Source organism: Halpernia sp. GG3 (assembly GCF_052976925.2).
This window is the reverse complement of the sequence record NZ_JBRIIR020000017.1, coordinates 519043-576713: the sequence shown is the minus strand read 5'-3', so window position 1 is coordinate 576713 and position 57671 is coordinate 519043. Positions and strand designations below refer to the sequence as shown.

At 33.0% G+C, this 57671-nt stretch carries 43 protein-coding genes and 2 tRNA genes (2 of these 45 only partly in view); 25 read left to right on the top strand and 20 right to left on the bottom strand.

What is annotated here, in order from left to right; genetic code table 11:
• Together ACVBED_RS12055 and ACVBED_RS12050 are read right to left on the bottom strand one after the other, a co-directional pair.
• Positions 1 to 150 carry the 5' portion of a RidA family protein gene (locus ACVBED_RS12055; RefSeq protein ID WP_447120517.1) on the bottom strand. It extends 234 nt beyond the left edge of the window, so only the first 150 of its 384 coding nucleotides appear in the window; the start codon lies at positions 148 to 150; the stop codon falls past the left edge of the window.
• A gap of 77 nt (positions 151 to 227) precedes the next feature.
• Complete coding sequence (locus tag ACVBED_RS12050) at positions 228 to 2837, bottom strand: putative LPS assembly protein LptD (RefSeq protein WP_447120516.1); 2610 nt, start codon at positions 2835 to 2837, stop codon at positions 228 to 230.
• A gap of 27 nt (positions 2838 to 2864) precedes the next feature.
• Between ACVBED_RS12050 and ACVBED_RS12045 the strand changes: the two genes are divergently transcribed.
• The 4 genes from ACVBED_RS12045 (at position 2865) to ACVBED_RS12030 (ending at position 4731) form a co-directional block, all read left to right on the top strand.
• Positions 2865 to 4160, top strand: a complete 1296-nt coding sequence (locus ACVBED_RS12045) for an N-acetylmuramoyl-L-alanine amidase family protein (RefSeq protein WP_447120515.1) — start codon at positions 2865 to 2867, stop codon at positions 4158 to 4160.
• 54 nt (positions 4161 to 4214) lie between these two features.
• Positions 4215 to 4286, top strand: a tRNA-Glu gene (locus tag ACVBED_RS12040).
• 105 nt (positions 4287 to 4391) lie between these two features.
• Positions 4392 to 4652 carry a 30S ribosomal protein S20 gene (gene rpsT / locus ACVBED_RS12035; protein WP_447120514.1) on the top strand — a complete coding sequence of 87 codons (261 nt, stop codon included), beginning with the start codon at positions 4392 to 4394 and terminating at the stop codon, positions 4650 to 4652.
• A gap of 7 nt (positions 4653 to 4659) precedes the next feature.
• Positions 4660 to 4731, top strand: a tRNA-Glu gene (locus ACVBED_RS12030).
• A 176-nt stretch (positions 4732 to 4907) separates the two neighbouring features.
• Here the strand turns inward: ACVBED_RS12030 and ACVBED_RS12025 are convergent.
• The 3 genes from ACVBED_RS12025 to ACVBED_RS12015 all read right to left on the bottom strand — a co-directional run bounded on the left by ACVBED_RS12025 (position 4908) and on the right by ACVBED_RS12015 (position 12787).
• Positions 4908 to 5090: a hypothetical protein gene (locus ACVBED_RS12025; RefSeq protein WP_447120513.1), complete on the bottom strand. Its 183-nt coding sequence runs from the start codon at positions 5088 to 5090 to the stop codon at positions 4908 to 4910.
• Positions 5091 to 5435: 345 nt separating this feature from the next.
• Positions 5436 to 7751, bottom strand: coding sequence for a translocation and assembly module lipoprotein TamL (gene tamL, locus ACVBED_RS12020; RefSeq protein WP_473095045.1), 2316 nt, complete (start codon positions 7749 to 7751; stop codon positions 5436 to 5438).
• A gap of 29 nt (positions 7752 to 7780) precedes the next feature.
• A complete protein-coding gene (locus tag ACVBED_RS12015; RefSeq protein ID WP_447120512.1) occupies positions 7781 to 12787 on the bottom strand; it encodes a translocation/assembly module TamB domain-containing protein in 5007 nt (1668 codons plus the stop codon).
• Positions 12788 to 12901: 114 nt separating this feature from the next.
• Here ACVBED_RS12015 and aroQ point away from each other — a divergent pair, with 114 nt between their 5' ends.
• Positions 12902 to 13315 (top strand): type II 3-dehydroquinate dehydratase, encoded by a 414-nt coding sequence (gene aroQ / locus ACVBED_RS12010; protein WP_447120511.1) that lies wholly within the window; start codon positions 12902 to 12904, stop codon positions 13313 to 13315.
• A 169-nt stretch (positions 13316 to 13484) separates the two neighbouring features.
• Here the strand turns inward: aroQ and pckA are convergent, their stop codons facing one another.
• The 12 genes from pckA to rimP all read right to left on the bottom strand — a co-directional run bounded on the left by pckA (position 13485) and on the right by rimP (position 33032).
• Positions 13485 to 15089, bottom strand: a complete 1605-nt coding sequence (pckA, locus tag ACVBED_RS12005; RefSeq protein WP_447120510.1) for a phosphoenolpyruvate carboxykinase (ATP) — start codon at positions 15087 to 15089, stop codon at positions 13485 to 13487.
• 121 nt (positions 15090 to 15210) lie between these two features.
• Positions 15211 to 16119, bottom strand: a complete 909-nt coding sequence (locus ACVBED_RS12000) for a GYDIA family GHMP kinase (RefSeq protein WP_447120509.1) — start codon at positions 16117 to 16119, stop codon at positions 15211 to 15213.
• Between the two features lie 44 nt (positions 16120 to 16163).
• Complete coding sequence (gene fabD, locus ACVBED_RS11995) at positions 16164 to 17039, bottom strand: ACP S-malonyltransferase (RefSeq protein ID WP_447120508.1); 876 nt, start codon at positions 17037 to 17039, stop codon at positions 16164 to 16166.
• A gap of 16 nt (positions 17040 to 17055) precedes the next feature.
• Positions 17056 to 18978 carry a LysM peptidoglycan-binding domain-containing protein gene (locus ACVBED_RS11990; RefSeq protein ID WP_447120507.1) on the bottom strand — a complete coding sequence of 641 codons (1923 nt, stop codon included), beginning with the start codon at positions 18976 to 18978 and terminating at the stop codon, positions 17056 to 17058.
• Between the two features lie 39 nt (positions 18979 to 19017).
• Positions 19018 to 20604, bottom strand: a complete 1587-nt coding sequence (gene bshC / locus ACVBED_RS11985) for a bacillithiol biosynthesis cysteine-adding enzyme BshC (protein WP_447120506.1) — start codon at positions 20602 to 20604, stop codon at positions 19018 to 19020.
• Between the two features lie 40 nt (positions 20605 to 20644).
• Positions 20645 to 22573: a putative porin gene (locus ACVBED_RS11980; protein ID WP_447120505.1), complete on the bottom strand. Its 1929-nt coding sequence runs from the start codon at positions 22571 to 22573 to the stop codon at positions 20645 to 20647.
• Positions 22574 to 22699: 126 nt separating this feature from the next.
• Entirely contained in the window at positions 22700 to 23467 is a 768-nt protein-coding gene (locus ACVBED_RS11975) for a DUF4843 domain-containing protein (RefSeq protein WP_447120504.1), read from the bottom strand.
• Between the two features lie 62 nt (positions 23468 to 23529).
• Positions 23530 to 25089 (bottom strand): RagB/SusD family nutrient uptake outer membrane protein, encoded by a 1560-nt coding sequence (locus ACVBED_RS11970; protein ID WP_447120503.1) that lies wholly within the window; start codon positions 25087 to 25089, stop codon positions 23530 to 23532.
• A 19-nt stretch (positions 25090 to 25108) separates the two neighbouring features.
• Positions 25109 to 27967 carry a SusC/RagA family TonB-linked outer membrane protein gene (locus ACVBED_RS11965; RefSeq protein WP_447120502.1) on the bottom strand — a complete coding sequence of 953 codons (2859 nt, stop codon included), beginning with the start codon at positions 27965 to 27967 and terminating at the stop codon, positions 25109 to 25111.
• 410 nt (positions 27968 to 28377) lie between these two features.
• The gene (gene infB, locus ACVBED_RS11960; protein ID WP_473095044.1) at positions 28378 to 31224 is read right to left on the bottom strand and encodes a translation initiation factor IF-2; all 2847 of its coding nucleotides are present in this window, start codon (positions 31222 to 31224) and stop codon (positions 28378 to 28380) included.
• A gap of 85 nt (positions 31225 to 31309) precedes the next feature.
• Complete coding sequence (nusA, locus tag ACVBED_RS11955; RefSeq protein ID WP_447120499.1) at positions 31310 to 32545, bottom strand: transcription termination factor NusA; 1236 nt, start codon at positions 32543 to 32545, stop codon at positions 31310 to 31312.
• A 22-nt stretch (positions 32546 to 32567) separates the two neighbouring features.
• Positions 32568 to 33032 (bottom strand): ribosome assembly cofactor RimP, encoded by a 465-nt coding sequence (rimP, locus tag ACVBED_RS11950; RefSeq protein WP_447120498.1) that lies wholly within the window; start codon positions 33030 to 33032, stop codon positions 32568 to 32570.
• Positions 33033 to 33213: 181 nt separating this feature from the next.
• Between rimP and ACVBED_RS11945 the strand changes: the two genes are divergently transcribed.
• The 15 genes from ACVBED_RS11945 to ACVBED_RS11875 all read left to right on the top strand — a co-directional run bounded on the left by ACVBED_RS11945 (position 33214) and on the right by ACVBED_RS11875 (position 49717).
• Positions 33214 to 34524 carry a UDP-glucose dehydrogenase family protein gene (locus ACVBED_RS11945; RefSeq protein WP_473095043.1) on the top strand — a complete coding sequence of 437 codons (1311 nt, stop codon included), beginning with the start codon at positions 33214 to 33216 and terminating at the stop codon, positions 34522 to 34524.
• 45 nt (positions 34525 to 34569) lie between these two features.
• Entirely contained in the window at positions 34570 to 35649 is a 1080-nt protein-coding gene (rfbB, locus tag ACVBED_RS11940) for a dTDP-glucose 4,6-dehydratase (protein ID WP_447120496.1), read from the top strand.
• Positions 35650 to 35653: 4 nt separating this feature from the next.
• Entirely contained in the window at positions 35654 to 36511 is an 858-nt protein-coding gene (rfbA, locus tag ACVBED_RS11935) for a glucose-1-phosphate thymidylyltransferase RfbA (RefSeq protein ID WP_447120495.1), read from the top strand.
• 112 nt (positions 36512 to 36623) lie between these two features.
• Positions 36624 to 37472 carry an ABC transporter permease gene (locus ACVBED_RS11930; RefSeq protein WP_447120494.1) on the top strand — a complete coding sequence of 283 codons (849 nt, stop codon included), beginning with the start codon at positions 36624 to 36626 and terminating at the stop codon, positions 37470 to 37472.
• Positions 37473 to 37509: 37 nt separating this feature from the next.
• Positions 37510 to 38736, top strand: a complete 1227-nt coding sequence (locus tag ACVBED_RS11925) for an ABC transporter ATP-binding protein (protein ID WP_447120493.1) — start codon at positions 37510 to 37512, stop codon at positions 38734 to 38736.
• Positions 38687 to 39604, top strand: a complete 918-nt coding sequence (locus tag ACVBED_RS11920; protein WP_447120492.1) for an FkbM family methyltransferase — start codon at positions 38687 to 38689, stop codon at positions 39602 to 39604. Before ACVBED_RS11925 ends, ACVBED_RS11920 begins: the two co-directional genes overlap by 50 nt.
• Positions 39605 to 39749: 145 nt before the next feature.
• Positions 39750 to 40889: a glycosyltransferase gene (locus ACVBED_RS11915; protein ID WP_447120491.1), complete on the top strand. Its 1140-nt coding sequence runs from the start codon at positions 39750 to 39752 to the stop codon at positions 40887 to 40889.
• Between the two features lie 29 nt (positions 40890 to 40918).
• The gene (locus tag ACVBED_RS11910; protein WP_447120490.1) at positions 40919 to 42043 is read left to right on the top strand and encodes a glycosyltransferase WbsX family protein; all 1125 of its coding nucleotides are present in this window, start codon (positions 40919 to 40921) and stop codon (positions 42041 to 42043) included.
• Positions 42027 to 42923, top strand: a complete 897-nt coding sequence (locus ACVBED_RS11905) for a glycosyltransferase family 2 protein (protein ID WP_447120489.1) — start codon at positions 42027 to 42029, stop codon at positions 42921 to 42923. The genes ACVBED_RS11910 and ACVBED_RS11905 overlap by 17 nt, the downstream gene beginning before the upstream one ends.
• Positions 42924 to 42929: 6 nt before the next feature.
• Positions 42930 to 43991 carry an acyltransferase family protein gene (locus tag ACVBED_RS11900; protein ID WP_447120488.1) on the top strand — a complete coding sequence of 354 codons (1062 nt, stop codon included), beginning with the start codon at positions 42930 to 42932 and terminating at the stop codon, positions 43989 to 43991.
• Positions 43981 to 44769 (top strand): glycosyltransferase family 32 protein, encoded by a 789-nt coding sequence (locus ACVBED_RS11895; protein ID WP_447120487.1) that lies wholly within the window; start codon positions 43981 to 43983, stop codon positions 44767 to 44769. Before ACVBED_RS11900 ends, ACVBED_RS11895 begins: the two co-directional genes overlap by 11 nt.
• Before the next feature lie 36 nt (positions 44770 to 44805).
• A complete protein-coding gene (wecB, locus tag ACVBED_RS11890; protein ID WP_447120486.1) occupies positions 44806 to 45882 on the top strand; it encodes a non-hydrolyzing UDP-N-acetylglucosamine 2-epimerase in 1077 nt (358 codons plus the stop codon).
• Positions 45883 to 45965: 83 nt separating this feature from the next.
• Positions 45966 to 47864, top strand: a complete 1899-nt coding sequence (gene htpG / locus ACVBED_RS11885) for a molecular chaperone HtpG (protein ID WP_447120485.1) — start codon at positions 45966 to 45968, stop codon at positions 47862 to 47864.
• Positions 47865 to 47990: 126 nt separating this feature from the next.
• A complete protein-coding gene (locus tag ACVBED_RS11880; protein ID WP_447120484.1) occupies positions 47991 to 48671 on the top strand; it encodes an NAD-dependent epimerase/dehydratase family protein in 681 nt (226 codons plus the stop codon).
• Positions 48672 to 48706: 35 nt separating this feature from the next.
• Complete coding sequence (locus tag ACVBED_RS11875) at positions 48707 to 49717, top strand: glycosyltransferase family 2 protein (protein ID WP_447120483.1); 1011 nt, start codon at positions 48707 to 48709, stop codon at positions 49715 to 49717.
• On the opposite strand, the gene ACVBED_RS11870 is transcribed toward ACVBED_RS11875, so the two are convergent.
• Entirely contained in the window at positions 49718 to 50716 is a 999-nt protein-coding gene (locus tag ACVBED_RS11870; RefSeq protein WP_447120482.1) for a glycosyltransferase, read from the bottom strand.
• Positions 50717 to 50720: 4 nt separating this feature from the next.
• A complete protein-coding gene (locus ACVBED_RS11865; RefSeq protein ID WP_447120481.1) occupies positions 50721 to 51497 on the bottom strand; it encodes a class I SAM-dependent methyltransferase in 777 nt (258 codons plus the stop codon).
• An 80-nt stretch (positions 51498 to 51577) separates the two neighbouring features.
• On the opposite strand from ACVBED_RS11865, the gene ACVBED_RS11860 reads away from it, so the two are divergent.
• Together ACVBED_RS11860 and ACVBED_RS11855 are read left to right on the top strand one after the other, a co-directional pair.
• Positions 51578 to 52144 carry an acyltransferase gene (locus ACVBED_RS11860; protein ID WP_473095042.1) on the top strand — a complete coding sequence of 189 codons (567 nt, stop codon included), beginning with the start codon at positions 51578 to 51580 and terminating at the stop codon, positions 52142 to 52144.
• 30 nt (positions 52145 to 52174) lie between these two features.
• Positions 52175 to 53344 carry a glycosyltransferase family 4 protein gene (locus tag ACVBED_RS11855; protein WP_447120479.1) on the top strand — a complete coding sequence of 390 codons (1170 nt, stop codon included), beginning with the start codon at positions 52175 to 52177 and terminating at the stop codon, positions 53342 to 53344.
• On the opposite strand, the gene asnB is transcribed toward ACVBED_RS11855, so the two are convergent.
• The gene (asnB, locus tag ACVBED_RS11850) at positions 53283 to 55109 is read right to left on the bottom strand and encodes an asparagine synthase (glutamine-hydrolyzing) (RefSeq protein WP_447120478.1); all 1827 of its coding nucleotides are present in this window, start codon (positions 55107 to 55109) and stop codon (positions 53283 to 53285) included. The genes ACVBED_RS11855 and asnB overlap by 62 nt on opposite strands.
• Before the next feature lie 61 nt (positions 55110 to 55170).
• Between asnB and ACVBED_RS11845 the strand changes: the two genes are divergently transcribed.
• The 3 genes from ACVBED_RS11845 to ACVBED_RS11835 form a co-directional block, all read left to right on the top strand.
• Positions 55171 to 55983 carry a glycosyltransferase family 2 protein gene (locus ACVBED_RS11845; RefSeq protein ID WP_447120477.1) on the top strand — a complete coding sequence of 271 codons (813 nt, stop codon included), beginning with the start codon at positions 55171 to 55173 and terminating at the stop codon, positions 55981 to 55983.
• 85 nt (positions 55984 to 56068) lie between these two features.
• Positions 56069 to 57235 carry a glycosyltransferase gene (locus ACVBED_RS11840; RefSeq protein ID WP_447120476.1) on the top strand — a complete coding sequence of 389 codons (1167 nt, stop codon included), beginning with the start codon at positions 56069 to 56071 and terminating at the stop codon, positions 57233 to 57235.
• Positions 57232 to 57671: the beginning of an AMP-binding protein gene (locus ACVBED_RS11835; RefSeq protein ID WP_447120475.1), read on the top strand. The gene runs 1009 nt beyond the window's last position; only the first 440 of its 1449 coding nucleotides appear in the window; its start codon is at positions 57232 to 57234; the stop codon falls past the right edge of the window. Before ACVBED_RS11840 ends, ACVBED_RS11835 begins: the two co-directional genes overlap by 4 nt.

Here is a 57671-nt window from a genome sequence, read left to right as displayed (position 1 = left end):
TTCTTTAACTATTCCTTCCACTAATTTACCAGACGCTGGATCTAAAGGAATCTGACCGGAAATATAAAGAATTCCACTGGCTAAATTAGCTTGAGAATAAGGTCCGATTGCAGCGGGTGCAAATTGAGTAGAGATAATTTTCTTTGGCATATTAAAATATTTTTCTAATTAGAAATTTATTGTAGCGCAAATATAAAATTTTAGTTAACAATCTCTTCACATTTTTATTAAAATGGAGCATTTGGCTGTGTGAAACTTCTGTCTTTGTATTTCACGGCATCTTTTAGTATGTTCGCTTTTATGCCGATAAAAAAATCGTAGACTTTATACTGACCAAAAGGAACCCAATTAAAGTTGATCGTAAAACTTCTCTGATCCCGGGAAAAACCAATTCTAGTATACGCCAGTTGTTTAGAAACCACATCAAAATTTGTACTTCCGCTAAGATTCCAATAAGGTGTGAGTTTCAGCGTTCCGTCCAAGCCAACAGAAGCCACTTTTTGTCCAAATTTACTGAGGCTTTTGGTGTAGGCGTAATTGGCATTAATATTTAAAGTCCAGGGTTGATTAAAATGCGCATAATTATCATCATCAAAATAATAATTCTCATTCCTTATTTCACCTTTGGTTTTGTAAGTTTTTGGGAGATCTTTTTCTTTGCCAAAAATAGCAGATGTCAGTGGGTAACTTAACTGCAGATTGAAACCCTGCAAACTGAAATAACCAAATTTATCAGTTCTTATTCCTAAATCATCGCCGGGCGCAAAAAGAATTTGATATGGCTCTAAAGTTAAGCTTGTATTGACATTCAATTTATTGTTGAAGAAAGAAGATTGCCCGTTTACACTAAAAACTGACCATTTATTAGTGAGCGCGGCGAAGTTATAATTTCCAGAAATATTTAAACTTTCAAAAATCTTTACTTTTTTAACGCCGGTAGAATCACTTTTAGATTTAACTTTCATCTCAATATTATTACCAATACTAAATCCTAAAGCCTCCTGTAAACTTGAATTTGGCGTTCCAATTATTCCACCGTCAAAAATAGAATAAGGAGTTAATGCACCCCGGTTATCTACATAATTTTTATAATAACCATATTTGGGCAAACTGAAATTTGGAGAATAACTAAAACTAAGACTTGGCGTGATCATATGTCTGATCGCCTTTATTTTAGAATCTTTTGAAAAATTAAGCATGCCATATAAAGTTGTCTGTAAACTCGCACTAGCCGCAAAACTAGAATAACCTGCAATTTTATTATTCATATTATTTTCTAAGACATTTTTAACAGGATTGTAAAGTTTAGTTAAAGTTTTCGTCGTTAAAGCGTTGTCAATATTAGCTGAAAGTGAAAAAGTAAAGTATTTTGCAACGGTTGTATTGGTTCCTAACTGGATATTATTTTTAACACCTGTTTGTAATTTATCAAAAATGGATTTAAAAAGCTGATCCTGTGGCGCAGAAATATAGTTATTGAGATTTAAGCCTGTGTTTACAGTAATATTTTCTAACAGACCACTTCTAAGTCCTGTTTTAGATTTTAACAGATAAAACTGATTGATCGCCACATTCAGTTGTGGCAAACGTACATCTGTGAAACCGGTAGAGAAATTTTGCGAATATGATGCTGTTCCGGTAATAGTTGCCGGAAGTTTTAAAAACCGTTTAATAATACTTATCGTTGAATTTTGCTGGGTATTTAATACGTTTTGGTTAAAGATATAATCATTATTTACGGTATTGTTATAAAACTTAGTACTCACAATGTCTACCGAAGCAGAAAAAGTAAGAAGCGGATTTGCTTTTGTGTCTTGCTGATGGCGCCATGAAATCCTGTAAGTTCCAGATTTTGAATAATTATCTAAACCTTTAATTCCCCGAACAGTTGTTCCCACATCTGCGGAAAAATTTCCAGAATAGCTGTAATTTTTCCTATAATTTAATTCGGGTTTAAAGTTATAACTGCCTTTTGTGTAAATATCGGCCAGGATTTTTAAATCAAAATGGTCACCAATTGGCTGATAATAACCGAGACCATTCAAGAAAAAACCCACATCCTGCCGCTCCCCAAAACTTGGAATTAAAATTCCCGCCGAACGTTTAGCTGAAAAAGGTAAAATTGCAAAAGGTAAAATTAGCGGCGTCGGAACATCTTCAATATAAAGTTGAATAGGTCCGGTAATGACTTCTGATTTTTTCTTTCCTTTAATTAACTTAATAGTCGGCGCAAGCATGTAATAATCTGCAACAGTATCTTTTTTCTTGATAAAATACTCGTCCGTGGTATATTTCCCCTGTCGCATAAAGAAAACAGAATCATTGTATTTTTTAGTTTTCTGAGCAACGATAACACCTTCACTTTCCTCCGTGCGCGCATTGAAAGCAATGGCTTGCTTGGTTTTTAAATTATAAGAAAATTGATCTGTTTCGTATTTTTTTCCCGCTTGGACAGTTAATACAGGCTCTTTTATTTTACCTAAAGAATCGAGTTTTCCACGCGCAAATACTAAACCTTTATCCCAATCAATGCTTATGTAATCTGCATTAATCTGCAGATCCTGATACTTCACCTGCGCTTTTCGGTTCAGGTAGGTCATTTTTTTCGGCAGGTCGTTGCGGATGTTCTCCGCTTTAGACTGCACCACATCTTCTAGTTGCTCTCGCGCAACCAAAGTATCTTTTGATTTCAAAGTATCGGTTAATATCTTATTTTGAGACGAATTTTTCGGCGCGGTTTGTGCTAAAAAATTGTTAAAAATTAGGATAATTAAAATATGTAGTATATTTTTGAAGACTGTTTTGTGCAAAAGTTGGTAATTGATTGTTGGGCTCAAAATTAATATAAATTTTAAAATTGAAAGATGATTATATCAAGATTTAACATTCTCAAGTGTTTTTTTCTTTTTTCTCTCCTATTTTCTACTCTTACGTTCGCTCAGAAAAAATTTGTTTTGGTCCTTGATGCGGGTCATGGTGGGACAGACTTTGGCGCTAACAGAAAATATTCAGATATCGGCAGAGTAAATGAGAAAGATGTTACTTTGGCAATTACGTTAAAATTAGGGAAACTTTTAGAGAAAAATAGAGATATTAAGGTTATTTTCACCAGAACTACAGATGAATATCCGTCTTTAACCTCCCGTACAACTTTAGCAAACAGAAATAAAGCGGATCTTTTTATTTCAATTCATTGCAACGCAAACAACCGCACTGAACCTTATGGCACAGAAACTTTCGTGCAGGGTCCGGATCAAAACCGAACTAATCTGGAAGTTGCTAAAGAAGAAAACGATGTTATATTTCTAAATGCGGAAGACCGGCAAACGTTTTCAACTTATGATCCAAAATCGCCAGAATCTCTCATCGCATTAAAAATTCAGCAAAGTAAATACTTAGAAGCCAGTTTAGCAATCGGAAGTTTTGTAGAAGATAATTTTGCAAATAAAAATAAGCGCGTTTCAAGAGGTGTAAAACAAAAAGACCTGCACGTTCTGAGGTTAAATGCAATGCCTTCAATTCTGGTGGAAACCGGCTTTATCAGCAATAATGATGAGGCGCACTACTTAGTCTCTGATGAAGGGCAAAATGAGGTCGCAAAATCTATTTATGACGCTATTATTAGCTATAAAAATTTAAAAGGCAGCGTAACTGTAGCCCCAGTTCCAGTTCCAGAAGAACCAAAAAAACCAGCAGAAATTCCTTCTAAAAATGACTTTAGAATTATGCTCATGAGTACGCCGGTGAAATACAGCGAAGGAGATCCAGAATTCAAAGGTTTAAATTATATTTTAACGCTGAAAGAAAACGGACTTTATAAATATTATTACAGCACTACAAATATGGCTTCCGTGCGGGATCATAATATTAAAACTGCCAAAGATGCAGGTTTTAGAAATGCATTTTCTGTCGGATTTATACCGAACCAAACTTTGGGAAGCGGCTTTTACAGAATAGAATTGATTGTCGCTAAAGACAAGCTGAACAGTAATTCTTACATTCTTAATTCTTTAAAAGACGTCAGTCGGGATAAAGAAAAAGGTGTTTTCTATTACACTTATGGCAAATTTCACTCACTGGAGCAGGCTGTAGAAGCACAAGATGAATTAGAAAAGAAAGGCATAAAAAATACGGTGATAGAAAAAGTTCTAAATAAATAGATTTAAATTTCCTTGAGCGTCTAATTTTTACTAATTTTGCACTCAGAAAATTTTGGCCTATTCGTCTAGTGGTAAGGACTCAAGATTTTCAGTCTTGCAACAGGGGTTCGATTCCTCTATAGGCTACAAAAAAATAAAAAATCCGTAAAGATTATTTTTTCGTTTTTTTTCAAAAAAAGATTTTGAAAGTAGAAATAATTATATATCTTTGCACCCAAGTTTTTAGAAAATATGGCAAATCATAAATCAGCTCTGAAAAGAATCAGACAATCAGAAGTTAGAAGAATCAGAAACAAATATTACTACAAATCTGCTAGATCTGCGGTGAAAGTTTTAAGAAATGAGGAAGACAAAACTGCTGCATCTGAGCAATTACCAAAAGTGATCGCGTTGTTGGGTAAATTAGCAAAGAAAAATATTATCCACAAAAATAAAGCGGCTAACTTAACAAGCAAATTAACTAAGCACGTAAACGGCTTAGCTACTAAATAAAACGGATGGCCCGTTCGTCTATCGGTTAGGACCTCAGGTTTTCATCCTGGTAAGAGGGGTTCGACTCCCCTACGGGCTACTAAACTTCAATGTTTAACCTTTGATTACGAAAAGTATCAAAGGTTTTTTTATTTCCAAAAGTTACCAATTCAGTACGACTATTAAATTTCCACTTACGCAAACTTGTACAAGACTAATTTCGAAAATATTTTTTAGTAATTAAAATTTATTCTTGAACTTCACCCTTGATCGGCGCTATTTATAAACAGATTCTAGTAGAAAACCTTCTTGGTATTGCTCTTCTTTGCTATTTCTAATATTTTCCTGAATTGTAGCATTATGGAAATGCACCCGAAATATTTCCCACTTTGTAAGAACATTTTCAGGATTTTGTGTTTGAAGATATTTAGAAATTACAGTTTTTTGAAACAGAGCCATTTTGCGATTAGTTTAAAACAAAAATAGGGAAATTATTAAATGAAGAGAGGTAATAATCCATTTTGATTACGAGAAAAATTTAAGTCTATTCTGCTGCTTGCCAATTTCTGAAGTAATTATAAAGTGTATCCGCTTTAAATCATAAAGAAATATTTTCAACGCAAAGTTCGCAAAGTTTTTACTTAATTCTCCGCCTGCAATACGTTTTTTAAGTTCGCAAAGGCGTTTCACTTAGCAGAGAACACTTTTATGACTGTTTGCGGATATACACAAAAAATTATTATAATTCGACGAAAAAATCCTTTTCAAAAGTAGAAAAGGATTCTTAAATTTTAAATAAAAATTCTAAAACGGATAACCAATTGCGATATTTAAGATCAAATTATCACGGCGGTATTGTTTATCACCGAAATTCATTTTATCAAAAGTCCAGCGGTCGCCTTTGTCATAGTATGGGATTCTTAAAGGTGTTGCGACATCTAAACGAAGCAATAACACATTAAAATCCAAACGCAAACCAACTCCTGCACCCACAGCCATTTGACTTAAAAATTCTTTTGTTATTTCACCGCCCGGTTTTAATGGATCTTTATTAAGCAGCCACACATTTCCAGCATCTACAAAAGCTGCCACATTTAGAAATTTGTAAATATTAGCACGGTATTCAGTATTTATCTCTAACTTAATATCACCAGATTCATCTAATAAAAAAGAAGATTTTTGCGTTCTTGGATCATAACTTCCTGGCCCTAAAGTTCGCGCTCTAAAAGCACGGATACTATTACTTCCTCCTACAAAAAACTGCTTGGAATACGGCATAAAAACTGAATTTCCATAAGGAATACCAAGTCCGACGATTATTCTTGAAGCAATGGTTGATTTACTACTGACTTTAAAATAATCCCTGAAATCACCTTCCACTTTTACATACTGACTAAAAGGGATTCCAGCAATTGTTTTTCTATTACCTGCCTTTGCATCCGCACCGCTTATCAAACCCGTAACATTTCCCGCGAGATCAATTCCACCTTTAAAATAAATGGTATTCTTCTGCGGTGACGCCGTGTTAGTATAAGTGTAATTATAACTTGGTCCAAAGATCAACTGTTTATCAATAACCCTTCGCAACGCTGGATTTGCAGGAATTCCTGTGGCAGTATTTCCATCAATCTGTTCCTGATACTTTGGCGTCACATTTTGCGGCGCAACCAATGTAATATCTAGCAATTTCAATTCATGTTCTTTCCGTTCACTTTGTTTCCAGGAATAACCAGCAGAAGCCGTAAAACTTCTTAAAGTGTAAAGTTGCGTACGGTTTAAAAATTCGTAGCCAATTTCAAAATTAGTCCGTGGAACAGAAGAACTTGGCGGATTAAAATTAAACGGCGCCACAAATCTCGGAATGGAAAGTTGCGCTTTAGCACCCAATCGAATGAGATTATTTGCGTCTTTTGGCCCACCAAACTGCACATCAAAACCGCCGTAAACCGTGGCTTTAAACTGTTCCGCACCACGCATGAAATTGCGATGGGTGTAATTTAAATTAACTTCTGCACCCGTATAATTTGCCGAATTGGTTTTGCCTAAAGTTTCAACCCGCAAAGACTGAAATTTATTTGGCGTTAATAAATAATACGCATCAAATTTATGCTTAAGTGAATCTGAAATTATAAATTCATTTTTCACAAATTTAAAAACACCAAGACTTATTAATCTGTTTAAAGATAAATTATGATCTTTTCGGTTATAAACTTCGCCGCGGCTGAAAATTAAAGCACGATCAAAAACGCTGGGCTTAAATTTTTTCTTCGGATCTACGATGTATAAATCTTTGTAAAGCGTCAAGGAATCAGTTTTCATAGGAATCCCAAACTTACCACGGCCGACATCACGAATATTGTAATCTGGGAAAACAAAAGTTTTGTCTATTCTAAATTGCTCCTTCGCCAAAGTTGGTGTGGCTTTTTTTACACGTACAAATAATTCCACTTTTTGCTTATTGGTAACCGTACTGTCTGCTTGGACAATAATATCGTCTGGACTGAAATAATAAAATCCAGTCTCTTTTAAATGATTGTCAATGCGTACTCTTTCGGATTTTATAACATCCAGATCGAATGGATTACCTGCTTTTAAATAACTTTCAGCGGCAATCTTTTGAATCTCTTTATTGACTACAGAAGAATCTGCCGGAAATGTAATTTTGTTAATGACATATCTTGCACCTGGTTTTAAAGTATAAATAACTTGTGCTTTTCTATTTTTTGACACCGTGTCCGAACTTGATTGTGCGTTAAAATAGCCTTTGTTTTCAGAAAAATTAACAATGATCTTTTTGTTAAACTCCTGATCTACACTTCCTAAAAGCACCGGTTTTTCCCCGATTTTATATTTTAACCAATAAAGCAAACCTTTCTCTTTTTTTGGTTCTTTAGTAATATTGTAGATATAAAGCCGTGGTCGTAATCCAAAAAAAGAAGAATTGGGTTTCGGTCGAAGTTGATCGATCAGCGCATCACCTAAATTATTTTTTTCTTTTTTACCCAAACTATCGCTTTTCACTATAATTTTTGCACCTGTGTAAAGTGTTTCGCCTTTTTTTAAAAATTTAATAGTACTACAACCCGAAATTGCCAGAGCAAAAACGAGGAAATAAATCATTTTTAAATATTTTTTAATAGTATAATCCATTATTTAAAAGACTTCTTTTCATTATTTTTTTGATCTCTATTTTTTTTCGCTTTCCTAAAAATCTCGCGAAACTTATTATAATCTAATGTAATAATAAAGCCGAGGCCAGTTTCCACAATTTGACCTTGTAAAGCCACTTGATATTCGTTTTTGCGATAGGCGCGCAACATATACCTACCATCCTTAGAAAGTGCGTAATCAACGGTTAGATCGCCCGCAATATTGGTCGTTTTTTCATTTGGACGCGACTGACCTTCCACACCAAAACTATTTCCTACCGTAACCTTTAAACGGTCATTAAGAAAGTTTTTACTCAAACCTATATTTAAATCGGTTCGTTCGTTTTTACTTCCCGACGAATAATCTTCCGTAGACTGCAGATCAAAATTAAGATTTACACCCGCAATTAAACCACCCGCGAGATCATTTAACTGTTGAGATAAAATCTTACTCACACTCTGCTTTGCAAGAGTAGTAGCGGAAAGTCCGCCAGAACTTGCGAAAGGATTTTCCCCAATAAAGCGGTTTAACAAAAGCAAAGCAAAAACCTGTTTATTAAGTTCGCTTTCATTTTGCCGAAGTTGGGCGAGTTTTGTCTGCGTATTTGTTAAAACTTCTGATGACACAGAATTATTATTTGCGTCAGTGGTAATATTAAAGGTAATATCCGGTTTCATAAGCTCGCCCTTTAAGATCAACAAGGTATTAAAAGGGATTTGTTGTTTGTATTGGTTCAGATTAGATGTATCACCGCCCAACTGTTGTGCTACCAAATCATAAGGCGACGCTTTAGTTTTATAATTGGCAGTAATATTTAAGGTTGCCGCCGTCGGTTCACCAGTCCAGGTAATTGTACTGCCTTTTTCAATGTCAAATTTTCTTTGCAACAAACTTATATTTAATTGGTAAGCACCTTCATCCACAGTATAAACGCCGACTAAAGTTGTCTTTCCGGAAGGATCAATCCCGCCTGTCAATTGTGCTTCACCCTGAAGTTTTACAAAATCGCCATTCGCTTTATCGATCACAATAGACAATTTTGCTTCTTTTACCACCTCAATATTAACATTTACATTTAAGCCTTTTATCGCACTTTGATTGGTTAATGAGTCGGCTTTGATAGTTTTGTTAAGCACCACTTGATTCTGATCAATAAACTCTACAATGCCTTCTCTAGCCTGCAACTGCGGTGAAGATTGTGGCAGAACAAAAGTAAAATCAGTTTTATCTGTCACCTTAATTTTTCCATCCACTTTTGGCAAATTTAAATCGCCTCTGACTTGTAAATTAGCATCAACAGCTAAAACACCGTAAAGAATTTTATCGTCTTTCTTCTCAGAATCTACAACTTTAAAATCCTTTGCATTTAAATCTAAATTAAATTTAAAATCTTTATAGGTTTGCGTCAAAATATCACCGTCAATTTTAAAGACATTTCCGCTGTCATCTTTTATGGTAAAATTATTAAAGGCAATCCCACTATTTGTAAAATTAATCTCGTCGTTAATATTTTTAAATTTACTTCCCAATTTAGTAATTCCCAGTCCGACATTATTAAATTTTACCGCACCTAAAACTTGAGGCGCTATTGCAGTTCCGCCAATTTTTAAATTCCCAGACAGATAACCTTCGGCATTTTCAATTGAATTTAAAGAAAACCCTTGCACAGATTTCATTTCCAAACGGTTCATAGTAAGATTCATGTCAAGACCGGAAGATTCTGCATTGTAAGTTCCCACGAGTTTTAAATCGTTACTATTTCCAGTTAAATTAATATCCGCCTGCAAAACTTTAGGCGAAACATTTTTCACTTTAACCGCCATATTTCCTATCGGACTTCCGTACACAACCAAATTAGAAATATTTAGGTCGGACGTGAAAGTCATGCTTTTACTTAAATCACGCAATTTCAAAATGCCGTTTACATTTCCTTTCGCTAAAAGCGAGTCTTTTTTAATCAGTTCGGTAATGGTTTCTATTTTAAAATCTTTCAGCGTCACATTCAGCGGACTGTTTGGTGAAGTACTTTCTGATTGTACCATAATTTGAGTGCCACTATTTGATAAGTTGAAATTCTGAGCATTAATGCCGTTTTTACCAAATTCAATAAAATTGCCGGGCGCAACCTGCCAGTTATCATAATTTAATTTTAATCCATCCGGATTTAAACTCAATCGGGAAATATCACCTTCCTTCTTTAAAGTTCCCGCAATTAAAAATTTGGTCGCCTCTTTTTCATCTTTTGTCGTTGCATTATAAGTAATTATATTATTTTGAACATCGCCTTGTAATTGCACTTTTTGAAGCGCGAGATTTGTATTTTTAAATTCCGCTAAATTGACATCATAAACCAAAGCGTTTCCCTGATTATTAATGTCAATTGTTGCATTTTTGATTGTATTTGTGCCATAAATCACCGTTGGCATTTTACCTTTTATCACTAATTTTTGAGTATCCGCCGCGTAACTTCCGGTTAAATTTATCGGATCAAAACTTGTTAATTGAGGAACAAATTTTCGCAATAATTTATCGTCTTTCACTTTTGCGGTAAAGTCAAAATATTGATTAGGCGAAATTTTTACTTTTTTAATGGCCGGTTTTTGAAACTGATAATATTGATTTAAAGTTTGTTGCAACGAAGCCAAAATTTGGGTCAATTTATATTTTCCATTAATCTCAAAATCGGCAATCTGGGATTTTAGAGAAATTGAATTAATTGTATCATTTGAAACGGCCGTTAAATTTACTTGTTGCAAAGGATAAACATCCTTCGTGTCTGAAATCGCAAAATTATCCAAATGCAAATAACCATTCAACGCATCTGGATCTAAACTTGTAAAATCGCCATCAATTTTTCCGGCTAAAATTAAAGGATTTTTATAGAAACCAAGTTTATTCAGATCTAATTTAATGATCGAGCCGTTTACTTTTAAAGCATTGGTTTTACTGTTCAAATTTCCCGCAGCAAATAAATTTAAGTTCGCATTCGGATCTTTTGAATCTAAATTAACTTTATAAGCGCCGTGATTTATTTTCCCATTCAGCGCCATATTTCGGTAATTATAACCTTTGTAAACCGCAGAATTTATAGAACCGGAAATACCAGCGTTTGCTAATTTTGGATCAAAACTTTGTCCTTTTACGTAAACTTGCCCGGTAATTGGTCCGACATCTTTATTTGTAATGATCTGACCAATTTTCAGATTCTGAAGATTTGCTTTTACGTCATACAACTCTTGATTTTTCCGGCGCATATCTACCAAAGCATTGATAGAAGCATTTCCGAGTGTTGTGATAATTTTTAAATTGGTATTAACATTTTTCGTCGTGCCTTTTGCGGTTCCTGAAATGGTAAAAAATGACGGCAACGCGATATTACTTGGAATCGTTCCTTTCGGCACCAAATTAAAAACAGTTTTTGCGGATGAGGACAATTCACCAATTTTTAAATCATAAAAAAGTTTGTCTGGCTGCATTGCATTTCGAACATTTCCGGAAGCAATAACTTTCATTTTATCCAAGCCTGAAACTTTCAAAGTTTGAATCATTAAATTATTTATAGTGCCGTTCAAACGTGCATCTACATTTAAAATAGAATTTGGATATTTATTAAAAGGTGCAGTATTTCTTAAATTTGGCGCCAACATCAGAATGTCAGAAAATCCGATTTTTGAATCTTTAATATTTGCAGAAATCTTTACAGCACCAAGATTTGCCGTTAATTGTTCTAAAGAATTATAATTTAAAACAACTTGATCACGAAGAATTGTGTTCGGCGTTTGCAGATAAAGATCTTTTAAATAAGCCTGTTTTTGCTCGTAAACAAAATCAGTCCTAAATTTCTGAATATCTAAACCTCTTTTTTCCTGTATTACTGCAGAATTTATTGTTCCGGCATAAGTGGAATTTTGCATTTTAAAATTGCGCATTTCCAAATTCATCTTGGAAAAACCTAAATGATTAAAATCCATCCCGCGCGAAATTGGCTGGATTGCAGTGTTATCATAATTTAGTTTCACATCATCCAAAACTAATTTATCTAAAATAAGAGCAAGAGATTTGCCTTTTGTCATTTCCGGTTCCGGAACATTGCTCTTTTTTACGGATGCTTTTATTGAGGGCGAAAAAAATTTTGCATTAATATCGGCCCCTTTTAAATTTAAATTATCAACATTATAAGAATTATTTTGCAAATCAATACTGTTGATTTTCGAAGAGAGTTCTTTAAAAATGACTTTGGCAAAAGTTTTAGAATTTGCATCACCGTAATCAATGTTAAAGTTCGTAAGATTTACTGAATTTAAAGCCAGTTTCATCGGCGACTGTTTATTCAATGAATCTACTTTATTCACCACTTTTGTCGCCACTTCTTCTACTAAACCTTGCTTGAGTTTTAATCTCAAGCCATCCATATTAATATTATTGACCGCATAATTATTTTTTTGCATGTCAAAAGTTTTAACTCTTGTATCAAAGGATTTTACATAAAAATTAATGTCATTATTAGACTGATTGTCTTTAAATGTAACACCAATATCCTGAAGTTTGATTTTATCCAAAGAAATAACGAAAGGTTTTGAAGGTGTTTTTTGAGCATCTTTACTTGCAAAGGCGTTTAAAATGTAATCAAAGTTGAAACTACCATTTGCATTACGAACCACATTTGCCCGTACCGTTTCTAAATCAATTGAAGCAATATCTGCTGTACTGTTCAAAAGCTTGGGCAAATTAATTCCCACATCTGCACTTTTCGCATAGAGAAGTGTGTCTTTTTTCTGCCCTTCCAGATAAAGATTTTTCATCACAATACTATTTGGAAAACCTACATAAACCTTTTCCAAACTAACTTTCGTGTGAATTTTATTTTCAAGATAAGTAATTAACTTACCTTTTGCAAAATTTTGAACAGCAGGAATTCGTAAACTTACAACCAGTACGATGATCAAAACCAGAAGAAAGGCAAGGAAAATGCCGAAATATTTAAATATTTTTCTGAAATTCTTCACGTGCTAAATATACTTAATTTTAATAAATTTTAAATTCTACAAAACTAAAAATAATGCCGATTTTTAAAATGCGAGAAAATAAATAATACTTTATATATTTGCGAAAATTATCTCATGAAAATTCTAATTGTAAATGGTCCAAATCTTAATCTTTTAGGTACGCGAGAACCAGAAATTTATGGTTCTACAACAATGGAAAGCTATCTGGATATTTTAGAAGATGAATTTCTGAATGAAACTATTTCATATTTCCAGTCTAATGTTGAAGGCGAAATTATAAACCGTTTACAAGAGGATGATTTTGATGCGGTCATTATCAATCCCGGCGCTTTTACACATTATTCTTACGCTATTTCAGACTGTCTAAAGAACATTAGTAAACCCAAAATCGAAGTCCACATAAGTAATATTTATCAACGAGAAGAATTTCGCCAAAAATCTGTAACTGCTTCTGTAAGCAATGGTATTATTTCCGGATTTGGAATGAACGGTTATCGATTGGCGATATTAAGTTTGTTAAAACCCTAGATTTCTGCACAATAGTTGCCTAATTAAAACGCTGATATAGATTTTAAAAAGTATATCGTTTAGAGAATTTTTATAATTCATTTAATTTCTACTTCTTTTATTATTAAAGTTATTTCCCAAAAAAATCCCCAAACCGAAAAACGATTGGGGATTAGTATATTATTGAAAATTATAATTGTGGACCAGCAGGAATTAAAGATTTTCCTTCTTCTGTGTCACAATATTGCTCAAAGTTTTTAATATAACGTGCTGCTAAATCTCGGGCTTTTGTTTCCCAATCCTGCGCAGTTGCATAAGTTGAGCGCGGGTCTAAAATACCTTCTGAAACATCTGGAAGTGAAGTGGGGAATTCTAGATTCATCACAGGAACAGTTTGTTTTTTAACTTTGTCAATATTTCCATCTAAAATAGCATCAATAATGGCACGCGTGTCTTTTAAAGAGATTCTCTTTCCCGTTCCGTTCCAACCGGTATTTACTAAATAAGCTTTTGCACCATGCTCTTTCATTTTACCGATTAACGTTTTTGAGTACATTGTTGGATGAAGTGACAGAAATGCTTCCCCAAATGCTGGTGAAAATGAAGGTGTCGGTTCAGTTATTCCAAGTTCTGTACCCGCTAATTTTGAAGTATAGCCGCACAAAAAGTGGTATTGTGCTTGCTCATCGGTAAGAATCGAAACTGGAGGTAAAACGCCGAAAGCATCTGCAGATAAATATATTATTTTTTTTGCATGCCCTGCTTTTGAAGGCAATACTATTTTGCTAATATTGTAAATTGGATAGGCCACTCTAGTATTTTCTGTAATGGAATTATCTGCAAAATCTACTACGCCATTTTCGTCTGTTACCACATTTTCTAACAGCGCGTCTCTTTTAATCGCATGCCAAATGTCTGGTTCTTTTTCCTGAGAAAGGTCAATTACTTTTGCATAACAACCTCCTTCGAAATTAAATACGCCCTTATCATCCCAACCATGTTCATCATCACCAATTAAATACCGTTTTGGATCCGCGGAAAGTGTTGTTTTCCCGGTACCGGAAAGGCCAAAAAACACAGCAACATCGCCATCTTCACCTACATTTGCAGAACAGTGCATTGAAGCAATTCCACGAAGAGGTAAATAATAATTCATCATAGAAAACATCCCTTTTTTCATTTCACCGCCATACCAAGTGCCGCCGATAATCTGAATTTTATCTGTTAAATTGAACATTACAAAATTTTCAGAACTTAACCCTTGTCTTTCCCAGTTTGGATTAGTGGCCTTAGATCCATTCATTACTACGAAATCGGGCTCACCAAAATTTTCTAAATCATAAATAGAAGGCCGGATAAACATATTAGTCACAAAATGCGCTTGCCACGCCACTTCCATTATAAATCTCACTTTTAAACGCGTATCAGGATTAGTCCCGCAAAAAGCATCTACCACGTAAAGTTTGGGAGAAGTTGACAATTGTTTTACAACGACTTCTTTACATTCATTAAAAACTTCCGTGCTAGTCGGAACATTTACCTTGCCGTCCCAATGTATCGTATCTTTTGAAACGTCATCTTTTACAATAAATCGATCTTTTGGCGAACGACCTGTAAAAATTCCTGTTTTTACAGCAATAGCTCCACTTTCTGTCACTACACCTTTTTCAAATCCTTGATTATTTGGAGATATTTCTGCCTGAAAAAGTTCCTCATAAGTTGGATTGTAAGAAATTTCATGGGCACTTTTAATGCCTAATTTCTGAAGTGCAGAATTAAGATGTGAATTTTTCATTGCTTATTTTTGTTTAAAATTTTCAGGTTGCCAATTTCACAAATCTATTGAAAATTTGGAGAGTAGCCCTTAATCACAAGACTGATATTTCTCATTTTGAGATAATAGCACTTCAACGCTTTTAAACAAGGATATTCCAGTCGAACACTGTAGGAAAATTCTTCGAAATAAAATAATTTTTGTAGTCTGGGAACTTTCTGCTAAGAATAAAATCCCCGCCCCACGCACCTAGACTTTTTATAAACACAGGACAATCTGAAAAAAGTCTTGATTTGACCGTTTCAAGTCCTAAAAAATCGCTCAATTTTGATTCGTGAATTTCCATTAAAGTAGAAAATTCTTCAATGGTTTGAGCTTTTAAAATACTTTCCGTGAGCTCAGAAAATTCTTTCACTAATTTTTCAGATTTACTTTTTGAACGATAATGATTTATTCCTTCCCTGCTGTCTTGTTTTTGATTAAGATGAATTAGAATTAAATCATTTATAAAAGCCGGCTTAAATTCAACTTTAGTTATTTGATTGACTTCATTAATCTTTTGAAATAAAATTGCGCTATTTTCTTTTGCAACCGCAATATCATAACCGCTCCCACCCAGACTTTTTTCATTTAACAAAAAGGGATTTACTTCAGCCCATTGTGCTAAATTATTCATTAATGTGGAACTGCTTCCTAAGCCAAAATTGGCCGGAAACTGTAAATTTGTTTTAAAATGATAAGTAAGATTTTCTTTAAACTTAATTGGATTCAACTCATCAATTATTTTAAAAACCTTTAAAATAAATTCGGCAGAATTAGGAATATTAGTTTCTAAAACTTGCCAATTCTTACAATCAATTTTTAAATTTAACCAAGGTTTATTTTCGTGAAATGCTTTCCAATTAATTAAATGACCCTCATCACAAATTACTTTCACGCTCATTTCCTGACCCAACTTTGTGGGAATAGCAAGAGCTAAAGCACCGTCAAGAACCAGATATTCTGAGGTGAGTAATAGTTTTCCCGGAGAAAAATAAGAATTTGAATTCAAGGAAATAAAGTTATAAAAATAGCCACTAAAAGCGGCCTTTTTTTTTAAATTGCAGAAGATGTTTCCACCGAAGGATTAATTTTTTTAATTAAACCCTGTAAAGTTTTTCCTGGACCCACTTCTACAAATCTATCCGCCCCGTCTTTAATCATATTATGAATAATTTGCGTCCACTTTACTGGTCCAGTCATCTGAGCGATCAGATTTTTCTTTATTTCTTCCAAATCTGTAGTAGCAGTTGTAGAAATATTTTGATAAATAGGCAAAGTTGCTTTGTTAAATTTAGTCTTGGCAATCGCTTCTGACAATTTTTTCTGCGCTGGTTCCATTAAAGGCGAATGAAACGCACCATTTACCGGCAATAAAAGAGCTCTTTTTGCACCGGCACTTTTTAAAGCTTCGCAAGCTCTTTGAACAGCTCCTGTTTCACCAGAAATTACCAACTGACCAGGACAGTTATAGTTTGCGGGAACTACAATACCGTCAATCTCTGCACAAATTTGCTCTATCTTTTCGTCTGGCAAACCTAAAATTGCTGCCATTGAACTGGGATTTACATCACACGCTTCCTGCATCGCTAAAGCACGCGCAGAAACTAATTTCAAACCATCTTCAAAAGAAAGAACTCCGTTAGCAACTAATGCTGAAAACTCACCTAATGAATGTCCAGCAACCATTTCAGCTCCAATCGCATAAGCTGCTTTAACAGCCGCAACAGAATGAATAAAAATAGCTGGTTGCGTAACTTGGGTTTTTTTTAAATCTTCTTCGGTGCCAGTAAACATGATTGAAAGAATATCAAATCCTAAAATGTCATTGGCAGAATTCATCAAATCTTTTATGTCCTTTCGGATTTCATATAAATCTTTTCCCATCCCCACATATTGTGAGCCTTGCCCCGGAAATACGAGTGCTTTCATAAATTTTTAAATAATCTTAATTCTGTGGTAAAAGCCTTACAACCCTATAACCTGTGTTTTGATAGGCTCCATTTTCTCTAGCTCTCACAAATTCAAATTTAGTCGCTAACTGGGTCTGAACTTTATTTATTAGCTTAAAAACTTCACCTTTTTTATTCTCTCTACTTAAAATATCATTAACTACATCAAAACCAATTACTGAATATTTCGACGGTGTTTTACAATACTTCTTTTTATAATCTGCAAGAACTTCCTTCTCAAATGGACCATCCATATTGATCTTACGATCCATTAAATAAACCAAATTTACTTGGCTCAAATCATCTGAAAATTTATCGAAAGAAGAATTATAGTACATACTAAAAGCCTTGTTTCCTGTATTTTCTTTTGAAATATCAATCATTTTAGCAGCGAATTTTGCACCTTCATTTTCATCATCAGTTGCCAAGATAGCAATAATTGGTGCAGACTGGCCAGTCATCATGTTCTTATCGGCACTGATTTCAGCAGATGAATTTACAATAACTACATTGGAAGATTTTATATTTTTCTCTAAAATACTTTTAATGTAATTGGCTTGAATTTTATCTTTATCAGCAACAATGTATATTTTTTGATCAGAAAAAATATCGGTTACCTCTTTTGCCACTCTATCTGCATAGATATTATCATTAGTTTCGATAATTATCAAATTACTAAAATCATACAGATCCGAAGAATTTGCAAAAGGCGCAATTACAGGAATATTTTGTTTTTTTACAAAATTTAAAACTTCTAAAACGCTGGATTTAAAAAAAGGTCCAATAATTAAATCTGTATTATCCGGATTAATCTGAGTTAAACTATTTTTAAAAGATTTCTCATTTCCTGCGTCAATTATTTTTATATCTAATTTCTGACCGGCTTTCACATTTCTTTCGATTGCTAATTTTGCACCTGTAAGAAAATCTAAAGAAAGATTTCTGTATTTAGAATCATTGGTATCAAAACCAAAAGGCAACATTAAGACGACATTTAATGCATCACCTGATTTCTTTTCATAACCCGGCTGTAATTTTTTAATTTTCAGGATCATCCCTGATTTTAAACCTTCGGATAAAGATGGATTTAATGAAATTAACTGGTCTAAAGTAATTCCAAATTTATTCAAAATGCCGAAAACTGTATCGTCTTTCTGAACTATATAAGTCACAAATTCGTCCACATTTAAAGAACTCACATCTGTATTTGAAGGAGCATTTTCAACTTCAATTTTTGCCGTTTCTTTCGTACTTTTTGCGTCAACGTTTGCCGTTTTCTGCGCACTTACTTTTACGATAACTTGATCGCCCGGTTTTAATCCATTTTGCTCCAATTGGGGATTCAAAGCAAATAATTCTTTTTGGGTCAGATTAAATTTACGTGTAATTCTATAATAATTATCTTTACTTTCAACAGTGTAGGAATTAGCAGAATTATTTTCAACTACCTCTTTCGGAATTTCCTGTAATTTAACGAAAGTCTTTTCTGCAGAAGCTAAAGGTTGATTCCTAGCATATTTTGAAATTAAGTTCGAAGGCAAAATAACTTCGTCGCCAATTTTCATATTATTGTCCAAATCCACATTCAGAACGCGTAATTCTGCTTCTGAAATATGATATTGTTTTGTAATTCCATAAATAGTTTGCTTCGGCTGCAAAATTATTTTGCCAGAAGTTTTATTTGAAACCGCAGAATTTTTAACCGTAGTTTGCGTAGAATTTTCATCAATTTTAAGAACCTCGCCCAATGACAGAATTGTTTTTGCCTGTGGATTTAATTTGTAAAGTTGGTCCAGCGTAATGCCATATTTCTTCGAAATATTGTAAGGATTATCGCCTTTTACAACGACATGTGTTTTCTGTGCAATAGCACTTAAACTCAATAAAAGGCCAGATAAAAAGAGGAATTGCTTAATCATTAAATAGTCTTAATATTTTACAAAAATAAGTCTTTCAAATTAAACCTCAAGGATTATTAATTCTGAATTTTCGACATTCATTTCCTCATAAGATTTCTCAATGAAATCCTGTCCTAATACACTAAAAAAAACTGAGAAATTAAAAACACGTTCCTGCCAAGTTTTTCCCGGATGAATATCTAGAAACAGCTGCTCCATTCGATTTAGCTGTTCAGAATTTTTAATTTTTTCTGCACGCAATAAACGTTTTTCCATTCTTTTAAAAGATTTTAACTGGCGCGTTTCTTCGGCTTCTACTAAATTACAAAAGGTTATATCTGTCTTCGATGCTTCATTTTTTAAAGTGTCAAACTGGATTTTTAATACTTCGTTGGTTTCGTTTATTTTACCTAAAATTCGATTGTTTTTTAGTAATTTCTCTTTAATCAGAAAATCAAAGTTTCTAAAATAATCAGCAATATTTAGATTTAATTTGTCCAGTTTTGAGAAGACTTTTTCCGGCAGCCAAAGCATTGAATTTCTGGGAATAAGAACTGGAAAATCAACTTTAATTTTTTTAAAAAAATCTTTCAATTCAAGCCAATACATAATTTCTGCATTTCCACCAATATAAACTATATTTGGTAAAACATTTTCCTGATAAGCTGGTCTTAGAACCGCATTTGGACTGAATTTTTCAGGATGATTTTTCAGTTCTAAAAGAATTTCATCTTTTGCAAATTTTAGATCTGTATCTAAAATTAAAAAAACTTCCCCATCAAATTCAATTCTATTTCGCGTTTCAGACAGATAAAATAAATTTATTTCGCGTGGGTTAACCTGCACTTTACCATAAAGATCAGTTAATTTTATAATCGCACTTTCAGAAGAATTAAATAAATCCTGATTTAACAATTCGGACTGAAAGATTGATTCCATTTCAGATTTTAAAAGTCGGTCATCTCCGTCAAGCATTAATAAACCATATTTAGAAAACAGTTCGTTTACAAAAAATCTTGTGGCAGAAGTTAAATTTTCACCTTTTTGATAAGCCTTTTTCAGGAGCAGAATTAATTCCGTTCCATAAATATCATCTTTAAATTCGTCTTCAAAAGATTTTATAAAGGCTAGATCTTCTAATTTAATTTTACCCACAACTCCTCCAGACTCCGCTTTAAATTCATAATAATGGTGTTCCGTTTTGAAATGATTGATTTCTTCAAAATCATGATCTTCGGTTGCCATCCAAAAAATGGGCACAAAATCACTTGAAGGAAAATTTTGCTTTAAATAAACCGCAGTTTTAATAGTTTGTAAAATTTTATAAACGAAAAAAACCGGTCCGCTGAAAAGATTTAATTGATGACCAGTTGTAATGGTGAACGTATTATCATTTTTTAGCAAGGAAATATTTTCTTTTTGTAAATCAGACAATTCAAGTTTTAAAGTTTGATTTTCTAAAACTGAGCAAAGATTTCTTCGTTTTTCTGCCGAAAAATTTTTTGATTTACTTTCAATTTTAGTTTTAAAATTGTCCAAACTAAATCCATCTTCTAAAAATTCCGGAAACTTACCATTCAAAAAATCTTTGATGAGCTGTGGAATGGAAATTATATCTGTAAAATTTAAGCTGGATTTTTTTTTCAAAACATTATTTTTTAGTAGAAAATAGTAAAATTTTCAGAAATTAATTAAACAAATACCATACAATTCCAATATTTAAACGAAAATCGTAAAGCGGATAATTTGGCGCTGTGAAAGATTTATTTTGAGAGAATGTTGTGTTAAAATGCTCGGCTTCAACAAAGAAAATGAGTCTTTTTACTTTTAAATTAAAATAAGCATCAGCGATAGGCTGTCCACCAATAGAATAGGAATTTGAATCTGGCAGAATAAATTCGTTCAAAACAGGAAAATAGTTGCGCGAGGCAAATTTCGTGAAATAATATACTTTTAAACCGGTCTGAATTTCTGCCGCACCTTTAAATGCCTTGGTTTGATAATAAAAATTTAATCGACCTATGAAATTAGGCATCGGCAAAAGTTCTTTATTTGTTAAAGCACTTTGAAACAATACCTTTCCATTCAAATGAAATTTAGAATAATCCAAAGTTGCCTCACCTCCTATTTGAGATATATTTAATGAAGTACCACTTTGCTGCGGTTGTGCAAATTGATCAAAATAGGTATAATTATCAATTCTGTAATAATTTCCAAAAACTTGCGCATTGAACCACTTCAAATTTATTTTACCACCAATATCTGTGACGCTCTCGTTTTTTGCATCTTTTAAGTAATAATTAAATTTTCGATACACGGAAGTATTTTCCAATTGATTGAAAGTAGGCGATGCAGATTGAAAATTAACATGTGCATCAAGAACATAGCCTTTTATAGGTTCAAAATTTAGGATATTTTGAGAACGCACGTAAGTTCCAAAAGATTTCCCTTGAGAAAATTCAAAAAATGATTTAACGTCAATTTTATTCAATAACTTGATCGTAAGATTTCCTACTGCACCAATTCTATTTTCGGAAATTTCTGTAGGAATTGTATATAAAGAAGAAATAATGCCGGGAGTCGCGCCTGTTTTTATAATTTGATAACGTAGTCCAGCATCAAATTTAAATTTTTCCTTATCAAAAACCAAGCTTAGAGTATTACTTAAATTATTGGAGTATTTTTTTGTAAATGGTGGAAAATTAACAACCAAGTCTGAAGGAAAAGAATAATAGAATGGTTCTAAAGCATTTCCTAAATAATATTTATTACTTTGATTGTAGATTGTGTGTCGGATTTTAAAGGGATATTTTTCAATATCAAAGGGTGCAAATTCCTGGCTGAAATAATACCTTCTGTACTTAAATTCAGAATTGGAATTAGACAAATTAACCTGAAAATTCTGCCGATTATTGAATCTGCTATCACCACTACGAAATAAGCCAACATCTGTAATACCGCCATAATCTTGATTATTAACATTTTGACTTAAATAATGTGCGAAAAATTCATACCGCTTATTTTTTGAGATATAATGTCCAGAAAAGGAAGTATTGTTGCTTGCTGCCAAACTATTTCGATAATTACCCAAAGATCGCAAGCCATAATATTCTACAGCGAAATTAAAACGCGAACCGATATTTTGGGTGTAAGTTGAGTTTAAGATTGCACCATTATTAACCGAATTATGATAGATGAACGCCGTAGTAGGAGTTTTTACATCATAATATTTTACATCACCGATAGTTATAATGTTAAATGATTTATTCTCGGGAAGTAAGTTTAGATTTTTTTCTGTGTTGACGCTATAAACGAGATCTTGAAAACCCGAACCAACATTTGCAAACTGAATCTTTCCAAAATTATCCTGATTGTTGTACTGAGAAAAAATAAACGTTTTAACTGGTGAGAGAACTGTATCAAAAATTTTCTTTTCTGAAAACTGGGTTTGATACTTATAATCATTAATATTTGGTTTAAATATTTTCAAAGAATCTTTAACGCCAGAATCGACGACCAAAGTATCGCTTGATTTCACTTTTTTGTTGTCTGTTTTATTAATAACCTGCGCTTTCAAAGAAAGACAAAAGAAAAGGCTTAGAAAAAGATATTTCATTAAATAATATTGGAATTACAAATGTAAAGAAATGAGTGGAAATAAAAAACCTTGAAAACAGTATTAGAAATAAAAAATCCACCTCGCAAATGAGGTGGATTAATTGAAAAATTTATTAGAATTAAATTACTGCTTTTTTAACACGAAAACATAATTTTTGTAGTTTCCATAATTAAGCGGATTAATAGTAATATCTCCACTACATCTATCTACCTTTCCTGAGCCAGTTACAGCTAAAGGTCCACCATTAGCAGCACTATAAACAAAATTTGTATTAGATACTACTGTGAAGGTACCATCAGCAGCTACTGTTAAAATCATGTATGCAGATGCACCATTTTGTACATAAGGATCATTAGTTGCTCTGACAAAAATTTGGTTTGCAGCCGTCCCAGGCGTAACTGGTACAAGATCACCTACGTTATAATCTTGCCAAGTATCAGTTACGACCTTATAATTTCCAGTAAACTTAGTGTTAACGAATGGACAAGCTAAAGATATATTTAACTTAAAATCTTGATTAAAATTCGCATTCTTAAGTGAATTAGATTGCAATTTGAAAGCAATAGATTTTCCAGCCAAAGTAGCACCACTTTCTAACAATATTATAGGAAAAGAACCTGTTGCAGTGCCATTTTTTAAAGTGATTGTTTTATTAGCGATCGTATAATCTACACCTTCTTTTGCTGTAGAATTTGCTGCATCTACAACTAAGGTAACGTCACTATCTGCTGCTGCTTGTTTTAAAACACCAAAAGTTACATTATAGGTTGTGTTACCTCCACCAGAAACTACAGTTGTATTGGCAGAACTTTGTGGAGAATTAAACAATAGAAGAGAATCTCCATTGTAAGCCAATTCGCCGTCATTCCTGCATGAGTTTACGACAAACATCAGTGCAAAAATTGTTAATATTGAAAATATTTTTTTCATTTTATTAAATTTTAAGGATAATATTAATATCCTGGGTTTTGTGTAATTACATTATTAGCAGTCAATTCTACTGTTGGAATTGGCAGGGCAAATTTAAAGCTTGATAGCGGTAAATTTGCAGGATTTGCTCCCGGATAATTAGAAGAAGGAGAAGAGTAATCCGCTGGATCTCTGTCAATTCCTTCACCCGCTTTTGCGCCGATTCTTTTAAGATCAATAAATCTATAGCCTTCAAAAGCAAATTCTAATCTTCTTTGATCTAAAATACCAGCCCATGCAGCTTGAGTTGAACCATATACATCAGGTGTATAACCAGAAGTATATCTTGCGGCCTTCACAGCATTCACAGCCAAAGCTGCACCTGCAGGATCTGATGCTGCTGCACGAGCTTCAGCTTTGATAAAGTACATCTCAGATAATCTCATGATTTTAATATCATTAGTAAGACCACCTGTTGCAGAGGTTGCTGCAGTAGTACTTCCAACGGCTGTTCCACCATGTTTATTAATAATCAATTGATCAGAAGTTCTGAAATCTGATGCAGTTGCATAATTTGGATTTATCAAAGAACTAGGTGCTACAATTGTTCCGTAACGGTAATCATTTTGATTTGCAGCTAGTTTGTTATAAAGTGCTCTACTGATGTCATAAAATGGTGAGCCTGCAAAATTAGGTGTTACGGACACCCAAGCATTGTGTAGATTATAAGTCTGTGCATTTTGAGCGGGCGTTCTTTTTAGTCTGAATATTGTTTCAACGTTTGACGCTTCGTTATCCGTGAAAAATATTTGTTGGTAAGACGCTGCGGTATTGGCTAATGTTAAACCAGACTGCGCAATTACTTGGTTAGCAAAAGTTTCTGCATTTGGATAATCACCTTTGTACAAATAAGCACGCGCTTTCAATCCTAGCGCAAAAAATTTATTTGCTGTCGTTTTATCCAAACCAGCAGCTGACAAAGCATTATACAACGCAATTGATTTATCACAATCACTTTGAATAAGATCATAAAACTGTTTGTTGGTTGCACGAGGTCTGTTATTTGCAACAGTAGAATCAAAAGATCGATCTGCAAGTATACCAGCAAGCGCGGTATCAGAATTTAGATCTGTACTAAAGTAAGCCAAAATCTTCAAATGACAGAAAGCTCTAAGTGCGTAAGCTTGTGCTAAAGTTTTACTAACTAAATCTTTGTCTGCAGTAGAAGTTGCTGGAACAAGAGCTGCAAATTCAATCACTCTGTTAATATAAGCTAATGCTATGTAATTGTCAGTCCAAGTTGCACTAGGAAATACAGTTTGTGGTGTAACTCCAAATAAATATTCATTATCATTTTGAATACCTTGGCCACCGTTGTTACTCCCGATACCAACTTCATCTGTAAAAACTGAAACCTGCTGAGATTCTATTCGTGAATTAATATTTGCATAACCCGTGTTTAATAACAGCACTAGATCTGCTGGTGTCTTAATCGCCACTTGCTGTGTAAGAGCTCCCGGGGTGTAGGCGTTTAATAAGTCTCGATTACAAGAGGTTAACATAAGACCTCCGAATAAGATTGATTTTATTATATTTTTATTCATTTTTATACTATTTTTAAAATTAAAATTTAACCGATAAACCTAAAGTATAAATTCTAGGTGTTGGATATTGGTATTGGTCGGCAGCTCTACTACTTTCTGCGTCAAAACCTTGCCATTTAGTCCACGTTACTAAATTCTCACCCTGCAAAGTTACAGAAAGACTTGTAATCGGTGTACCAACATAATATTTTTTTGGTAATTCGTATCCAATTTGTGCATTTCTAAGTCTTACATACGAAGCATCTCTTAAAAATCTATCTGAACTTCCCTGAGAAGACAAATTCGCAGTTAAAGACGGAATATTAGTATTTGTATTAGTTGGCGTCCAAGCGTTTAACAAATCTGTACTAACATTAAAGTTCGATAAGTTACTCGGTGTTAAATATCCTGACAAATCATAATCATATCTCCAGATATCCTGTACGAAAGAGAATGATGTAGAAGCAAAGAATCCTTTGTATTTGAAATCAAAACCAAAACCACCTTGGTATTTAGGTAAGTAATTCTTTCCTGTTAACTGTCGGTCACCATCTACAGGGTTTTCTGTAAGGTTACCGTTTTTATCATTAAATAAAAGATTACCATTTGATTGATTTACGCCAGCATAGTGGTAAACTTTATATTCATATAAGGATGCGCCATCTTTAATAGTGGTTAAACCACCATCAATTTCTGGTACGAAACTTTTAACTCTGTTTCTGTTGTAAGATCCATTTCCTCTAACAGAAAACTGCATGTTTTCATTTTTGATTACATCATATTTAATATCCACCTCAACCCCTCTATTCTGTATTTTAACAGGTGAGTTTTGAGTAATGCTTGTTGAACCTAATACTGGACTTTGTGGTGTTGCCAAAAATAGATCAGAAGTTGTTTTCTCGTAAACACCAACCGAACCAGATAGTCTTCTGAATAAATCAAAATCAACAGCTAAATCAATATTTTTAGTAGTTTCCCATCTTAGATCGGGATATCCGAACGCTGCTGAATAACCTTGCTGACCATTATATACATTGTTCCCTTGAGCAAAAACATCTGCATATCTTGGCGGATTAGTTGTTTGGTAAACTGTTCCTCCTGTATTAAATGTCCCTATAGTTCCACTTAAGAATCTTTGGTTACCTGCAGTTCCTATAGAACCGTGTAATTTCAACATTTGAATATCTGAACTCTTAATAAAGGATTCTAAATTAATACGTCCACCAAGTGCCCAAAAATTACCAAATTGTTTATCTTTTGCAAATACACTTGCTCCATCTCTCCTGCCTGTTGCAAGAATACCAAATTTTCCATCGTAATCATAGTCGAAAGATGCAAAATAAGAAATTAGAGCTAGCTTAGCATTAAATTGTGATGTTACTGGCACGTAAGGACTATTAGCAGAACCATCATAACCAGCATAACCAACACCAGAACCTGGTACATAAGTTTTAGGCAATAGTCCATTTCTTCTAATAAAAATACCGCTTAGTTGTGAATAGTTATACTCACCATTACCTTGTAAACCAAATGTATGTTTTCCTATTTTTTTATCATATCTTAAAGAGTAAAGATTATTAAACAAAAATTCTTTTTGGCTATTGTTGTCCTCAAATCCTCCATATAAATTATTTCCTTTAAATAATAAAGCATTAAAAGAGTTTGGAAATTCTGACTGAAAGTAAGTACTACCTAAATATTGTCCAGAAGTTCTAACTGAAGCAGTAATATCATTTGTTATTTTATAAGAAGCACTAGCTGCCATATCCAAACGAATATTATCCGTTAATGTAGTATAATTTGCTAATTTATCCTGTAAAAACAAAGGCGTATATAAAAGTCCTCCAAGTGGCAATTTGTATAAATCTAAAACCTGTTGACCATTTCCTGGTTGGTAAAGATTTGGGTCTAAGTATGCAGCGCCAGCAAATGCACCTAAAATATAATTTCTATTTACAGCACCCGTACCAAGGTTGTTAGCAATATTATTTTTGTTATAGCCTAAACCAGTATTAAGTGAATATTTAAATCTCTTGTTTGTAGATCTTCCATCAATATTGTTTCTAACGGTAAATCTGTTAAGGTTGGTAGATTTAAGAATACCATCCTGATTATAGTAACCAAAAGAAGTATAAGAATTTAAATTTTCACCTCCAGAAGTAATTGATAAATCATGACTCTGAGTAATTGCTGGAGCAAAAAATACATTTCTCCAGTTTGTATTGATTGGATATGCATCAATTTGAGACTGTGTTAAAGTAGCACCTAACCCAACTCCAAATCTTTTTTGCAATGTTAACTCCTGAGAAGCGTTCGCATACTTATATTTTGGATCCTGTAGTGTAGAAACACCAAAAATAGCTGAATACCTTAAGGATATTTTCTGATTAAACCTACCTGTTTTTGTAGTAATCAAAATAACACCGTTAGCACCACGTGAACCGTACTCTGATATTGCTGATGCGTCCTTCAAAATAGAAAGTGATGCTATATCATTTGGGTTAATTGCCGCAAAACTATCACTGTTAGATGGAAATCCATCAATAACATATAGAGGATCGGAACTACCATTGATGGTAGAAATACCTCTAATGATAACCGTAGGCTTAGATCCAGGTTGCCCTGATCCTGATGCAATGTTTACACCTGCAGCCTGACCCTGCAATGTACTTAATACATTGGCATTTGGTCTGCTTTCAAGAGTTTCACTATTTATAGTGGTTACAGTTGTTACCGCCTTTTTCTTGGTGGTAGTTCTATAACCAGTAACAACAACCTCATCGATTGTTTTTTCATTGGAAATAGTATCATTTTTAGCACGGGGTGTTCTTTGCGCTACCATTAAAGATCCGGTAAAGAAAACCGCTGCCATACTTACTACACGTAATTTTAAATTCATATTAAGATTATTTTAATATTAAAGGGCAAAGATGTTAAATAATATTAACATACACAACTTTTAATATTTTTTTTTAAAATTGTTTATATCTAGCGAAATATTCATCTAAACGTAGCAAACGTTTGCAATAAGTAAAAGAAAAGATTACAATTGCGAACCTAAAATCAGACAACAATTAGAACTTAACGGTAAATTTTAAGGTTTTATTAACAAAGAATTAATTATCTAATTTCAGTTCGTATAATTAAAAAATTTATAATAATTTAATATTTCTATTTTGAACTAGATGATCCTCAATTTAAAATCTTCCTATTAGACATTCTATCTTAATCCTATATTTACATACCAATAAAAAAATCCCGCAAAAAATTGCGGGATTTAAAATTTTAGAACAAATTAAAAATTTTGATCTATTTTAGAGTCTTCTTTACAGAAATTTCTTCATAAACCTCCAAGATGTCACCTGCCTCTATATCATTGTAACCCTTAATATTAAGACCACATTCATAACCTTTAGTCACTTCTTTCACATCATCTTTAAAGCGCTTCAAACTTTCCAGTTTACCGTCAAATTTAACGATTCCGTCACGTAATAATCTGATGTTAGAATTTCTGGTCACTTTTCCGGTTAGCACCATACAACCTGCAATTGTACCCACTTTTGTGATTTTGAAAGTTTCTCGTATTTCTACATTACCTATAACCTGCTCTTTAATTTCTGGTGAAAGCATACCCTCCATGGCTTCTTTTACCTCATCAATGGCGTCATAAATAACTGAGTAAGTTCTGATCTCAATTTCTTCCTTGTCAGCTAATTCTTTTGCATTCGCACCAGCTCTTACATTGAAGCCAATAACAATTGCATCGGAAGCCGTCGCTAATAAAATATCACTTTCTGTGATCTGACCAACTCCTTTATGTAAAATATTAACCTGAATTTCTTCCGTAGATAATCTCACTAACATATCAGAAAGTGCTTCTACAGAACCATCCACATCACCTTTCAAGATAATATTAAGTTCTTTAAATTCACCTAATGCAATTCTACGTCCTATTTCATCTAACGTTAAATGTTTCTTAGTACGTATAGATTGCTCTCTTTGTAACTGATCTCTTTTATTAGCAATAGTTTTTGCCTCTTTCTCATCTGTGAATACCCGAAATTTATCCCCTGCTGTAGGCGCGCCATCTAATCCTAAAATTGTTACCGGAATCGCTGGACCCGCAGTTTCTAAAGGATTACCACGCTCATCAAGCATTGCTTTTATTTTACCATGATTAGTTCCTGCAAGAACATAATCACCGATTTTTAAAGTTCCTGATTGTACTAAAACAGTTGAAACATATCCACGTCCTTTATCTAATGATGCTTCAATTACAACACCCTGACCTAATTTATCTGGATTGGCAGTTAATTCTAATAATTCTGCTTGTAATAATACTTTTTCTAAAAGAGCCTCCATATTTGTTCCTACTTTTGCGGAAACTTCCTGAGACTGCACGTTTCCGCCCCATTCCTCTACCAAAACGTTCATGGCAGAAAGTTGTTCCCGAACTTTGTCAGGATTAGCACCAGGCCTGTCCATTTTGTTTAAAGCAATGATCATCGGAACTCCAGCAGCCTGCGCATGAGCAATTGCTTCTTTAGTTTGTGGCATTACGTCATCATCTGCTGCAATTACAATAATTGCAATATCTGTAACCTGCGCACCACGCGCTCTCATTGCTGTAAAGGCTTCGTGACCAGGCGTATCTAAAAATGTGATTCTTTGGCCAGTTTCCAACTCTACGTTATAAGCACCTATGTGTTGTGTAATTCCACCGGACTCACCAGCGATTACATTTGTTTTTCTAATATAATCTAATAAAGATGTTTTACCGTGATCAACATGTCCCATCACTGTAACAATAGGCGCACGGCTCAGTAAATCTTCTGGTGCATCAGCTTCAATTTCTGTAATAGATTCTTCTAAATCTGCATCGGAAAATTCTATTTTAAAACCAAATTCATCGGCAACTAATAAAAGTGTATCTGCTTCTAAACGTTGGTTCATTGTAACCATAACGCCTAAAGAGAAACATGCGGAAATTACTTCCATTGGACTTACTTCCATTAAACTTGCAAGTTCACCTACAGAAATAAATTCTGTCACTTTTAAAGTTGTGTCTCTTGCGTCGGCCTCGTTTTGAAGATCATCCTGTTCTCTTCTGTAAACTCTTTTCTCCTTTCTATATTTAGATCCTTTAGATTTCCCTTTTTTATTGGTTAATTTTTCTAAAGTTTCTTTAATTTGATTTTTTACCTGCTCTTCAGTTAATTCTACAGGCATTGAAGGTCCTGTACTACGTCTGCTGGTTCCTGGTCTCGGGCTTCCCCCACCACGATTATTATTATTTCCTGGACCACCCGGACGGTTTTGCTGTGGCGGACGGTTTGCACCTCCTGGACCAGCTGCTCCGGTTGCGCCAGTATTTGAAGCACCTGGAGTTGCAGGTTTTTCAATTCTTTTACGTTTCTTTTTATTTGCTCCTGCTGCGGGTTTAGGTTTATTAAATTGAGACAAATCAACGGTCTGCTTCAATATTTTTACACCTTCCAGTTTTTTGTAAACTGTCTCAATCACTTGTGATTCTGGCTCCTCAGGTACTGTATTTGTGACAATGCCTACTACAGGCTCAGGAATTGCAGCTTTTACCGGCTGTTCAATGACTGATCTTTCCTCGATAACAGGTTTTTCAACCTTCGGACTTTCTTTCCTGGAATTTCTAGGTCTTGTTCCCTCAATCTGGGACAAGTCTATTTTGTCCAAAACTTTAAATTCCTTTTTCTCTGGTTGCTTTACGGTTTCTGATTTTGCAACCTCTTCCAGCTTCTGCGCAGGAACTTCTACCGCTTTAACTTGTACCTCATCAACTTTTGGCTGTTCAACCGTAGGTTTTACTGGATTTAAATCAATTTTTCCCAAAATTTTAGTTTCAGGTTGTGGATCAGCTTTAGCTCTGATAACTTCTGGCGCTCTTTGCACCTCAATCTGAAGTTTCTCTTCCGGAACTTTAGCAATTACCACTTCATGAGAAGCCTTTTTCTGTTCTCCGTCTTTACGGAATTCCGCCTCCAATGCAGAAAATGCCTTTTCTTCTAATACAGTATTTGGATTATTCTCAACGTCCATACCTTGAGTCTGTAGAAAATCTACGGCTCTTGGGATAGAAATGTTAAGTTCCTTAACTGCTTTATTTAATCTTATTTTTGGCATATAAATTTGTTTGCTTCAGCGTGCAACATTTGCACAAAACTGTTTTTTTTTAATTTAAATTAATATAATTTGTAAAAGTGAAAACTTAAATATCTAATTCCGCCTTTAATATTTGTTTCACATCATCGATAGTTTCTTCTTCTAGATCTACTAATTTTGCAAGCACATCTGTGTCTTTATCTACAATGCTTCTTGCTGTTAGTAAGCCTACTTTTTTAAACTCATCAATAACCCAATCCTCGATTTCGTCTCTAAACTCATCGATATTCACATCATCATCTTCTCTTTTCTCTCTATAAACGTCTATTTCATAACCACTTAGCCAAGTTGCTAAACGAATATTCTGTCCTTGTTTACCGATAACACGAGAAATTTCTTCAACAGGCGTATAAACAAGCGCATATTTTGTTTCCTCGTTAATCTCAATTTTATTAACTGTCACATTACCCAATGCTCTTTTCACCATTATTTCAGGATTTTTAGACCATTGAATAACATCAATATTTTCATTTTTCAACTCACGAACAACACCGTGAATTCTAGAACCTTTCACACCAACGCAAGCACCAACGGGATCAATTCTGTCATCATAAGCATCAACCGCGATTTTCGCCTTTTCACCAGGGATACGTACTACTTTTTTCAAAATAATCGTACCATCCGCAATTTCTGGAATCTCTAATTCCAATAATTTTTCCAAGAAAATTGGTGACGTTCTGGAAAGAATAATTTGTGGTTTTGAACCATGAAAATCAACACTTTCTACGATTGAGCGAACACTTTCTCCTTTTTTAAAATAATCTGAGGGAATTTGATTTTCTTTTGGCAAGATAAATTCATTTCCTTCATCATCTAATAAAATAACATGCTTATTTCTAATGTGATGAACTTCACCTACAACAATCTCTCCAATCTTATCGTGGAATTCTTCATAAAGCGCGGCATTGTTATATTCCTGCAATTTAGTAGTCAAGATCTGCTTTAAAGTTAAAACACTTCTTCTACCCAACTGCGACACTAAAATCTCTTGCGTATATTCCTCACCAACTTCAAAACTATCGTCAATTTTTTTAGCTTCAGAGATTTCTATTTCTAAATCATCATCTTCAGACATTTCATCTTCCACGATCATTTTATTAAGAAAAATCTGAAAATCTCCTTTATCCGGATTTACGATCACATCAAAATGATCATCAGAATCATATCTTTTTCTAAGCAAAGTCTTCAGGGAATCTTCAATAATAGCCATTAAATCTATCTTACTGATTCCTTTCTCGTCTTTAAAATCTCCAAAGGATTCAATCAACGCTAAATTATCCATCTATTTTTTCTTTATAAATTTTTTAAAATTTTACTATAACTAAGGCTTTTTTTATGTCGCTGTAAGAAATCTTTCTTTCTTCTACCACATCTTCTTTGCCTTTGCCAATCAATTTTGGTCTTCTGTACTGTAATTTTAAAGTGATATCCGTTTCACTTACCGCAATAAGTTCACCTTCAATTTCTTCATCATTGTTTAACCAAACTTCTACTTCTCTTTCAATATTTTTTCTAAACTGACGCGGCGTTTCTAGAGGTTCACTTAAACCCGCAGACATTACCTGAAGACTGAAATCTTCATCCTCCTCAAGATTAAATTCTATGGCGCGGCTTGCATCCAAACAATCTTGAAGTGTAACACCATTGTCGCCATCTAAAATCACCGTAATATCTTGCGCAGCCGTTATTTTTGTTTCTATTAAAAACAAATCTTCTCTTTCTGCAAGAAAATCATTAACTAAACCGGCAACTTTTTCTTTAAAACTCATCTAAAATCATACTGAAGGTTAATCTACGAAAAAAGGCTTTCTTCCGAAGCCTTCTCATTATATCCCGTAAATCTTTTGCAAAGATAAAATAAAAAATAATGGTATGCAAATACACTAATTGCACATAAATAATATTGTATGGTAAATTTTGTATTTTTGACAAAATTAAAAACACCAAACTTTGAATATAACGATTGTTGGGACGGGCTATGTCGGTTTAGTTACAGGCACTACTTTAGCAGAATTAGGAAATTCAGTGTACTGCGTAGATATTGATGAGAAAAAAGTTGAAGCCATGAAATTGGGCAAAGTACCAATTTACGAACCCAATTTAGAAGAAATATTTCTGCGAAATATTCAGGCACAACGTTTATTTTTTACTACTAATTTAAAAGAATCTTTAGAAAAAAGTGACGTTATCTATCTTGCACTTCCCACGCCTCCAGGCGAAGATGGCTCGGCAGACTTATCTTATGTTTTGAAAGTGGCCAGTGATATTGGTGAAATGATGACTTCTTATAAAGTGATTGTCAATAAATCTACCGTTCCTGTAGGCACGGCGGATAAAGTGCGGGCAACGATTGCGGCTAAAACATCTGTAGAATTTGATGTGGTTTCTAACCCGGAATTTTTGCGTGAAGGTTTTGCCGTAGAAGATTCGATGAATCCGTCAAGAGTGGTGGTTGGTTCTAGTTCTGAGAAAGCAAAATCTTATATGTCTAAAGTTTATCAGCCTTTTACAAATACCGGAATTCCAATAATTTTCATGGACGAGAAATCTTCCGAACTTACAAAATATGCCTCTAATTCTTTTCTTGCGGTGAAAATCACATTCATGAACGAAATTGCGAATTATTGTGAAAAAGTGGGTGCAGATGTAGATAAAGTGCGTCTCGGGATGGGAAGTGATGATAGAATTGGACACCGATTTTTGTTCCCGGGAATTGGTTATGGTGGAAGCTGCTTTCCAAAAGATGTGAAAGCCCTAATTAAAAGTGGAAAACAGGAAAATTTTGATTTTCAAATTTTAGCAGCGACTGAAAATGTAAATATTTCACAAAAAGTTATTTTGGTTTCAGAAATTGAAAATTATTTCGAAGGCAACCTTAATGGTAAAAAAATTGCACTTTGGGGTTTGGCTTTTAAAGCAAATACGGACGACATACGGGAAGCTTCTTCTTTAGATAATATTAAAATTTTATTAGAAAAAGGTGCAGAAATTATTGCGTATGATTCTATTGCTGAGGAAAATGTAAAGAAAATTTTAGGTGATAAAATTTCCTATGCTAAAGACATGTATTCTGCTTTAGAAGACGCAGATTGTCTTTTAATTACGACAGAATGGTCAGAATTTAAAAATCCGAATTTTAAATTAATGGCAGAAAAATTAAAAAATAAAGCCATTTTTGACGGTCGAAATATGTTCCCACTTGAATTGCCGGAGCAGAATGGTTTTTATTATAAAAGTATTGGAAGAAGAACGATTGGATAAAAATAGAAATTAAAAACAAACACATATTTAAATTTTAAAATCAATATGAACACAATAATAATCACAGGTGGCGCAGGATTTATCGGTTCGCACGTTGTAAGGGAATTTGTAAAGAATAATCCGGAAAAAACAATTATTAATCTGGACGCTTTAACTTACGCTGGAAATCTGGAAAATTTAACGGATATCGAGAACGAACCAAACTATGTTTTCGAGAAAGCAGATATTACTAAACCGGAAGAATTGCGTCCGATCTTTGAAAAATACAAACCGGAAGCGATCGTTCATCTTGCCGCAGAAAGCCACGTAGACAGAAGCATTACAGATCCGAACGCTTTTATAAATACGAATGTAAACGGCACTGCAAATCTTTTAAATTTAGCCAGAGAATTCTGGACGTTAAACCCAGATCATCAACACGGAAATTTCCCGGATGAAAAGCGAGATTTTCTTTTTTATCACGTTTCTACAGATGAAGTTTATGGAAGTTTAGGCGAAACTGGGTTTTTCACTGAGGAGACTTCTTATGATCCGAAATCGCCCTATTCTGCAAGTAAAGCCGCTTCCGATCATTTAGTTCGCGCTTACGGAAATACTTACGGAATGCCTTTTATTATTTCAAATTGTTCTAATAATTATGGCCCAAATCATTTCCCGGAAAAATTAATTCCGCTTTGTATTTTAAATATCATTAACGAAAAACCTTTGCCAATTTATGGTGATGGAAAATATACGCGCGATTGGCTGTATGTAATTGACCACGCAAAAGCAATTCACCAAATATTTAATGATGCAAAAACTGGCGAAACTTATAACATCGGCGGTTTTAATGAATGGAAAAACATTGATTTGGTAAGAGAACTCATCAAACAAATGGATGAAAAATTAGGAAAACCTGCGGGTCATTCAGAAAAATTGATCACTTACGTGAAAGACCGACCCGGACACGATTTACGTTACGCAATTGATGCTACAAAACTAAATAAAGAATTGGGCTGGAAACCAAGTGTCACTTTTGAAGAAGGCTTAGGAAAAACAATTGACTGGTTTTTGGAAAACAAGCAATGGCTTGACGATGTGTCTTCAGGTAACTATCAAAATTATTACAACAAACAATATTCTTAATATTATGAAAGGAATTATTTTAGCCGGCGGTTCCGGCACCAGACTTTATCCATTAACGATTGCTGTGAGCAAACAACTCATGCCGGTTTATGACAAACCAATGATTTACTACCCGCTTTCTACGCTACTTTTGGCTGGAATTAAGGATATTTTAATTATTACCACGCCACACGATCAAGAAGGATTTATCAAACTTTTGGGCGACGGTTCAGCAATTGGATGCAATATCCAGTATAAAATTCAACCCAGTCCCGATGGTTTGGCGCAGGCTTTTATTTTGGGAGAAGAATTTATAGGCAATGATTCTGTAGCCCTAGTTTTGGGTGATAATATATTTTACGGAAGTGGTCTGCCAAAACTTTTATCTAGCAAAACGACTGTAAAAGGTGGTTGCGTTTTCGCCTACCAGGTTTCTGATCCTGAAAGATATGGGGTGGTCGAATTTGATGAAAACTTGAAAGCTATTTCTATTGAAGAAAAACCAGAACAACCAAAATCAAATTTTGCGGTGCCTGGTTTGTATTTTTACGATAATTCTGTGGTAGAAATTGCAAAAAATTTAAAACCTTCCGTTCGTGGTGAACTAGAAATCACCGATGTTAATAGAATTTATCTGGAAAAAGGCCAGTTAGAAGTTGGCGTTATGTCTCGTGGAACGGCTTGGTTAGATACAGGCACTTTTGATTCATTGCACGAAGCTTCAGAATTTGTAAAAGTTCTTGAAAAAAGACAGGGTTTTAAAATATCTTGTATTGAAGAAATTGCTTATGTAAAAGGATTTATTAACAAAGATCAACTTTTAAAGTCTGCAGAGAAATATGGAAAAAGTGGTTATGGCGATTATCTGAAAAAATTAGTTTAGTGTTCAATTTTTAAGAGATTGATAAACATTTCATTATAAATAAGACTGCTAAATATTTACATTGTAATAATTAAAAAATCTTATTTTTGCTGAATTAAACACAAAGCACGAAATGACAGAAAATAAGCAGGAATGGACTGAAACCATCGAGTCTGAAAATTCTCTCTTTAACCTTAATTTAAAAGAAGTTTGGGAATATAAAGATTTGGTTTATATGTTCGTAAAACGGGATTTTGTATCCGGTTTTAAGCAAACGATTTTAGGTCCGATTTGGTTTTTTATCAATCCTATTTTCACCACTTTGATGTATCTTTTGGTATTCGGTAAAATAGCAAATATTTCAACCGACGGTGCGCCAAAAATCTTATTTTATTTAGCTGGTGTCACTTTGTGGAATTACTTTTCCAGCTGTCTTAATGGGACTTCAAGTGTTTTCACAGGAAACGCTGCGATTTTTGGCAAGGTGTATTTTCCACGTTTAGTAATGCCTTTGTCCGTTGTTTTATCCAATTTAATGCGCTTCGGAGTTCAGTTCCTTCTATTTTTAGTTGGCTTTTTTTATTATTTTAGTAAAGGAGAAGTAACACCAAATTTATGGATTTTAGCTACACCATTTCTTATTATTTTAATGGCTGCATTTGCACTGGGAGCGGGAATGATTTTTTCGGCATTAACTACTAAATATCGGGACTTACAAATGCTTTTGGGTTTTGGTGTGAGTTTGTATATGTATGCAACACCTGTCATTTATCCAATTTCAGCTTTACCAAAAAGCATACAGACTTACGCAGATTATAATCCGCTAACAGGTATTTTCGAATGTTTTAAACACGCTTGGTTAGGCACTGAGGGTTTCCGTCCGGAAATGTTAATATCAAGCACCATTATCATTTTTATTCTTTTGGCTATTGGCACTTTGATATTTAATAAAGTGGAGAAAAGCTTTATGGACACGGTTTAGAAGGCAAAATAAAAAGTAAAAAATTAATTTTAAATCAATGCTGGCATTAAAAGCTGAAAACATATCAAAACAATATAGACTTGGTCAAGTAGGCACAGGAACCATCAGCCATGATTTAAACCGTTTCTGGCACCAGATCCGTGGTAAAGAAGACCCCTATCTAAAAATTGGGGAAACTAATGACCGGACGGTTGTTGGAGAGAGTGAATATGTCTGGTCTTTGAAGGATATTAATTTCGAAATAGAACAGGGCGATGCAGTTGGTATAATCGGTAGAAATGGTGCAGGAAAATCTACTCTTTTAAAATTATTAAGCAAAGTCACCAAACCAACCACTGGAAAAATTCATACCAAAGGAAGAATTGCCTCTTTACTGGAAGTGGGCACAGGTTTTCATCCTGAAATGACAGGACGGGAAAACATTTATTTAAACGGCGCCATTCTCGGTATGACACGAAAAGAGATCAAAAGAAAATTTGATGAGATCGTTGATTTTTCTGGTGTTGAAAGATACATTGACACCCCTGTAAAACGCTATTCTTCTGGAATGTATGTTCGTCTGGCTTTTGCCGTGGCGGCGCATTTAGAATCAGAAATACTGATTGTGGATGAAGTTTTAGCTGTAGGTGATGCCGAATTTCAGAAGAAATGTTTAGGGAAAATGGGCGATGTTTCTAAAGGCGAAGGACGAACGGTTTTATTTGTAAGTCATGATCTGAACGCAGTATCTCAAATTTGTAATACTGGAATTTTACTTAATAACGGGCTGGTAGAATATTCAGGATTACTCAGAGAAACTATATCCACGTATCTCAATGCCGATAATAATGATGCTGTCTATCGTAATTTGAAAGATAACGGCGGAAAGAAAATGTATATCAAACAAATTGAAGTTCTAAATGATAATGGAAATATTTCGAAAGAGTTTGTACATAATGAGCCTATAAATTTAAAATTTTACCTAAGTATAAATGAGAAAATCTCAAATAGTAGCTTTTTCGTGACAATATTGGATTCTAGAAAAAGAAGAGTTTTTTCATGTGAACGGCAATCTGTAGATGCTTTAATGACTTTAACGATTGAAGCGGGAAATTTAGTAAGAGGGAATTATTCTATACATGCATTTATCAATCAGCCGAAAATAGCCCCGCTTGATGTGGCGGAAGATGTATGTAAATTTACCGTTATAGATGCTGGTTCTTATCTATCAAAACATGGCGAATACGATTATGGATCTGTCTTCGGAAGGTACACCTGGAAATAACATTATGAAAAATACAATACAAAAATTAAAAAAAATCCATCAAATTTATAAAAATGAAAGGTATTTAGAAAATACCGAACTTTTAATTAATGACAAAACAGGAATCAGCCGAGGTGAAGTTAACCGGATCAAAAAAACATCACCAGATAGTGAGGGTGTTACAAAACTTTTTGAAAACAATTTTTATTACTCACATGGAAATGCATTTCTGCATTTGATTGATGAAATTTTTGAGGATGAAGTCTATAAATTTGTATCTGAAACAGATCATCCATTTATAATTGATTGTGGCGCAAATATAGGCGTAAGCATTCTTTACTTTAAAAGATTGTATCCGAAAGCTAAAATTTTAGGCTTTGAGCCAGATGAAAAAATATTTAATAAACTTCTAACTAATATAAAGTTAGTGGATGATCTGAATAATATTGAGTTACGAAAAGAAGCTGTTTGGATAGAAGATACTGAGTTGTCTTTCTATTCTGAAGGTGGAGTTGCCGGATCTTCAGTAGTTGACTATAGTAATAAAAAGAACATTGTAAAAGTGCAATCTGTTGATTTAAAAAAATACCTCTTACAAACGGTTGATTTCCTCAAAATAGATATTGAAGGTGCAGAAAATCAAGTTATCTTTGACATTGCACCACATTTAGGAACCGTCAAAAATTTATTTTTAGAATACCATGGATTAACAGGTTCTCCTCAGAATCTTGGTGATGTACTCAATGTGATTAAAGAAAGCGGCTTCGAATATTACATTAAATTAGCAGCAGACGTTATTAAATATCCCTACTTTGACGAACAAAAAACCTCCTTTAATCAGCAACTAAATATATTTTGCTATCGTAAAAAATTGCTTGTTAATAATTAAAATGCATTAAAAAGTCTATTTTAATATGATCATAATTTTACACTCCATTTTTTATCATTGATGTTTAAAAACTAATTTATAAAATAATATTTAAGCAATTAAATAATATATAAAATTCAGAACAGCACAAGGCTAAAAACCACAAATGAAAAAAAAAATATTACTAATTTCTCATGATGCAGCAAGAACAGGGGCGCCAATAATGTTTTTGGATTTCGTGCGCTGGATTAAAACCAAGCACGCAGATTATGAGATTAGTATTATAATTGATAAAGATGGACCATTATTAGAAGAATTTCGAAAATACGCATTTGTTTACATTTTGCATAAAAATTATAACTATAAAATTAAAAGACTTAACAACATTTTAGAACGACAATATGAAGCATCTATTTTCAGAAAAATAAATTCTCAAAAATGGAGTTTTATATTTTCTAATACCATTACCAATGGCAAAATTCTAGAAAAAATAAATACGTCAGATATTCCACTTTTCAGTTATATACACGAATTAGAAAATTCCATTAATTTTTACAATAAAAGAAACAGAGTTGCAGCAACTTTGGAAAAAACAGATTTTTTCTTTTGTGGATCTGAAATGGTAAAATTTAATTTAATTGAAAATCACAAAATAAAACCTGAAAATACAGAAGTTGTATACTCATTTAAAGAGATAAAAAAAAATATAGTAAATAAAGAAATAAGAATTAATTTAAAATCACATTATAAGATACCGCATGAAGCGGTAGTTGTAGCAATGCTCGGTACTTTTGAATGGCGTAAAGGAAATGATCTTTTTATCAGAACTTGTATAGAAAATACCAATAAAAATATTTATTTTGTTTGGGTCGGGATTGATAATACAGATGAGTATGATAAAATCAATTATGACTTGCATAAATATCAAATAAAACCAAAATTAATTTTAATACCATCTTCAGAAAATTACTCAGATTTTTATAATATTATAGATATATTTTACCTCTCATCTCGTGAAGATCCATACCCTCTAGTAATGGTAGAAGCATCTTCATACGGAATTCCAATAATTTGTTTTAAAGGGGCAGGAGGTACAGAAGAGTTTATTAAGGATGTAGGTTTTGTTGCGCCTTACGGAGACACTAAAGAAGTCAACAATTATTTAGATCATATTGAGCAAAATAGAGATTTACTTAATCATCACAAAGTAACGATGATTGAAAAATCTAATGAAACACACAATATTGATTTAAACGCAAAAAAGATTTTAGAAAAGATTAATAAAACAGTTAAAGTTGGCAAATAAATTTTCTAATATAAATTATTGATCTAATTATGCCAAAAAAAATACAATTCCTCGCCTATTATCTACCACAGTTTCACCCTATTCCGGAAAATGATGAATGGTGGGGAAAAGGTTTTACTGAATGGACGAACGTTGTAAAAGCAAAACCACTTTTTAAAAATCACAGACAGCCAGTTTTGCCGTCGGATTTAGGATTTTATGATTTACGTCTTCCAGAAGTGCAGGAAGCGCAATCTAAATTAGCCGAAGAGTATGGCATCGATGGTTTTATTTATTACCAATACTGGTTTAACAAAGACAAAATACTTTTAGAAAAACCTGCAGAAGCCATGTTGAAAAATAAAAATATAAAAACACCTTTTTGCTTTTGCTGGGCAAACGAAACATGGAAAGGAATTTGGCACGGTTTAGACAATCCAGCTGTCTTAATTGAACAGGAATATGGCGGCGCAGAAGCTTATGAAGCTTATTTTAACTATTTGTTGCCGTTTTTTCAAGATGAAAGATATATAATTATTGACAATATGCCAATGTTTCATTTGTACAAAATACATGACATACCAGATTTCGAGATTTTTGTAAATACCTTTAATAGATTAGCTATTTCTGCAGGTTTCAGAGGTATATATTTTATCTCTGCAGGTTATCCAAATTCGATTCGCGTTACTAAAAATGAGCATATTTTCGGGGTAGTTGGGACAGATATATTTAACAGAGTTCGATATAATTATAAACCAGTATTCTCTTCTCGACTATTGCAAAATTATGAAATCCGCGTCAAGAAAAAATTAGGTTTTACAAATGATGTGAGCAACAGAAAAAAACCGCTAGCTATTGAATACAAAAATTTAATCGCTGTTTTTGATCAGGATTATCCGCATAAAAAATATATTCCTTGCGCCATTCCCAACTGGGACAATTCTTCCAGAACCAAAAATAAATCTTTAATTTTTCATAATTCAAAACCTGAGTTTTGGAAAGAACATTTGAATAAAACTGTATCAAGATTATTAAAGAATCCTGAAAATCCACAGTTTGTTATTATTAAATCTTGGAATGAATGGGCAGAAGGTAATCATTTAGAACCGGATCAAAAGTTTGGCAGAAAATGGTTAGAAGCAATAAAAGAAGTTCGGGATGAAAACGATTGCTAAAGTTTCCATCATCATCCCCAATTACAACAGAGCGAGTTTAATTAGTGAGACATTAGACTCTATCGTTACCCAGTCATTCACAAATTGGGAATGCATCATAATTGATGATGGATCTGATGACAATTCTAGCGAAATAATAAAACGTTATTCATTAATAGACCGACGTTTTAAACTGATAATCAGAGATTCAAAGTCACCAAAAGGTGCTAATTCTTGCAGGAATATTGGATTAAAAGAAGCCAAAGGAGAGTATGTTATTTTTTTTGACAGCGATGATATCATGATGCAAAATCATGTAGAAAAAAAGTTGGATAAAATTATCGAAAAAAATTATGATTTTGTAATTGCAAGGACAGAATATTTTGACAACCCAAACAATCTAAATCCTATTAATTATAGAGATTTGGGAAAAGTTCCGATCACGGCAGATAATTTCATTACTAAAAAAATCAATTGGCTTACTTTAGATCCCATTATTAAATCAAGCATTGCCAAAAGCATCGTCTTTACAGAGAAAAGTAACTCTGCAGAAGAATATAATTATTTTTCAAAATTAGTTTTAAGAACAAAAAATGGAATCGCAACTTCTGATATATTGTCTAGAAGACGCTTTCATGCAGAATCTTACCAATCGTCTTTAATTTCAGAGCAACAAAAAAATTTAAATTTATTCCATTACTATTACGATACTTATTTTGAAATATATAATTTTAGTCTGTCTAAAAACGCAAAGCAATTTATGCTTACCAAAATTAGCGAACTAATCTATGACGGTGATTTTATCTACAATAAAAAAGCACTTTATCTGGAATTTTTAAAAAATTTTAATATTTTAAAAGCGCTCAATAGCATGCGACTATTAGAATTTAGAAAAAATTAAATTCAAATGATCAAACCTTTAACTTCGCTTCGTTTTTTCTTCGCCTTAATGGTTTTCACAAGTCATTTGGGATTTGTGCAGACCCACAGTTCTCTATACAAATGGATCGCAAGAAATGTTTTTTTTGAAGGTTATTTGGGAGTTAGTTTCTTCTTTATTTTAAGTGGCTTTATTCTCACTTACAGTTATGAAAATAAAATCCTGGAGAAAGAAATTTCAATTAAAAAGTTCTACGTTGCGAGATTTGCCAGAATTTATCCGCTTCATCTAATAACCTTACTTTTAATTCTACCTTTTTTTATATTTAAAAATAATTTTAGTGTATTAGAATTTCTCTCCAATCTCACACTAACGCAAAGTTTTGTGCCATTACAAAATTTTTACACCTCTTTCAATGCGCCATCCTGGAGTATTTCAGATGAGATGTTTTTTTATCTTTTGTTCCCCTTTTACCTAATAATTTTTAATAAAAAACACGTATTTCAAAAATTTCTACCAATTTTGATCGGTGTTTTCCTTTTGATCTCAATTACACTTACACCCGAAACTTTTCATAAATCTTATTTCTATATCAATCCAATTAGCCGCAGCTTAGATTTTATTTTAGGTATTTTGCTTTACAAATTTTACAAAGAACACAGTTTGAAAATATTTTACACCTCCAGAAAAGCAAGTTTTATGGAAGGATTTTCTATTATAATATTTTTATTGTTTTTTGCTTTCCACAATTTTGTAACCCGGGGTTTTAGATTTTCAATCTATTATTGGATTCCTATGTGTCTCATAATCTACACATTTGCTCACCAGAAAGGGTTTTTCTCAAAAATACTCTCAGCTTCATGGCTTGTACTTTTGGGAGAAATAAGTTTTGGCTTTTACATGATCCATTATTTAGTTTTAGAATATGGAATTTGGTTTAAAGAGACTTTTATAATTACTTTAAATGATATTTCTTACACACTTTTGCTGTTTTTAATCACAGTCATTATTAGTTTGCTATCTTACAAACTTTATGAAAAACCAATGAATTCTTTTGTTAAAAGAAAACTGTCAACTTATGATTCCTAAAAAAATACACTATTGCTGGTTTGGCGGAAATCCTTTGCCAGAATATTTTCAGATCTGTATTGCAAGTTGGAAAAAATACTTGCCAGACTATGAAATTATAGAATGGAATGAATCCAATTTTGACATTTCCTGCTGTGACTACGTAAAATTAGCTGCAGAAAAAAGACAATGGGCTTTTGTTTCAGATTATGCAAGGGCTCTGGCTTTGTTTAATGAAGGTGGCATCTATATGGATATCGACGTCGAAGTAAAACACAGTCTTAACGAGTTTTTGCATCACCGTGCTTTTTCGGGTTTTGAAATTACCGGAAGTCCATTTACTGCACTTTGGGCGACAGAAAAAAATCATCCCTGGCCAAAAAAAGTGTTGGATTTTTACAATCAAAAATCAGATTTTGACCTTACTACGAACACAATTTTTGTTTCAGAATTACTAGAAAGAGAATACAAAATAAATCCCGATAAAGATGAATACCAGGAATTGGCTGACGGTATCGCAATTTATCCTTCCAGCTATTTCTGTTTAGATCTGCCAAAAAACTACACGGCGCATCATTTCATTGGAACGTGGCATCAAAGAGACACGCCAAATCCCTTTAAAGATTTTGTACACACCCATTTTTATTTGAAATCTTTACGCGACCTGCCAAACGGCGTACAGGAAATTCACAACGTTATTAATAACCAAAAAATGATGTCTGCTGATGATATTCTATCGCAATTTCCTTTAAAAATGTTGGTAAAACATATTACAAAACGATTAAAAATTAAATCATAAATTAATATTTTTACTACTTTTGCTCAAACACTTTGAATGTCACAAACCGCAATTATTTACGGAACGCGTCCGGAATTTTTAAAGGTATTTCCTTTAATTTTAGAATTTAATAAAAATAATTTACCAGTTTGTTTAATAAATACCGGACAACACGATTCCCTTTTGTCTGAAATGGAAAATGATTTCAAAGTTTCACCAAATTTCAGTTTATCAGTTCAGTCTCCAGAGTTTACGAATTCTAATTTAATTGCGAAACTGATCAATGATATTTCAAATTTGGTTCACCGCGAAAATATTTTAAAAATAATTGCTCAGGGCGATACATTAACTGTCTTAGCTTGTTCAATGGTCGCTTTTTTAGAACAAAAGAAATTTTACCACATAGAAGCTGGGCTTAGAACATCGACTATTAAATTCCCTTTTCCGGAAGAGTTTAATCGCAGAACGGTTTCTTTAACCTCTGATATTAATTTCTCGCCAACAGAACTTTCCAAAAACAATCTTTTAGCCGAAAATATTCCGCAATCTAAAATTTTCTTGGTTGGGAACACAATTGTCGATATGATTCAATATGTTTTAAAAAAAGAAAATATTGCTCTTGAATATGAGGATTCTGTTTTCATAACCGCGCACCGACGGGAAAACATAGGTAAACCTTTAGCGAATATTTCCCACGCCATCAAAGAATTAGCGGAAGAAAATCCGCACGTTAAATTTTACTGGACCTTGCATCCAAATCCAAATACACGTAAAATAATTTTAGATATTTTAGATAAAAATAAACCGGTAAATATTATTTTTTCGGAACCTTTAAATTACGTAGATGCCATTAAAATGATGGCAAAAGCAAAATTATTAATATCAGATTCTGGCGGCATTCAGGAGGAAGCACCAAGTTTGCAAAAAAGAGTTTTAATTTTAAGAAATGAAACAGAACGACCAGAAGTTTTACATTGTGGCTGCGGTATTTTAGTTGGTGATGATATTCAAAAAATTAAAGAAAATTTTAATCAAATTGTTAATAACGAAAAAGAATATATTTTTGAAAGCACTCAAAACCCTTTCGGTGATGGCAAAGCTGCAGAAAGAATTCTTGCTGAAATAATAAAATAAATTTATCGTTCTTTCCGCCAATTTGTCACCTTCCAATCGGTGGTATTTTTTTTGTAAAATAATTTTCATTAAAATTAAAAATTATGACAAAAGGTAATATTAATGTTTCGGTGGAAAATATTTTTCCTTTAATTAAGAAATTTCTTTACAGCGACCACGAAATTTTTCTTCGTGAATTAATTTCAAATGCAACAGATGCGACTTTAAAATTAAAACATTTAAGCAATATCGGTGAAGCTAAAAGTGAATTAGGCAGCATCGAAATTGAAGTAAAAGTAGATAAAGAAAACAAAAAAATTCACCTTATTGATCACGGTGTGGGAATGACTTCTGCGGAAGTTGAAAAATACATTAATCAAGTTGCATTTTCTGGCGCTGAAGAATTTTTAGAAAAATATAAAGATTCTGCGAAAGATTCAGGGATAATAGGACATTTCGGTTTAGGCTTTTATTCTGCTTTTATGGTGGCAAAAGAAGTTGAGATATTAACCAAATCATTTAATGAAGATTCCATCGCGGTTCGTTGGGTTTGTGACGGCTCACCAGAATTTACTTTAGAAGATTATCCGGGGAAAACGACCCGCGGCACGGAAATAATTTTACATATTGCAGATGATTCTACGGAGTTTTTGGAAGATTACCGCATCAAAGAATTACTGACGAAGTACAATAAATTTATGCCGGTTCCAATCAAATTTGGAACAAAAACTGAAACACTTCCTTTACCTGAAGATGCTGCGGATGACACAAAAGCGGAAACTGTGGAAGTTGATAATATTATCAATAATCCTAACCCAGCGTGGACCAAAAATCCAGCTGACCTTTCTGATGAAGATTACAAAAATTTCTACCATGAGCTTTATCCAACGCAGTTTGAAGAGCCTTTATTTAATATTCACTTAAATGTCGATTATCCTTTTAATCTAACCGGAATTTTATTTTTTCCAAAACTGGCAAATAATTTAAACATTGAAAAGGATAAAATTCAACTGTATCAAAATCAGGTTTATGTAACCGATGAGGTGAAAGGAATTGTACCTGATTTCTTAATGCTTTTGCGCGGTGTGATTGATTCACCAGATATTCCGTTGAATGTTTCCCGTTCTTATCTACAGGCGGACGGCGCCGTGAAAAAAATATCAAGCTATATCACCAAAAAAGTGGGTGATAAAATGGTTTCCTTATTTAACGAAGACCGTGAAGGTTACGAGAAAAAGTGGAATGACATTAAGATCGTGATTGAATATGGGATGATCTCGGAGGAGAAATTCTATGAGAAATCTGATAAATTTGCGCTTTATCCAACTGTTGACAAAAAATATTTCCTTTGGGATGAATTGATTGGAAAAGTAAAAGATTCCCAAACCGATAAAAACGGCAGAACGATTTTACTTTATGCGACAGATGCTGATGCACAAGATAGTTACATTCAAAAAGCCAAAGAAAAAGGATATGAGGTATTATTATTAGATTCACCAATTACCCCACATTTAATTCAGAAATTAGAAACTTCGAAAGATAATATTGCATTTGCGAGAGTAGATGCAGATCATTTAAATAAATTAATTGAGAAAGACGAGCCGACAATTTCAAAGTTAAATGATGAAGACAAAGAAAAACTGAAAACAATCGTAGAGAAAAATTTAGAAAATAATTCTTATGCGATGCAAGTAGAAGATTTGGATAGTTCTGATGCGCCTTTTCTTATTACACAACCAGAATTTATGCGTCGCATGAAAGATATGCAAGCAACCGGCGGCGGCGGTGGAATGTTTGGAATGGGAAATATGCCGGAAATGTACAATTTAGTAATAAATTCTAACAGTAATTTAGCTGAGAAAATTTTACATTTGGAAGATGCCGATCAACAAAAAACATTGATTCATCAGGCTTTTAATCTGGCTAAATTATCTCAAAACCTTTTAAAAGGAAAAGATTTAACTGCTTTTATAGAAAGTTCTTATTCGAATTTAGGTTCTTAAAATTTGTATTAAAATTTGTATTAAAATTTTAAAATCCGGTAATTAAGTATTACCGGATTTTTTGGTTTTGAAAATTTATTGAATAATGTCAGATCTTTTTTATTATTTTTACTTAAAACAAAAACTATGGTTGTCGGAAATGGCTTAATAGCTTCACTTTTTAAAGAAAACTACCGAAATGATGTGGTTTTTTTTGCCTCAGGTGTTTCTAATTCTTTGGAAAAAGAAGTGGCGCATTTTGAGCGCGAAGAAAATTTAATAAGAAAAAGTTTAAAAGAAAATCCGGATAAAATTTTTGTTTATTTTTCTACGTGCAGTATATACGATTCTTCTAAAAATGGAAGTGATTATGTTTTGCATAAACTAAAAATGGAACAGATCATTAAAAATGAATCTAAAGAATTTTTAATTTTGCGGGTCAGTAATGTTGTTGGAAAAGGCGGAAACCCGAATCTTTTGGTAAATTATTTAATGCGTTGCGCGAAGGAGGAAAACACAATTAATGTTCACACAAAAGCCACGCGAAATCTAATTGATGCTGAAGATATAAAAAAAATTACCGAAAAATTATTAAATGAAAATTATCTAAATCGAATCGTTAACATGGCATATCTACAAAATTATTCCATCGTTGAAATTCTAGAAATAATTGAGCGTTTTTATCATAAAAAATTAGATTTAAACCTAGTAAAAAACGGTTCGGGTTATGATATCAATATACCGGAAACAGAGGATTATTTCAGAGAAAACAATCTGACTTCAAAAGATGATTATTTAATGAATATTCTTAAAAAATATTATATTTAATTTTGAAAATTAAAAAATAAGTTATTAGAAAATTTATGAATCCCTTAGTTAGCATAATTACTACATTCTACAATTCAGTTTCGTTGGGAAATTTTGTAGAAGTTGCAATGGATTCACTTCTGAGCCAAACGTACAAAAATATTGAATTTATATGTGTAAATGACGGATCAACTGACGACACACTTGAGCAATTACAACTTTTTCAGAAGAAAGATAGTCGGATTCAAATTATTGATAAAGAAAACGAGGGCACAGCACAATACGCAAAAGCCGCGGGACAAGATTCTGCAAAAGGTGATTATATTATGCTGTTTGATCATGATGACGGCATTAGCAGTGAAGCTGTAGAGTCTGCTATTGCAGTATTTAGAAACCGACCAGAATTAGATATGGTGGGATTTATTGTAAAAACCATGCAGACAAACGGGGATGTAAAAAGTATTTATTCTTTAGACAACCGCTTAGAAAATATTTCCGACTACAAATCTAATAACATTACCGGTGCTCAAGCTCTGGAAAAAACAATAGGTAATTATGATTTTTATTTTAGGGGATTATACCGACAAGATATTTTTAATAAGCATTCTTTTAGGTTCACGGAAAGATTGTTAAATGCCGACGAGATCGTAGAGCGCCAAATTTTGCAGCATGTTAAAAAAATAGGTAGTTGCATCGGTATCTACACGCATTTTATTTACAGTAATTCTTCAGCAAAATCTTTTAATTTAAAAAAGATAGACATCCTTGCATCGGACATCTATTTAAGACAATTCGCCATAAAGTTTGATCTGTATGAACATAGGAAGGAAAATTTTGAGGTTGTTGCCTATAAAAATTTTGTGAATGCAGTGAAAATATTTCAACATTTCAAACCAAGCCTTTCATCGGAAAAACTAAAGTTCTATGATGAGCGTCTAAGAAATTCTTATAATGCTTTAAATAGAAAATTTATTTTGAAAAAATATTCTGGATTATCCAAATTATACAACCAAATTCTTTTATCCAATTACACTTTGATAAATTACTTTTACAAACTTAAAAAATAATTATCTGTAGTATTTATATTTAAATATTTTTAGTGCTAAAAATGCCGGAATGGAGAGCTGAAATGCTTTCTTTTTAGTTTCAAAGGAATAGCGTGATGAAAAATAATCGAGGAAAGTCAGATCTGGATATTTTTTGTAAATTTTAAAACTGTAAAGCCAAGATGCATCTTCTTTTTTCGCTTTCCAGTTCATTATTAAAGTCATTGACTTATAATTAATAATATGTGTGTTTATTAATGATTTATATTCATTGTTTATTTCTGCACGCCTGGCCGCGCTAAAGTAGCTGACAATTGTTGCCCAATTATCAAAATGTTTTTTATCTCTATTATGAATGACCGATTTGCTGTGCAAAAAATATATGTAAGTCGTTTTTTTACATATTGCTACTTTATTCAGCTTTAACATGAAGTGAAATGTCCAAAGTTCATCCTGTGCAAAAAGCCCTTCTGTGAAATAAATATTATTTTTTCGAACGAAATCAGACAAAAATAGCTTGTTGACAGCGTAGGTTACTAATTTGGAATTTGTAAATTCTTTAAAAATCTCTAAATTTCCACTTAAAACTTTTCTGTCGGATTTTATAGGTATACAAAAAGATTTCGCCCCGGTTTCAGCCTGCTCACATTCTAACTGAGAAATAGTCATTTCTGCCCCGGTCCTTTCTGAGATTTCGACTAAAGTTGCAATGCAATCCGCTGTAATTATATCATCACTATCCAAAAAAAACAAATATTTTCCGTGAGCAGTTTTAATACCTTTGTTACGGACGACTGATAATCCCGAGTTTTTTTCTAAATGGTATATTTTCCAGTTTTTGAGCTGGTGTTTTAGAATAAAATTTTCTGTAATTTCAACACTTTTATCGGGCGTTTGGTCATTAATTAAAGTAACTTCCAGATTAGGATAGATTTGTGCACGAACTGATTCCAGACATTTTTCTAAGAAATCTTCACAATTGTATAGCGGTATAGAAATCGTCACCAAAGGCTGAGACATCTCTTTATTTTTTAAATATAAATCCGGCGTATTTACCGTCAAACTCCACCACTTTGGCCTCAAAATTATTTTCTTGACAGTAATCCATAAATGCCGCGTTGTCCCCAATATCATCACTCATTAAGATTCCGCCAACACGTAAATATTTGTATAATAAAGGGTAGGCCCACATCCTTCCATTGTAAGATTTATCACTGTCATAATGCACAAAATCCATTTGGTTCTGAATTTTAAAAATTTTTGGTAAAGATTCTCTGTCGGCAAATTTAAAAAGTTTCCAGTAAGATCTGAGATTTTCTGGCAAAACGCATCCTACATATTGATCATTTTCTTTTCCAAGATAGGGCATATCGGAGCTGTATAAAGTTCCTGATCTCTGTTTTAGGGACAACACAGCAGCCAGTGAACTCCAGCCGTAAGCAACACCAGTCTCTACAGCATTTTTGGATTTAAGATATTCATTCATGTAATAAATAAGATCTAAAGCACCAGCACCGCCCATTTTCACAGGACAATTTTTTTCCGCAAGATTAGCCTGCTGCAAAATATCTGGAAACAATTCTTCAATTTTTTTATAATCGCTGAAATTTAATATTATTTTTATAGCTTCTTCTTGCGATACTGCATTTTTTTGACACCACAATTTTGCACTTTCCTTTCCTTTAAAAGCAGCTTTTCTATTGAAAATATTTTTATAAATTTTTCTTCCCAACTCGGGGTATAGCTGGGGTCTTGCTAAATAGCCTGCGAGAGTTTTTGCAATCGTTGAAATTTCGCTCATTATTTAATATTTAGTGTAAAAATAAAGAAATAATTATGAAAATATTATCTTTACATCTTAGCATAAACAAACTGTCTTTAATGATTTCATTTTTATCTAAATTATTTCTTAAATTAAGCTATTTCTTAAATAACTTTAAGCGAATTGCCCAGAGAAATCTTTTTTTACAAAATTCAAAAAGTAACATCCATTCCAGTTTTAAATTGGGAACTGACAACTTTTTAGATATTTCGCCCACGGCCGTTTTTAACTTTGCTGAAAATACAGCAATGAATCAAAATAACTTTATTACTGTTAAAAATGACGCCAATTTAAAAATTGGGAAAGGCACCTACATCACACGCGCTACAATTTCTTGTCTTGGTACGATAGAAATTGGTGAAAATTGTATTTTAGGTGAGGGAATGAAGCTATTTGACCACAATCATAAATATACGACCGATCCATTTTTAGTGTCAAAAACAAACTTTAGTGTTGGTAAAATTAAAATAGGAAATAATGTGTGGACGGGTGCAAACGTCACCATTTTAAAAGACGTAACTATAGGAGATAATGTGATTTTAGGTGCTGGTGTTTTAATTTTCAAAGACATCCCATCAAATTCAATAGTGACTGTAAAGCAGGAAATTATAGTGAGACCGCTTTAGGATTGCTCGAATCATGATTTAGATCTACAAATGGAATCAACTAAAAAAATTGCGATTTTAACTAATGGTTTTCACAAACCTATGGGCACTTTTAGCAGAGGTTATATAGAAGATTTACCCTTTCGAAACATCGTGCTTTTTGGAGGAATGGTGCCGATATTTAAAGTTGGCACATCAAAAAAACACCAGAAAATAATTCGGTATTTTTTAACGATAGCCGCTTTTGGTAACACAATTATTTTAGAAAAATACAGAAAATGGATATTAAAAAGAATTTTAAGATCTAACAAAATTGACTGTGTTTTAGCTGAATATTTAAATACAGCTGCCTCAACTTTTGAGGTGTGCAAAGAGCTCAATATTCCAATTATTTCGAATGTTTTAGGTTTTGAAATTAATCGACAGGAAACTGTTTTGCAATTTCAGGAAAAATATGAACAATTATCTTCCTATCAAAGTTATACCGTTCCGGTTGCAAAAGATATGATTGCTAAACTTGAAGCATTTGGTTTCACAAAAAACAAAATAATTCATTCACCAATCGGTGCGGACAGAAGATTTTACAAAATTTCAGCAGATTACAGTTCCAAGAGTTTTTTTGCTTTGGGACGTTTTTCCGAAACTAAATCCCCACAAATTACTATTAAAGCTTTTGCAGAGGTTGTCAAACATTTTCCCGACTGTAATCTAATTTTCGGTGGAGAGGGAGAATTGATGAATGAATGCAGAATTTTGGTACAAAAACTTAGAATAGAAAAAAATGTTAATTTAATTGGTTGGATTTCTAAAGAAGAACATTTAGAATATTTACAAAAATCATTTTGTTTTCTTCAACATTCTGTAACAGCGAAAAATGGAGATAAAGAAGGAACACCAGTTGCTATAATTGAAGCTGCAGCAGCGGGTTTACCAATTATTTCCACTTTTCATGCGGGAATTCCTGATGTTGTTTCAAATGAAAAAACCGGCTTTTTAGTAGCGGAGAATGATGAAAAGAAGATGGCAGATTTTATGATTAAATTATATTCGGATAGAAAGCTAGCTAAAGCGATGGGCGAAGCTGGGAAGCAGGATTCTTTAAAAAACACTTCTTTAAAAAAGCATTTAGAAATTATTGAAACCCTAATAAATAAAGCGATTATTGAGAATGTGACTCCATCCAAATCCCCAAAACTAGCAGCGACCAATGTTTATAAGTGAAATCTAAATATTTTTGAGTTTCTTTAAAATTAAGTTTCATAAATAGGGCAGATTTTGGATTTTTCAAAATTTCGTCTGATAACTGCATCATTTCCGGGAATTTTAGCCACTCTGAAACTGGCGCACCAAATCCCTGCTTTTTTTTATTTAAAATATTTGCTGTTAATAAGTGACCAAAAACTTTGCGTAAAATAATTTTAGTTTGAGATTGGTTAATTTTGTATTTTGAAGGTAAACTTGAGCAAAATTCTACCAGATCTTTATCTAAAAAAGGAGTCCGAAGTTCAATGGAATGCATCATCGCGATCCGGTCGTCTTTAACCAGATAATCACCCGGGATGATATTTGTAAGATCCATTTTCATAGAGGTACTTACCTCATTTTTGTCCAAAGGAAAACTGTAAAAATGTTCGTATTTTATATTTTTTCCTAATAACTCTAATACCTCAGATTCCGAAAAATTATTATGAACTTTATTTCTTTGATAAGAAATGATATCAGAATATTTTGACCTGAAAACTTTATCTAAAAAGTAATTTTGAACTTTTTTAGAACCAGTTATTTTACCAAAAGTAGAACCAATTTTATAAATTGTGCTAAAGCTGGGATTTACATTGCCTTTTTGCAAAATATTCAGTTCTTCCTGATACCACTTATAGCCTCCAAATAGCTCATCACCAGCGTTTCCAGTAATCACAACAGTCATTTTTTTTGCTGCCTGTTCACAAATTTTGTAGGTTGCCATTATTGCGGTATCTGCAAGCGGTTCATCTAATTTAGAAAGCACAGTTTTTAAAAGTTTTACAAGCTCTTCTTTGTTAAAACTTATCTCACTGTGATTTGTTTTGTATTTTTCTGCAATACTCCTGGCTTCGGGCATTTCATCCAGTTCTCCTTCATATTTAAAACCTAGCGTTGCTAAATTTTTTGCTTTTTTTGAAGCTAAGGCTACCAATGTTCCTGAGTCTAGTCCTCCACTTAAAAAAGCCCCTACTTTTACATCTGCAACCATTTGTTTTTTAACAGAATTTTCGACTAGTTCTTCAAATTTTTTATAAATTTCATTTTCTGAAAGTTTACACGTTTTTTGTGAAAAATCCCAATATTGAGAAATAGAAATCTCGCCATTTTTATAAATTAGTTGCGAAGCGGGAGGTAAAACTTTAATATTTTTGTAAATGCTTTGCTGGCTATCCACGTACATATGCCGCAAATAATGATTTAGCGCTTCGTCGTTCAATTCTTTATTAACTAAACCGGTTGCGAGAATTGCTTTAATTTCGGAAGCAAAAATAAACTCGCCGTTTTTGCCAATGGCGTAATAAAAAGGCTTTTCTCCGAAACGATCTCGGGCACAAAACAAATGCTGGGCGCTCTCGTCCCAAATCGCTAGGGAAAACATACCATTTAAATGTTTTGGAAGTTTTTCGCCGTGTTTTTTGAAAAGTTCCAAAATTACTTCTGTGTCGGTATTACTTTTAAAAGTAACAGATGACATTTCCTTTTTAATATTTCTGTATCCATATATTTCACCATTAAAAACGATGCATTCATTTTTATTTTGAGAATACATTGGTTGATGGCCATCTGGTGAAAGATCTACAATTGAGAGTCTTCTAAAACCTAAAAAACAATTGTCAAAATACTCAAAACCTTCATCATCCGGACCGCGATGAGAAATAGAATCAGTCATATCTTTAAGAATATTTTGATATTTACTTTGACTTTTTATTTCCCGATAAACGATACCCGAAATTCCACACATATTAAAAAATTATTACACAAAATTAACATATATTTGATAAGTTTGATCCCCATCCTTAGAAATGAAAAAATTTTCCCTGCTTCTTGCGCATTATTGTAATTATGATTTTTTTGTAGTTTGCTATGACAGTATAAAATCTCAAACTTTTCAATATTTTGAGATAATTCTGATTGATGATGCTTCACCAGACGATTCATTAGAAAAAATCAAAATTTTAACAAAAGATGATTTCAGAATAAAAATTTTTAAAAATGAAAATAATGAAGGTGTTGGATCTACAAAAAGAAAATGTGTGGAAATGGCGACTGGCGAAATTTGTGGGTTCTTAGATCCAGATGACTCTTTAAGAAATGACGCTATTGAAATCAGTTTAAAACAGTATGAAAAAGCAGAGAATATTGTTGCGACGCATTCGCAAATAATGATGTGTGACAATAAACTTTCGCCACTGAAATTGTTTAAACATTCCAAGTCTATAAAACCTAATAATTCTAAATTTTTTAATATTAATTTTCAGATAAATCACTTTTTTACTTTTAGAAAATCTGCTTATTTAAAAACTTCTGGCATAAATGCTGATTTAACTTCGGCAGTAGATCAGGATTTATATTTAAAAATTTATGATGTTGGAATTATAAAATATATTGAGCAACCACTTTATCTTTATCGCCAGCATGAAAGCGGTGTTTCTCAAAATAAAGGTAAAAAAGATAAATTAGTTTCTAATTGGAACACAGTTATATTGGATACTTTAAAGAGAAGAAATAGCGTAAAACTTTATGGCCAAAACATAGAAGAAATATCAAACTTACCAGAATTTATATTTAAAAAAGAGAATTCTTACTTAGCAAGATTTTTAAAGAAATTTTCATAACCTCTAACTTAAATTTTTTTATAAAATAATTCTTGTCGAATTTAAAAATTTCCCTGTTATTTCAAAGAAAAATAAATTATTATAAATGTCCGATAAAAAAATAAAAATTCTTTTTCGCCACAGATCAATGGAAATGGGTGGTGTGGAGAAAGTATTATTAAGTTTATTAAATAATTTAGACAAAAATATTTTTGATATGACGGTTTGCCTTAATTTAAATCAAGGTGAACTGCGCAATCAATTCCCATCCCATGTTCGTAAAGTTTTCATTTCTAAAGGACGTGAAGATTTTTCAAAAAATAAATTCATCCAAAAAATTCAGCTTTTCACCCGTAATTTTAAACAAAAACAGGCAGAAAAAAAGCCAAAGATTGCACAAAATATCCTGAATGAATATTATGATATAGAGATTGCAACGACATATGCAGTTTATGACGCGGTTTTAAATTCGGTTAATAAAAAATCTAAAAAGATTGGTTGGCTTCATTCAGATTTATCTTTGTCTGGATTTGATCCTTTACGCGACAATATTTTAGCACAGCTTAAAAAATTTAATTTTATCATTTACGGTTCTAAACAGTCTAAAAACGTATTGTTAGTTAATTTTCCAGAAATTAAATTACCTCAAGGCCATGTCGTACTTAATGCAATCCCAATTGGTGAATTGAAAAAGAAAGCAAATGAATTTTCGGTTGATTATGAAGGTATTACTACTTTTGTTTCCGTCGGCAGGCTGCATTACAGAAAAGGTTATAAGACACTTATTGAAGCCCATAAATCCTTACTTTTAAAAGGATTTCCACACCAAATTATAATTATCGGCAATGGTGAAGATCACACGTATCTGTCAAATCGCGCCGAGGAATTAAAGGTTCAAGATACTTTTCGGCTTTTAGGAACATTAAGCAATCCTTATCCTTACGTTAAAAATGCTGATTTTTATATAATGCCCTCGGAATCTGAAGGTTGGCCGCTTATCATCGCAGAAACATTAATTTTGCAAAAACCAATCATCGCAACAAATGTGGGAGGAATTCCGGAACTTATAACACACAAAAAGAACGGTTATCTGATCAACTATAATGCTGACGAAATTTGTGACGCGATGAAAACCTTTATGATAGACAAAATCCTCATTACAAATATCCGTGAAGAACTGAAAAATTCTGAGAAAATATTTGACAATGAAAAAATATTCAAGGATGTAGAGACAATTATTTTAAATTTGAACAATAATCAAACTAAAGTATGAATCTTCTGACTGAAAATTTATATCGCTCCTTCCATAATTTTAAAGATAGTATTTGCTTGCAGATTGACGAGCAAATTTTTACCTATTCTGAGATTTTTGATATTACAAAACAGATCAGAGCACAACTTAAAAATTACGAGAGTCAAAATATAGGAATTTATTTAACTTCTGATTCCTTCATGTATGCGTCCATTTTGGCTATTTGGTTTGAAGGTAGAACTTATGTTCCGATACATGTAGATTTTCCTTTCAACAAAAATGACAGCATCATAGAGCAAGCTGGGGTCGGCGTCTTACTATCTTCTATTCCTGTAATTGAAGACTTTGGAATTATTATTTTGGACAGTACTAAAAACGTTTATTGTTCGGATGAAGAGCCTGTAAAATGTGATATAAACACCAATGCATATATTCTTTTTACGTCCGGAAGTACGGG

What these genes read in the sequence shown, in the direction of transcription:
- ACVBED_RS11920 (WP_447120492.1), top strand. Translation starts at nt 38,687, where the DNA reads ATGGCGAATACGATTATGGATCTGTCTTCGGAAGGTACACCTGGAAAT.
- ACVBED_RS11900 (WP_447120488.1), top strand. Translation starts at nt 42,930, where the DNA reads ATGATCAAACCTTTAACTTCGCTTCGTTTTTTCTTCGCCTTAATGGTT.
- rimP (WP_447120498.1), bottom strand. Translation starts at nt 33,032, where the DNA reads ATGAGTTTTAAAGAAAAAGTTGCCGGTTTAGTTAATGATTTTCTTGCA.
- ACVBED_RS11930 (WP_447120494.1), top strand. Translation starts at nt 36,624, where the DNA reads ATGACAGAAAATAAGCAGGAATGGACTGAAACCATCGAGTCTGAAAAT.
- rpsT (WP_447120514.1), top strand. Translation starts at nt 4,392, where the DNA reads ATGGCAAATCATAAATCAGCTCTGAAAAGAATCAGACAATCAGAAGTT.
- aroQ (WP_447120511.1), top strand. Translation starts at nt 12,902, where the DNA reads ATGAAAATTCTAATTGTAAATGGTCCAAATCTTAATCTTTTAGGTACG.
- rfbA (WP_447120495.1), top strand. Translation starts at nt 35,654, where the DNA reads ATGAAAGGAATTATTTTAGCCGGCGGTTCCGGCACCAGACTTTATCCA.
- ACVBED_RS12025 (WP_447120513.1), bottom strand. Translation starts at nt 5,090, where the DNA reads ATGGCTCTGTTTCAAAAAACTGTAATTTCTAAATATCTTCAAACACAA.
- ACVBED_RS11870 (WP_447120482.1), bottom strand. Translation starts at nt 50,716, where the DNA reads ATGTCTCAGCCTTTGGTGACGATTTCTATACCGCTATACAATTGTGAA.
- ACVBED_RS11845 (WP_447120477.1), top strand. Translation starts at nt 55,171, where the DNA reads ATGAAAAAATTTTCCCTGCTTCTTGCGCATTATTGTAATTATGATTTT.
- ACVBED_RS11915 (WP_447120491.1), top strand. Translation starts at nt 39,750, where the DNA reads ATGAAAAAAAAAATATTACTAATTTCTCATGATGCAGCAAGAACAGGG.
- ACVBED_RS12045 (WP_447120515.1), top strand. Translation starts at nt 2,865, where the DNA reads ATGATTATATCAAGATTTAACATTCTCAAGTGTTTTTTTCTTTTTTCT.
- asnB (WP_447120478.1), bottom strand. Translation starts at nt 55,109, where the DNA reads ATGTGTGGAATTTCGGGTATCGTTTATCGGGAAATAAAAAGTCAAAGT.
- ACVBED_RS11855 (WP_447120479.1), top strand. Translation starts at nt 52,175, where the DNA reads ATGGAATCAACTAAAAAAATTGCGATTTTAACTAATGGTTTTCACAAA.
- ACVBED_RS11875 (WP_447120483.1), top strand. Translation starts at nt 48,707, where the DNA reads ATGAATCCCTTAGTTAGCATAATTACTACATTCTACAATTCAGTTTCG.
- ACVBED_RS11925 (WP_447120493.1), top strand. Translation starts at nt 37,510, where the DNA reads ATGCTGGCATTAAAAGCTGAAAACATATCAAAACAATATAGACTTGGT.
- ACVBED_RS11895 (WP_447120487.1), top strand. Translation starts at nt 43,981, where the DNA reads ATGATTCCTAAAAAAATACACTATTGCTGGTTTGGCGGAAATCCTTTG.
- ACVBED_RS11865 (WP_447120481.1), bottom strand. Translation starts at nt 51,497, where the DNA reads ATGAGCGAAATTTCAACGATTGCAAAAACTCTCGCAGGCTATTTAGCA.
- ACVBED_RS11975 (WP_447120504.1), bottom strand. Translation starts at nt 23,467, where the DNA reads ATGTTTGTCGTAAACTCATGCAGGAATGACGGCGAATTGGCTTACAAT.
- ACVBED_RS11970 (WP_447120503.1), bottom strand. Translation starts at nt 25,089, where the DNA reads ATGAATAAAAATATAATAAAATCAATCTTATTCGGAGGTCTTATGTTA.
- pckA (WP_447120510.1), bottom strand. Translation starts at nt 15,089, where the DNA reads ATGAAAAATTCACATCTTAATTCTGCACTTCAGAAATTAGGCATTAAA.
- ACVBED_RS11910 (WP_447120490.1), top strand. Translation starts at nt 40,919, where the DNA reads ATGCCAAAAAAAATACAATTCCTCGCCTATTATCTACCACAGTTTCAC.
- wecB (WP_447120486.1), top strand. Translation starts at nt 44,806, where the DNA reads ATGTCACAAACCGCAATTATTTACGGAACGCGTCCGGAATTTTTAAAG.
- infB (WP_473095044.1), bottom strand. Translation starts at nt 31,224, where the DNA reads ATGCCAAAAATAAGATTAAATAAAGCAGTTAAGGAACTTAACATTTCT.
- ACVBED_RS11860 (WP_473095042.1), top strand. Translation starts at nt 51,578, where the DNA reads ATGATTTCATTTTTATCTAAATTATTTCTTAAATTAAGCTATTTCTTA.
- htpG (WP_447120485.1), top strand. Translation starts at nt 45,966, where the DNA reads ATGACAAAAGGTAATATTAATGTTTCGGTGGAAAATATTTTTCCTTTA.
- ACVBED_RS11880 (WP_447120484.1), top strand. Translation starts at nt 47,991, where the DNA reads ATGGTTGTCGGAAATGGCTTAATAGCTTCACTTTTTAAAGAAAACTAC.
- tamL (WP_473095045.1), bottom strand. Translation starts at nt 7,751, where the DNA reads ATGATTTATTTCCTCGTTTTTGCTCTGGCAATTTCGGGTTGTAGTACT.
- ACVBED_RS11840 (WP_447120476.1), top strand. Translation starts at nt 56,069, where the DNA reads ATGTCCGATAAAAAAATAAAAATTCTTTTTCGCCACAGATCAATGGAA.
- nusA (WP_447120499.1), bottom strand. Translation starts at nt 32,545, where the DNA reads ATGGATAATTTAGCGTTGATTGAATCCTTTGGAGATTTTAAAGACGAG.
- ACVBED_RS11990 (WP_447120507.1), bottom strand. Translation starts at nt 18,978, where the DNA reads ATGATTAAGCAATTCCTCTTTTTATCTGGCCTTTTATTGAGTTTAAGT.
- ACVBED_RS11980 (WP_447120505.1), bottom strand. Translation starts at nt 22,573, where the DNA reads ATGAAATATCTTTTTCTAAGCCTTTTCTTTTGTCTTTCTTTGAAAGCG.
- ACVBED_RS11905 (WP_447120489.1), top strand. Translation starts at nt 42,027, where the DNA reads ATGAAAACGATTGCTAAAGTTTCCATCATCATCCCCAATTACAACAGA.
- ACVBED_RS11965 (WP_447120502.1), bottom strand. Translation starts at nt 27,967, where the DNA reads ATGAATTTAAAATTACGTGTAGTAAGTATGGCAGCGGTTTTCTTTACC.
- fabD (WP_447120508.1), bottom strand. Translation starts at nt 17,039, where the DNA reads ATGAAAGCACTCGTATTTCCGGGGCAAGGCTCACAATATGTGGGGATG.
- rfbB (WP_447120496.1), top strand. Translation starts at nt 34,570, where the DNA reads ATGAACACAATAATAATCACAGGTGGCGCAGGATTTATCGGTTCGCAC.